This window comes from Nocardiopsis ganjiahuensis DSM 45031 (assembly GCF_000341085.1).
Taxonomy (GTDB): domain Bacteria; phylum Actinomycetota; class Actinomycetes; order Streptosporangiales; family Streptosporangiaceae; genus Nocardiopsis; species Nocardiopsis ganjiahuensis.
The window spans coordinates 1-55,875 of the sequence record NZ_ANBA01000011.1; the positions used below are offsets into that span (position 1 = coordinate 1).

Genomic DNA, 55,875 nt, shown 5'->3' on the forward strand with positions numbered 1-55,875 from the left:
ACCGGCGTCAGGGTGGGAGATGACCGCGAAGGTCCGCCGCCGCTCCGCCTCGTGCGCGACCTCTGACTCCTGCTTGGTCGCGCCCGCCGTGTCCACGCTCATCTGCGCTGTCCGCCCCGCCTCGTGTGATGCCCTGTTTTCGGCCCCGTCCAGCCTACGCGCGCACGGGTGTGGGTGGGACCTGTGGGCGGAACCCGCAGGACCCGAGCGCGGAGGGCGTTCGGGAGGGGGGACAACATGAACAACAAACGGAGCGGGCCGCCTCTTCCCTCCCCCGCCTCCCTAGTCGTCCCTCGCCACCGCGTCGGAGACCCGTCGCAGCAGGTCGGAGGTGGCGATCCCGCGGGGGTAGACCGCCACCAGGACCCTCTCCGGCCCCGCTTCGGGGACGTCGTCCCCGTCGAGCAGGGGCGCGGCCAGGCCGGCGACCCGTGCCATGGCCCCGTCGAAGCGTTCCCACACCCGGCCGTCCTCGGGGCCGCGCAGCCATCCGCGCAGGACGTGGTTGTGCGCGGCGATCACGGCGGCCGCGACCACCTCGACCTCCAGGGACGGCCGGTCACCGCCCGCGTGCTGGCTCAGGTAGCGGCTGAACGCGGCCTGGTACCGCGCCGTCATCGCCACCTCCCGGTCCCGCAGCCGGGGGTGGGCGCGTACCAGCCGGTACCGCGGCACGGTGATCTCGGGATCGCGGACGTACCCCTGGAAGACCAGGCGGGCGGCGGCGACCACGGTGGCCATCGGGCGTTCGGGGGAGGCCTCCATGTACCGCACGACCGTCTCGAAGAGCTCGTCGTGCTCGGCGAAGAGCAGGTCCTCCTTGGAACCGAACCTGCGGAAGAGGCTCCGGCGGCTCACCCCGGTGGCCTCGGCGATGCCGTCCATGGTGGTGCTGTCGAAACCCTCGGCGGTGAACAACCGCACGGCCGCCAGCACCGCCTCGCGGGTCGACACACGCGTCGGCACCATGCCCACCTGTCCCTTTCCCGGCGAATCGTCCGGCGACAAGCTATCCGATCCAGTCTGTGTACTTCGCACCGATCATCTCTTACCCTGGCACTGAATGCCACAACCAGGCACGCAGTGCCAGAACGAGGAGAGCGTGATGGGCGACTTCGACCTGTTCAAGACCAACGAGGACCACGAGGAGCTGCGGGCGGCGGTCCGTTCGGTGGCCGAGGACAAGATCGCCCCGCACGCCGCCGAGGTCGACGAGAAGTCGGCCTTCCCGCAGGACGCCCTCGACGCCCTGGTCGCCACCGACTTCCACGCCGCGCACATCTCCGAGGACTACGAGGGCGTGGGCGCCGACGCGCTCGCGACCTGCATCATCATCGAGGAGGTCGCCCGTGTGTGCGCCTCCTCCTCCCTCATCCCCGCGGTGAACAAGCTCGGCACCATGCCGCTGATCCTGGGCGCCTCCGAGGAGGTCAAGCAGCGCTACCTGACCCCTGTGGCGCGCGGCGAGGCGATGTTCTCCTACGGGCTGTCCGAGCGCGAGGCCGGTTCCGACACCGCCTCCATGCGCAGCCTGGCCTCCCCCAAGGGCGACGACTGGGTCCTCAACGGCCAGAAGTCCTGGATCACCAACGCCGGTGTCAGCGAGTACTACACCGTCCTCGCCGTGACCGACCCCGAGGGCAAGCGGGGCAGCAACATCTCCGCCTTCGTCGTGCACGCCGACGACCCGGGCTTCACCCTGGGCGAGCCCGAGCGCAAGCTCGGCATCAAGGGCTCCCCCACCCGTGAGCTGTTCTTCGACGACGTCCACATCCCCGGCGACCGCATCGTCGGCGCCCCGGGCGAGGGCCTCAAGATCGCCCTACGCACCCTGGACCACACCCGCGTCACCATCGGCGCGCAGGCCGTCGGCATCGCCCAGGGCGCCCTGGACCACGCCGTGGCCTACGTCAAGGAGCGCAAGCAGTTCGGCAAGTCGATCGCCGAGTTCCAGGGCATCCAGTTCATGCTCGCCGACATGGCGATGAAGCTGGAGACCGCCCGCCAGATGGTCTACGTGGCCGCCGCCAAGTCCGAGCGCGGCGACGACGACCTGGCCTTCTACGGCGCGGCCGCCAAGTGCTACGCCTCCGACGCCGCCATGGAGATCACCACCGACGCCGTGCAGCTGCTGGGCGGCGCCGGCTACGTGAAGGACTTCCCGCTGGAGCGCATGATGCGCGACGCCAAGATCACCCAGATCTACGAGGGCACCAACCAGATCCAGCGCATGGTGATGGCCCGCCAGCTCCTGAAGTAGCCCCCCGCGACCCCGGACGCCCGTCCCCCTACCGGGGTCGGGCGTCCCGCTTCCCCGGAGCCGGTCAGCGGTTCAGTTGACCGCTTCACGGACGAACTTGGCCATGGGGACGGGGTCGCGTCCCAGGGCGCGGCGGACGTCCTCGGTGACCACGGCCGCCTGGCCGTTGGCGATCGCCCGGAACCGTTCGTTGAGGATGTCCACGTACCGGTCCGACCAGCCCGTGTTGGTGGCCCGGAAGTAGAACCCGGCCTCGTCGACCTTCTTGAACCGCCACACGGGGCTCTCCGTCCCCTTGGTCATCCTGACCACCTCGCGGAAGGTGACGGACGCGGGGCCGGTCAGCGTGTACTCACGGCCGTGGAGCGTGTCGTCGGTGAGCGCCGCGACGATGGTGTCGGCCACGTCCCGGGCGTCCACGAAGCTGACCGCCGCGTGCTTGCGGAACGGCACTTCCAGGCGTCCGTTGCGCGAGCGCGCCAGGCGGGCGAAGAGGCCCTCGGTGAAGTCCTGGTCCAACCAGTTGGGTCGGACCACGGTCCAGTGGTCGAACAGCTCGCGGACCCGGCGTTCCAGGACCCGCTGTTCGGAGTCGGGCGGCCCGTTCTCCGACCCCATGGCGGTGGTCACCACCGCCGTACGGACCCCGCTCCCGGCCGCCCTCTCCAGGAACCCCCCGGCCCGGTCGGTGAGACCGCTGGCCATGGGAACCGTCACGAACAGGCTCTCGACGCCCTTCAGCGCCGGTTCCCAGGTGGTGGTGTCGGTCCAGTCGAACCGCACCTCACCGTCCCTGGAGGCACCGGCAGCCGGCAGACCGCGTCTGCGCAGTTCGGTCAGGACACGTCGACCCACCTGTCCGGTGGCGCCGGTGACCAGTGTGCTCATTCGGGTGTTCCCCCAGGTTCACGCGCGGGTGCTCCGCCTGCTGACGGTACCCACTCCCGCGTGCGGAACGAGCGCGAAACGGCGGATCGCCCCTCAGTTGCGCCCCCGGGACGGAGAAGTCGCCTCCATCGCCACGACGAGCACGACCCCGCAGGCCGCCAGTCCCAGATTGGCCAGCAGGGCGTTCTCCTGCAGCACCGCGACGTTCTGGACCACCAGGCGGTTGAAGGCGTTGAGCACGACACCGAGGACCGGCTGGGCCCAGAGGTGGTCGACGGCCCCGCTGACTCCCATGAGGACAAGGAGGGCTCCCAGGCCCTGGAGGAACTTGCGCATGGCCCCGAACCTAGGCGGTGCCGCTCCCCCGCCACATCGTTCGGCGGCCTGCACTTCACGAACCCAGGTCTACCGCTGCCACCTGCCCGTTCGACCAAAGTAGGGATTCGCGTGTCCTTGGTACCGGTTCCCCACCGGGTGCTCCTCCCGGCCGGTGCGCGCTCGTAGACTCCGAGCGATGAACGAGACGGCCCCGCCCCGGCAGCGTTACCGCCGCAGCGCACGCGACTGGGTCGTGGACTCACTGATGTTCCTGATCGCCCTGGGGTTCGGGCTGCTCGGCGCGATGACGTTTCCCGACGAACCCCCGCCCCCGCCCCAGCCCGAGCTGTTCACCGTCGCCGACCAGCTCGTCGCGCTGGGCGGCTGTGTCGCCCTGTGGTGGCGGCGCCGCTGGCCGGTAGGGATCGCGGTGGTGCTGGTGGTGCTCTCCGCGGTCTTCCCGCTGGTGGGCGGAGCGATGCTCGCGGCCCTGTTCTCCCTGTGCGTACACCGGCCGCCCCGGGTGGGGCTGGCGGTCCTCGCGCTGGTTTTCCTGGCCTCCTACGTCAACCTGCTGCTCCACCCGGTCGATCACGGGGCGCCCTTCCTCGTGATGTTCATGCTCAGCGTCGTCTTCGGCGGCGCGGTCGCCGGGTGGGGGCTCTCCGTGCAGCACCGCCGCCAGCTGTTCGAGTCGCTGCGCGAGCGGGCCGTGCACGCCGAGACCGAGGCCCAGCTGCGCGCCGAGCACGCCCAGCACCAGGTGCGCGAATCCATCGCCCGCGAGATCCACGACGTCCTCGGCCACCGGCTGTCGCTGCTCAGCGTGCACGCGGGCGCCCTGGAGTACCGCCCGGACGCCCCGGCCGAGGAGGTCGCCCGGTCCGCGAAGGTGATCCGGGAGAGCGCCCACCAGGCGCTGCAGGACCTGCGCGAGGTCATCGGGGTGCTGCGCGCCCCGGTGGGCGAACTGCCGCAGCCGACCATGGCCGACCTCGCGCAACTGGTCGAGGAGGCGGGTGACGCCGGGGCGGACGTGGAGTTGGCCGAGGAACACACCGGGCCCGTCCCCGAACGGACCGGCCGCACGGCCTACCGGATCGTCCAGGAGGCGTTGACCAACGCCCGCAAGCACGCGCCCGGCGCCCGGACGTCCGTGCGGATCTCCGGTTCCGCCGGACGCGGACTGACCGTGGAGGTGGACAACGGACCGGCCGCACGGCCCCTGGAGACGGCCTCGGGCGGCGCCGGGGACGGCCAGGGCCTCGTCGGACTCACCGAACGCGTCTCCCTCGCCTCCGGCCGTCTGGAGTACGGCCCGGACGGCGATGGTGGCTGGCGCCTCTCCGCCTGGCTACCGTGGCCCTCATGAGCGAAGCGGAGCGGGACACGGGTCGGCGGATCGGTGTGGTGATCGTCGACGACGACGCCCTGGTGCGGGTCGGCCTGGTGATGATGATGGGCGGCGCTCCGGACGTGCGGGTCCTGGCCGAGGCCGAGGACGGCGGCGAGGTCCTGGAGCTGGTCGCCCTGCACTCGCCGGACGTGGTCCTGATGGACATCCGCATGCCCACCGTGGACGGGCTGACCGCCACCGAGCGGTTGCGGGCCCTGCCCGACCCGCCCGAGGTGCTGGTGCTCACCACCTTCGACGCCGACGAACACGTGCTGCGCGCCCTGCGGGCGGGGGCGGCCGGGTTCCTGCTCAAGGACACGCCGCCGGAGGAGATCGTGGAGTCGGTCCGGCGGGTGGCCAGGGGTTTCCCCGTCCTGTCCCCCAACGTGACGCGGCGGCTGATGGACCGGGTCGCCCACGCCGACCACAGCGAGCGCGCGGACCGGGCCCGGAACCGCCTGGCCGTGCTGAACGCCCGGGAGACCGAGGTGGCGGTGGCGGTCGGCGAGGGCCGCTCGAACGCGGACATCGCCGCGCGGCTGTTCCTGAGCGTGCCGACCGTGAAGACCCACGTGTCCAGCATCCTCACCAAGCTGGACCTGAACAACCGCGTGCAGATCGCCCTGCTGGTGCACGACGCGAACCTCCTCGACGAGGACCGGGCCTGACACCCCGGCCCCGGGGCGCGCGTCGCCTGCCGGCCGGTCAGGAAGCGGGTTCGAAGGACTCCGACATCCGGTCGAGCAGGTCGTGGTTGTAGTCCTGGTCCTCGCCGCTCACCAGGAACAGCGCGTACCCCTTGTCCTCGGTGTGGAAGCCGCGGTTGATGGCGTGCCGGTCCCCGCCGCTGAAGGTGAACTCCCAGTCGGCGGCGCTGACGTAGTCGTCGGCCCAGTCGGCGTCCACGTCCTCGATCCCGATCAGCGAGTAGCCGCCGAAGTTGCCCCGGGCGTTGGGTTCGAGGCTGCGCCAGTCGTCGCCGGCGTCCGCGTTCGGGCTGTCGGTCTGGTCCACCTGGAGGTAGCCGCCGTCCGGGTTGCGGAAGAAGACCGAGCTGCCCTGGCGCTCGACCTCCCAGTCCTCGGGGACGTCCACGGCGAAACCGGTGCTGTCCTCGTACCGGGTGAGGAAGTCCCACCGGTCGTCGTCCTCTTCCTCCGGCTCCTCTTCGGCCGTTTCCTCCTCGCCGTCCTCGCCGCTCCCGGCCGCGGCCTCGGAGTCGCCGCCCTCCTCGGGCCCGTCCTCCTCCGTGGCACCGGCGGCGGGCTGCTCCTCGCTGGAACCGGCCAGACCGGTGTCCGGGTCGCCCGAACGGTTCATGCTGACGAACAGCGTGGTCCCGGCGGCGGCGACCAGCAGGACGAACACGGCCGCGACGACCGCGAGCGCGCGCTTGCGCGAACCGGCCGCGGCCCCACGGGGGCGCCGGGGGAGGCCGGCGGGCGCCGGGGCGGCCGGGGCGGCCGGGGCGGCCGGGGCGGCCGGAGCGGACCCGACCGAGCTGACCGCGCGGTCCACCGTGCCCTGGGTGGTGACCTTGTTCCAGTCCGGCTCGGCCCCGGGGTCGGCGGGTTCCAGAGCGGTGTCGCCGAGGGCGGGGGCGACCGCGGTGGTGGGGGCAGCGGCGCCCCCGGAGTCCCGGATCTCCCTGAGGAGGGCGCGGACCTCGGTCACACTCGGGCGGTCCTCGGGGCGCTTCTCGGTGAGGGCCTCCAGGACGGGGCGGAGCGCGCCCGCGTTGAAGGTCTCCGGCAGCTCCTGGGTGACGATGGCGGTCAGGGTGGCCATCGGGGTGGGGCGGTCGAAGGGCAGTCCGCCCTCCACCGCCTGGTAGAGGGTGATGCCGAGCGCCCACATGTCGGAGGCGGAGGTGGCCGAGTGGCCGTGCGCGATCTCCGGTGCCAGGTAGCTCGGTGACCCGATCAGCAGTCCGGTGCTTGTCAGGTGGGTGGAACCGTCCAGGTGGGCGATACCGAAGTCGGTGAGGACGGCCCGGTCGTTCCCGGCGATGAGCACGTTGCCCGGCTTGATGTCGCGGTGCACGATGCCCCGGTCGTGCGCCTCGGCCAGACCGGCGGCCATCTGCTCGCCGATGTTGGCCGCACGGCGGACCGGGATCGTGCCCTCGTCCTTGATGACGTCGCCCAGGGAGGGACCGCGCACGAGCTCCATGACGATCCACGGGCGGCCGTCCTCCTCGGCCACGTCGAACACCGTGATGATGGCCGGGTGGCTGAGCTGGGCGGCGCTGCGGGCCTCGCGGATCATGCGGGTGCGCAGGACGGCGACCTCGTGCGGCGGGAGGTTCGGCGGTGTCGTCAGTTCCTTGACCGCGACCGGCCGGTCCAGCAAGGTGTCCGTGCCCCGCCAGACTCGACCCATACCGCCCGCGCCGATGACCTCGTCCAGGCGGTACCGGTTGACCAGAATGCGGCCGGGGTCGGCTTCCGAACTGTTCATGTGTGCGCGCGATCCTCTTCGGGGGAGGGGCCTTCCGTGGGAGGAGGGCGGGACAGGACAGGGGCTACGGGGGGACCATGGGGGACCCTGCCGAGTCTAGGAGCCCGGGCCCGCTCCTTGGTGCCCCCCGGAAGGTGCCAACTGTGTCCCCATGAAGCCACAGAACCACCCAAAACACCTCTGAAATGCGAAGATCCCGTCGTGGGCCACCGAAGTGAACCGTGACGGGACCTCGAAAGCCGGGCGTGTCCCGCGAACCCCGCCGCGGCGCACCGCCGAGCGGGATCAGCGCAGCCGGACGGGGAGGGCCTCGACCCCGGAGGAGATGATCGACGGGACCGGGACCAGCTCGGTGTCGTCCACCGCGACGTCCAGCCCGGGGAAGCGCTCGAACAGGCGCGGCAGCACCTCGTTCACCTCCATGCGGGCCAGGCTCGCCCCCAGGCAGTAGTGGCGCCCGTGCGAGAAGGCCAGGTGGGAGCTGTCCTCACGGGTGATGTCGAACTCCTCCGAGGTGGGACCGTACCGCGCGTCGTCCCGGTTGGCCGAGGCGTAGCCGAGCAGGAGCGGTTCCCCCTTGGGGACGGGCACGCCCGCCAGCTCCACGTCCTCGGTCGTGTAACGCATGGGCACGTACTGGCCGGGCGGGTCCCAGCGCAGCACCTCCTCGATCGCCTTGGACCACTCCACCTTCCCCTCCATGACCAGGTCGAGCTGGTCCCGGTGGGAGGTGAGCGCGCGCACGGCGTTGGAGATGAGGTTCATCGTGGTCTCGTAACCGGCGCTGATGAACAGCACCAGGTTCCAGATGAGCTCGTCCTCGGTGAGCCCGTCCTCCGCGTCGCGGGCGGCGATGAGCGCGGTGGTGAGGTCGTCCCCGGGCTCGGCGCGCTTGGCCGCCACCAGTTCGGTGAGCACCCCCCACAGCTCGAAGAAGGTCGCCATGGCCTGCTCGGGCGTGACGCTCTGGTCGAAGAAGACACCGACGGGCCCGTGCAGCTTGGGCCGGGTCTCCTCGTCCACTCCGAACAGCTCACTGATCACGGTGAGCGGCAGCGGCTGGGAGACGACGGCACGCAGGTCCACGACCCCGTCCCCGCTCTCCCCCGCCGCCTTCTCCAGGTCGTCCAGGAGGGACTCGACGATGCCGACCACGCCCTCGCGGAGCATCTCGACGCGGCGGGGGGTGAAGGCCTTGGAGACCAGCTTGCGCAGGCGGGAGTGGTCCTCGCCGTCCTTCGAGAGCATGTTCTCGTTGATGATCCAGGAGATCAGCGGCCAGTCGGCCGGGATCTCACCGTTCTCGAAGGCCGTCCAGTACTTCTTGTCCTTCTGGATGCGCGGGTCCGCGAGGGCCTCGCTGACCGCCTCGTGGGTCGTCACGACCCACGCATCAACCTCACCAGGAAGTTCGACAGGGACGACAGGGGCGATCTTGCGGAGGTGGGTGCTCTGCGCGCGGAGGTTGCCGGGGGCGAGTCTGACGCGGTCCAAGGTGTTCCTTCTGCGACGGGGTTCAGGGGGGCCTGGGGGGTGAACTGGACGGGAAGGGCCACGGGGAGCCAGGACAGGGCGGACAGGTGCCAGCGGAGGCCCTCGGGCGGCACCTCCACCCGGAGCCCGGGCAGGCGGCCGAAGAGCGTGCGCAGCGCGATCATGGTGATCGTCGTGGCCTCCTCGCGCGCCGGACAGCGGTGCGGACCGGCGCCCCAGGCCACGTGGGCCCGGTTGGCCGACTCCGCCATCCGCTCCGCGTTCTCCTCCATGAAGAAGCGGTTGGCCGCGGCGAAGCCCAGCAGGATGGGCGAACCCGCCTCGATGGTGCGGCCGCCGCCCAGCGGTACGTCCACGCGCGGGTAGAGGACGGGGTAGTTGGCGATCGGCGGGTCCTGCCACAGGACCCGGTCGACGGTGTCGGCGATCGCCGTCGGCGAGGGGGCCCGGTCGGGTGCCGTGTTCGGGTCGGCCAGCACCTCCCGCACCCCCGCGTTGATGAGGTCGGCGGTCGGCTCGTTGGCGGCGGCGACCACCAGCAGGAGCTGCATGATCACCTCCTCGTCGCTGAGCGCGGCGCGGTGCTGGATCAGCCGGGTGGTGACGTCGTCCCCGGGCTCACGGTGCTTGGCGGTGACCACCTCGGACAGCGCCCGCTCGGCCTCGGCGTTGGACTTCTCCGCGTCGACACCGAGCCACAGGTTGCGCATGGCCTCGACGAAGCGCACCCCCTGGTGGCGGTCGAACCCGAACAGCTCGTTGATGACGAGCAGCGGGAGCAGGCGGGCGTACTCGTTGAGGACGTCGGCCCGGCCCCGCTCACAGAACTCGTCGATGAGCCCGTGCGCGTAGCGCTCGGTGACCTCGGCCAGCCGGTCGGCGCCGACCGCGCCGAGGCTGTCGGTGATCGCGCGGCGGTAGCGCTGGTGTTCCGTGCCGTCGACGAAGAGCGCGTTGGCGCGGGGCGCCATCATCGGCAGGACGGAGGCGTCGGCGTCGATCCTGCCCTCGCGGAAGTCCTTCCACAGGCGGGCGTCGTGCCCGAACGTGGTGGTGTCCCGGGACCACGAGATGAGGGTGGTGTAGTCGGTGACCAGCCACCCGTGGACACCGGGCTCCAGCTCCACCGGCACCACCGGGCCGTGTTCGGCGCGCATCTCGGCGTACACGGCGTAGGGGTCGGAGTGCGGTTCGTCGCGGTACAGCTTGGCTCGGGGACATCCGGATGTCACGGGGGACCTCTGCTGTGCGGGGGGACACGGGCTGCGGAGTGGCCGTCCTCAGGGCCGTTCCCAGCACCGGGGCACCGGCTCTCGGTGCTGGTCCTGGGCGCACGGACGGGCCGCGCGGGTCGACACGGAAACCCGTGTTCACGGGATTCCGCGCAAACCCTAGCGGCCCGTTCGCTTCAGAAGCGAGACCTGGGTCACACTTCCGGGCGCTACGCGTCGATGTGACCGGTTCCGGCCAACGAGCGGAACCGGCGCAACCGCTGGCTGTTGGTCACCACGAACACGCTCGACAGGGCCATCGCCGCACCGGCGAGCATCGGGTTGAGCAGGCCCATCGCGGCCAGCGGCAGGGCCGCGGTGTTGTAGGCGAAGGCCCAGAACAGGTTGCCCTTGATGGTGCCGAGCGTGCGCCGCGCCAGCCGGACCGCGTCGGCGGCCGCCCGGAGGTCGCCGCGGACCAGGGTCAGGTCACTGGCCTCGATGGCCACGTCGGTGCCGGTGCCCATGGACAGCCCCAGGTCGGCCTGGGCGAGCGCGGCGGCGTCGTTGACCCCGTCGCCGACCATCGCCACCGTGCGGCCCTCGGACTGGAGCCGGGCGACCACGTCGACCTTCTCCTTGGGCAGGACCTCGGCGATGACCTCCTCGATGCCCACCTCGTCGGCGACCGCGCGGGCCACCGTCGCGTTGTCCCCGGTCAGCAGGATCGGGGTCAGCCCCAGGTCGCGGAACTGGCGGACCGCCTCGGCGCTGGTCGGCTTGACCGTGTCGGCCACCGACAGCACGCCCCGGGCCCGGCCGTCCCAGCCCACCGCCACCGCGGTGCGGCCCTCGGACTCGGCGGACTCCATGGCCCGGACCAGCTCCTCGGGCAGCGTCTGCGACCACTCCGCCAGGAGTGCGGCCCGGCCCACCAGTACGGCGTGGCCCGACACGACACCCTGGACGCCCCGGCCCTCGATGTTGGCGAAGTCCTCCGGGACGGGCAGCTCGCCGACCCGCACCACGGCCCCCGTGGCGATGGCGCGGGCGACGGGGTGCTCGGAGGCGTTCTCCAGGGCGCCGGCCAGGCGCAGGATCTGGGCCTCGTCCTCGCCCTCGGCGGCGGTGACGCCGGTCAGCGCCATCTTTCCGGTGGTGACGGTTCCGGTCTTGTCCAGCACGACGGTGTCCACCCGCCGGGTGCTCTCCAGCACCTCGGGACCCTTGATCAGGATGCCGAGCTGGGCGCCCCGCCCGGTGCCCACCATGAGGGCCATCGGGGTGGCCAGGCCCAGGGCGCAGGGGCAGGCGATGATCAGCACGGCCACCGCGGCGGTGAAGGCGGCACCGGCCGGGTCCCCGGCGCCGAGCCAGAAGCCCAGGGCGCCGACCGCGAGCATGATCGCGACCGGGACGAACACCCCGGAGACCCGGTCGGCCAGCCGCTGCACGGCGGCCTTGCCGTTCTGCGCGTCCTCGACCAGGCGCGCCATCTGCGCGAGCTGGGTGTCCGAACCCACCCGGGAGGCCCGCACGACCAGGCGTCCGCCCGCGTTGACGGTGGCGCCGACCACGGCGGAGCCCGGCGCGACCTCGACCGGCACGGACTCCCCGGTGAGCATGCTCATGTCGACGGCGGAGGTGCCCTCCTCGACGGTGCCGTCCGTGGCGATCTTCTCGCCCGGCCGGACCACGAAGCGGTCGCCGACCGCCAGGCGGTCCACGGGGACCAGTTCCTCACGGGCGGCGGGGCCCTCGCCCCGCAGCACGGTGACCTCCTTGGCGCCCATCTCCAGCAGAGCGTGCAGGGCGGCCCCCGCACGGCGCTTGGAGCGCGCCTCGAAGTACTTGCCGAGGAGGATGAAGGAGGTGACGCCCGCCGCGACCTCCAGGTAGACGTTGGCCGAACCGTCGCTGCGGGCGATGGTGAACTCGAAGGGGTGGGTCATGCCCGGGGTCCCGGCGGTGCCGAGGAACAGGGCGTAGAGGGACCACAGGAAGGCGGAGGAGACACCCAGGGAGACGAGGGTGTCCATGGTGGCGGTGCCGAGCCTGAGGTTCTTCCACGCGGCGACGTGGAAGGGCAGCGCTCCCCAGACCACGACCGGCGCGGCCAGGGCCAGGGAGGCCCACTGCCAGTAGGTGAACTGCAGGGCCGGGAGCATCGCCATCGCGACGACCGGGACGGAGAGCACGATCGAGACCAGTGCCCGGTTCCACAGGGCCCGGGTGGGATCGGCGGGGTCCGCCGCCTCGGGGCCGTCCTCGGCTTCGTTCCTGGGCGGCGTGGCGGTGTAGCCCGCCTTCTCGACCTGGGCGACCAGGTCCTCGACCGGTGTCGCCGGGCCCTCGAAGGTGACCCGCGCCTTCTCGGTCGCGAAGTTGACGGTGGCGCTGACGCCCTCCATCTTGTTGAGGCGTTTCTCCACCCGGTTGGCACAGGCCGCACAGGTCATCCCGCCGATGGCCAGTTCGACCGGCTCCACTGCGGCGGACGCCGTCTTGCTGCTACTCATATGCCGCTCCGGGGTGGTCAGTGTTCATCGCCGTCGTCGCCGTTCTCGTGGCTCTGGCCGGTGTCGTCCTGGTCCTGTCCGTCCGACTCGGGGAGCTCCACGCTCTCCGAGTGCCCCTCGGGCTGGTCCGGCAGAACGGGGCCGACCAGACTGCCGGCCCCGAACGCCGCGGCGAACACGACCACGAGACCCACCGCGTAGAGCGCGAGCTTCGTGGTCACTCCCATGTCAGGCAGACACCTCGTACCCGGCCTCGTCGATCGCGGCGCGCACGGCCGAGTCGTCGATCCGGCCCTCTCCGGTGACGGTCACCTTCTTGCTCTCCAGGTCGACCTTCACGTCGGTCACACCGGCGACCCCGCTGACCTCCTCGGTGACCGAGTTGACGCAGTGTCCGCAGCTCATGCCCTCGACGGTGTAGACGGCGGTGCTGGCCATTCCTGCCTCCTGGTGCGTTCTTCCGCGTCGGCTCGCGGATTTCGTTCCAACGGGGCCCAATATACCCCCCAGGGGTATCCATCTGTCAAACCCCCGCGGTGCTCCACCCCTGGAACACGCTCGCCACATTACCCCAGGGGGGTACCAAGGGAGAGCAAAGCCCCTGCCAGGACAGGGCAGCCGCACCGTGCCGTCGGCCACACATGTGCGGACACAGGGGAAAGGGGCCCCCGCGACGAACGCGGAGACCCCTTGGATCATCGGACACCCGTGGGCCCGCCGCTACGGCGACACACCCGCGTGAGCTGGGAGAAGACTGGGGAGGTATACCCTCCCCCCGTTTGGGGACCGCTCCCATGGGGGTTTCGGGAGGCGGCGGGGGGCGGAACTACTCGGTCTTGAGCTCCAACCGGGCCACCACACGCTCACTCAGGTGGTGCCCCTCCAACGTGAACCCGGCCCGGCGGAACATCTCCACCGTCCCGGTGTAGACCTCGGCGCTGGGCGCCCGCCCACCCGCCGTGTCGACGGGATAGGCCTCCAGCACCCGGGCCCCGCCCGCACGCGCGTACTCGATCGCGCCGTCCAGCAGCCGGCTGCCCAGCCCGCGCCTGCGCCTGCGCGGCGGCAGCCAGAAGCACACCAGCGACCACACCCCGGGTTCGTCGGGGTCGGCCGGACGCAGCGTCCGCGAACGGGACAGGCGGATGAAGTCCTCCCGCGGCGCCACGGACACCCACCCGCAGGGGCCGTCCTCGTCGTAGGCGAGCAGCCCCGGCACCCGCCCGTCCAGGGTCAGTCGACGCAGTTCCTCCTTGTTGTCCAGACCCCGCGTGGAACGATCGCACGAGACGCTCGCCGTGTGGTCCTTGGCGCGTCTGCGGAAGAACGTGCACCAGCAGTGCCCGTACGCTCCGGTCGGTCCGAACAGGTTCTCCAGGTCATCCCACCGCTCGGCGGTGGCGGGCTCGATTGAGACGATGGACATCGGACTCCCTCGCGAGACACAACTCTGACCGCCACAACTGTGACCCAGCACACTAGCGATGATCCGCGATGACCGAAAGAACACAGATGCCTGAAAGCTCCTACTGTTAGGGATTTGTGTGCTTTCTCAGGTGAACCAAGTGCTTCCGGAGCCGTCGGTGCCCGCCCGCGGAGAGGTACGGGAACGGCGCGGGGCGCGTCCGAACCGGTCGGACGCGCCCCATACCCTGCACTTCGGCCGAAGGCGTCAGGCGGAGCCCGCCTCGGGGCCGACCGCCTCGGCCTTCTCCTCCGGCTCCCAGCACTCCACACCGCGCAGGTCGGGCAGCCGGTCCCGGGTGAAGACCGGGTCCAGGCCCTGCTTGCGCTGGTCCGTGTAGTCCTTGAGCAGGCGGAACGCGATCACCGCCAAGGGTGTGATCGCCACCAGGTTGACCAGGGCCATCAGACCCATCGTCGTGTCGGCCAGGGTCCAGACCAGGTCGATCGAACCCAGCGCGCCCAGGAAGGTCGCGGTCAGGAACAGCACCTTGTAGACGAACATGGCGTTCGCGCTGCCGGTCAGGTACTCCAGGTTGGACTCGCCGTAGTAGTAGTTGCCGAGCACCGAGGTGAACGCGACCAGGACGATGATCAGGGTCATCAGGTGCATCGACCACGGACCGAGCATCGCGGTGACCGCGTGCTGGGTCAGGTCCGGCTCACGGGTGCCGTCCAGCGTCCCCTGGTAGCCCAGCAGGATGATGAACGCCGTCATGGAGGAGACCACGAGGGTGTCGAAGTAGACGCCCAGCGTCTGGACCAGCCCCTGCTTCACCGGGTGGGTGACCGAGGCGCTGGCCGCCGCGACCGGGGCCGACCCCAGACCGGCCTCGTTGGAGAACATCCCTCGGCGCACACCCTGGATGATCACCATGGCCAGACCGGCGGCGGCGAACTCGCGGATGCCGAAGGCGTGCTCGAAGATCAGCGCGAACATGGCCGGGATCTGCTGGTAGTTCATCGCCATGATCACCAGGCCCACGATGATGTAGACCAGCGCGAAGGAGGGGATGAGCGCCTGGGCGGTGTTCGCGATGCGCCGGACGCCGCCGAAGATGACCAGCGAGGTGACCGCCACCAGGGCCGCGCCGACGAGCACGGGGAGCAGCCAGCCGTCGGTGCTTCCCACCTGGGCGACCGAGTTGCCGACGGCGCCCACGATGGTGTTGCTCTGCACCGCGTTGAAGACCATCGCGAAGGTGGCGAGGATCGTGATCGAGAACAGGACGCCGGCCCAGCGGGCGCCGAGGCCGCGCTCCATGTAGTAGGAGGGCCCGCCGCGGTAGCCGCTCCTGTCGCGGACCTTGTACAGCTGGGCCAGGGTGGACTCGACGAAGCTGGCCGCCCCGACGATCATGGCCATCAGCCACATCCAGAAGACCGCGCCCGGCCCGCCCAGCGAGATGGCGACGGCGACACCGATGATGTTCCCGGTGCCGATGCGGGCGGCGGCCGAGATCATGAACGCCTGGAGCGAGGAGACGGCCTTCCTGCCGTCCGGAGCGATCTCCGGCTTGCTCCTCAGGACCCGGAACATCTCCGGGACCAGGCGGATCTGGACGACTCCGGACCCGATGGTGAAGTAGATGCTCACCACGACCAGGAGCGGGATCAGGATCCAGGCCCAGAAGATGTCGTCGTTGAAGAACGCGATCGCGTCGGTGAGGCGGGCGTCGAGTGTGGGGGCTGTGTCAGCGAGTAACACGGGGGTGGGGCTCCTTTGCTCCTTGGAAAGGACAACCGCCACCCCATGCCCACATTGTGGGACAAGACACCGCCAGGCACATGCTGTATCCGGATGGTGATGCCCCCGTTAGCAGCTTGTCTCCCTGGTCAACCCGTGTGGACGAGGTCCTCGTAGTCCGGGTTGCGCTCGAGGAAGGCCTGCGCGAACGGGCAGATCGGAACGATCCTCAGTCCCTGGGCGCGGATCCGGTCCAGGGACTCGCGCATGAGCTCGCTGGCCACGCCCTTGCCCTCGAAGTCGGGCTCCACCTCCACGTGCGGGAGGGCCAGCACCCCTTCGGCGATCAGGTGGTAGGCGGAGAAGCCGACCACCTTCCCGTCCGCACTCACCTCGTACCGCGACCGTTCCGGCACGTCGACGACGGACAACTCCATTGCCACTACCCCCGCTTCGTGCGTGTCACACGCACGTGGTGTGCGCGTGGTGGGCCAGGATGTCACGTTCCCCCGCCGGACCTCCACGACACCTCTGCCCCCGACGTGCGGACCGGCCCGTGCTCAGCGGTCGGCGAGACGGGGGTCGGTGACCCCGCCCGGGCAGGCCTTGTCGGCGATGTCCCAGCCGAGCCCCTGCGCTCCGGCCCGGTAGGCGCTCTGCATGAACTCCAGGACCGCCGCCTTCGGGTCCGGCTGCTCGCGCGCCTCGGCGTACCGCAGCAGAGCCAGGTGCCCGCTGCCGCTGGGCACCCACTCCGCGGCGGCGGGATGGAGCGGCCGGTCGGCCAGACCCTTCGGTTCGGGGACCGCGTAGGCGTAGAAGCAGGGTTCGGGGACGGTGTCGTCACCGAACCAGAAGCCGAAGCTGGTCACCTCACGGGAGTAGGCCTCGCACTCCACGCCGCCCGCGTTCTCCGGCGGCTGGACGCGGCGCGGCGAGAACCGGGTGACCGCGATGTCGAACGTGTGCCAGAAGTGGTGCACCGGGCTGGTCTTGCCGGAGTACCCGGCCGCGAACTCCTCCAGCACCAGGTTGACCTGGCTCAGGACCTGCCAGTACTTGGTGGCCTTCTCGGGCGCGTACGCGCGTTGCTCCTTGTCGTCCACGAAGGGCCGGTCGGAATCCGGCAGGTCGAAGGGCTGCGCGTTCGGGATGCTGCCGTCCACCCCCAGGCTGTCCAGAGCCGACTGGAACCGCAGGTAGAACGAGGAGACGCTGTGCCCCTGGAGCGGGAAGGAAACCGTGTGCCCGTCCAGGTTCGAGGCCACCAGCTGGTGGCGGACGAAGTCGAAGTCCACCGTGAAGACCGGGTTGCCGTCCACCAGCCCCATCGGGCGGGAGGTGATCCCGCTGCCGGTCAGGTGGAAGGGCACGTGCCACCAGTGGTTGCGGCGGGAGCTGTGGGCCAGCCGGACCTTGCCGACGATCTGCTCGAAGCGGTGGATGGTCTCTTTGGTGTCTTTCCACTCGTCGAGCGGAAACGCGGGGAACAGCTCCATGGTGACGGTTCTCCTCGGTGGGGACTCGAAGCGGTCGGAGGCGGCGCGGGACCGGGTCACCAGCCCCGGCGCGTGGCCCGCGCCGACTGCCCGGCGGCGGCCGGGTGCGAGTCACGCGTGCGGTAGACGACGTAGGGACGGAACAGGTAGCCGACCGGTGCGCTGAAGGCGTGCACGAGCCGGGTGAACGGCAGCAGGGCGAACAGGGCCAGGCCCATGAGCGCGTGCAGTTTGTAGGGCGGCTCGGCGGCGGCCATCGCCGCGATGTCGGGCTGCAGGATCCAGATGGACCGGAACCACGGCGACACCGTCTCCCGGTAGTCACCGGTGTGCCCGCCCGCGAGTTCCACACCCGCGAAGTAGACGGTCATCCCCAGGCCGGTCACGATCGCCAGCACCAGGACCACGTACATGAGCTTGTCGTTGCGGGTGGTGGCGCTGAACACCGGACCGGTGGTGCGCCTGCGCCAGATGAGCAGGGCGATCCCGGCCAGCGTGCACACCCCCGCCACGATCCCGAACGCCAGCGCCGTCACGTGGTAGAGCGTGTCCGAGACCCCCAGCGCCCGCGTCCACGTGTCCGGGATCAGCAGACCCACCACGTGGCCGACGATCACCACCAGCAGACCGAAGTGGAAGAGCGGGCTGCCGATCCGCAGCAGCCTCGACTCGTACAGCTCCGAGGAGCGGGTGGTCCAGCCGAACCGGTCGTAGCGGTAGCGCCACACCAGGCCGCCCACCACGAGCACCAGCACCACGTAGGGCAGTACGCCCCACAGGACGAGGTCCATCGGACCGGACCCGCCCGCCTCCGCCTCCGGGTTCAACTCCGCCTCCTGGTGACGTCGGTCAGCGGAAGCGGGACCCGCGGCCGCGCGCCGTAGGGTTCCATCCCCACGTCCTCCGCGGGCGGCCCCTCCTGGGCCAGGCGGCGCACGCGCTCCTCGTCCGCGCGCCGGGGCGGCGGAAGGGTGTACCGGACCGCGTCGACGACCCGGGCGTAGGGCGTTCCGTAGTCGCTCAGGGCCCGGGACAGCAGGTCCAGCCCCGACCGGAAGTTGACCAGGAGCTCCTGCCCGGCCTCGGCGTCGCCCCGGGCCGCGAACTCCAGCATGACCGCCAGGTGGTCGGGCAGCTCGCGGGCGGACACCCGCCACCCCGCCTCGGCGTAGACCCGTTTGACCTCGGCCAGCGCGTGGCCGCGGCGCCGGGTGTCGCCGTCGGTGTAGTACGTCATGTGGAGCGCGCGGCGGCGGCGCAGGTCGAACACGTCCACGTAGTGCTCGGCCAGTTCCAGCTCAGGTGTGGTGGAGGCGTGCTCGCAGAACTCCAGCAGGTCGGTCCGGGACCGGCTCTTCGGCAGTTCCGCGGCGGCGCGCGCGGCCAGCGGGAGCCGCTCGAAGAAAACGCCGTCCGGGTAGCCGAGCAGGACCGACGCGGCCTGGTGGGTCACCGCCCTGGCGTGTGCCCTGCGGGCGTTCCGCCCGGCGCCGAGCCAGCCCGCTCCGCTCCGGCCGTCCGGGTTCCGGTCGTCCTGGCTCGGAACCGCCGGACGCGCACCGGCCGTGTCGGGCAGGTGTGCGCCGTCCGGGTTCGCCGTGCCCGATTCGAAGGCGCCCTCGTTCGGGCCGCCCCCGATGCCGTTGGTTGTGCTCATGTTCGACCCCCTAGCGCGGTCCGGGACCTGCGCCCCGGTCTCCGCCGTTGTCGGTACCGCCACCGTCTCGGGGCGGGAAGAGCCCTTCGGGACGTCCGTTTCCGTCCCAGTTCAGAAGGTTGACCCGGCCGTCGGTGCCCGCCCGGCCGCCCGTGGCTGCGCCGTCACTGGTCTGGCGTTCCCGGAGGGCGTGGAAGGTCTCCACGGAGGCCGCGTCGGGGCGCCCTGAGGCCTCGCCGAAGGGGACGTCGCCCATACCGCCCATACCGGGTCCGCCGTCGAAGTCGAGGCTGCACCCGACCTCCTCGATGACCCCGCGGTCGGCCTCGTCCACCCCGAAGGCCGTGGGCACGACGTAGCGCTCGTCGTACTTGGCCAGGGCCAGCAGCCGGTACATGTCCTCGATCTCGGTGCCGGTCATGCCGACGGCGGTGGCGATGGTCTCGTCGCGTTCCTGGCCGAGGTTGACCCGGCGCATGTAGGAGCGCATGGCGGCCAGCCGCCGCAGGACCAGGTCCACGGGCGCGGTGTCACCGGCCGTGAAGAGCTCGGCCAGGTACTCGACCGGGATGCGCAGGGCGTCGATGGCTCCGAAGAGGTTGCCCGCCTCCTCGCCGTCGTGCCCGGTCCTCGTGAGCGTGTCCACCACCGGCGACAGCGGCGGGACGTACCAGACCATCGGCATCGTGCGGAACTCCGGATGCAGCGGCAGGGCCACCCGGAAGCGCTTGGCCAGCGCGTAGACCGGCGACCGGACCGCGGAGTCCACCCAGCGGTCGGGGATGCCGTCCCGGCGGGCGGCCGCCCGCACGCGCGGGTCCGAGGGGTCGAGGAAGACCCCCAGCTGGGCCTCGTAGAGGTCCTGTTCGTCCTCGACCGACGCCGCCTCGCCGACCCGGTCCGCGTCGTAGAGCACGACCCCCAGGTACCGCAGCCGTCCCACACAGGTCTCGGAGCAGATGGTGGGCATGCCCACCTCCACCCGCGGGTAGCAGAAGGTGCACTTCTCGGCCTTGCCCGTCTTGTGGTTGAAGTAGATCTTCTTGTAGGGGCAGGCCGTGACGCACATGCGCCAGCCCCGGCAGCGGTCCTGGTCCACGAGCACGATGCCGTCCTCGACCCGCTTGTAGAGCGCACCGCTCGGACAGGCGGCCACACAGGTGGGGTTGAGGCAGTGCTCGCAGATGCGCGGCAGGTAGAACATGAAGGTCTCCTCGAAGGAGAGCTTCACCTTGTCCCCGATCCTGCGCACGATCGGGTCCTGCGCGGCGAGCTCGGGACCGCCGGCCAGGTCGTCGTCCCAGTTCGCGCTCCACTCCACCTTCATCGGCTTGCCCGTGAGCGCCGAACGCGGGCTGGCCACCGGGAAGTCGTCGCCCAGCGGAGCGTTGGTCAGGGTCTCGTAGTCGTAGGTCCAGGGCTCGTAGTAGTCCTGGATGGAGGGCATCACCGGGTTGGCGAAGATGGTCGCGAGCCGTTTGATCCGGCCTCCCGCGCGGGGCACCAGCCTTCCGTCGGGCCGGCGGACCCAGCCGCCCTTCCAGCGCTCCTGGTCCTGGTAGGCGCGCGGGTACCCCTGGCCCGGCCGGGTCTCGACGTTGTTGAACCACGCGTACTCGACGCCGCTCCGGTTGGTCCACGCCTGTTTGCAGGTGACCGAGCAGGTGTGACAGCCGATGCACTTGTCGAGGTTCATCACCATGGCGACCTGCGCCATGACCCGGCCGATCGGCCGCTCCTCCGAGCGCCCCTCCCGGTCCGCCGCTGCCCTCCCGGTCTGGCTCCGCTCCGCCATCAGTACCGCACCTCCGTCGTCCGCTTGCGCACGACCGTGACCTCGTCGCGCTGGTTCCCGGTCGGGCCGAGGTAGTTGAAGGCGTAGGTGAACTGGGCGTATCCGCCGATGAGGTGGGTCGGCTTGACCATCAGGCGGGTGAGCGAGTTGTGGATGCCGCCCCGCTTGCCGGTGGTCTCCGTCTTGGGCACGTCGATGGTGCGCTCCTGGGCGTGGTGCATGTACACCGTCCCGGTCGGCATCCGGTGCGAGACCACCAGGCGGGCGGCGACCACGCCGTTGCGGTTGACCGCCTCGACCCAGTCGTTGTCGGAGGCCCCGATGGCCTCGGCGTCGGCCACGCTCATCCAGATCGTGGGGCCGCCCCGGGACAGGGTCTGCATGAGCAGGTTGTCCTGGTACTCGGAGTGGATGGACCACTTGGAGTGCGGGGTCAGGTAGCGCACGACCACCTCGCGCTGCCCGGTCGGGCCGATCCGGGGCTCACCGAACAGGCGGCTCATGTCCAGCGGCGGCCGGTAGACCGGAAGGGCCTCACCGAACTCGTGCATCCAGTCGTGGTCGACGTAGAAGTGCTGGCGGCCGGTGAGCGTGTGCCAGGGCTTTGCGTGCTCGACGTTGATGGTGAAGGGCGAGTAGCGGCGGTCCGAGGCCTCCTTGCCGGACCACTCCGGGCTGGTGCCCACCGGGGTCGGCCCGTGCTTGGCGTCGTCGAAGACCACGCGGCGCTCGGCCGAGCGGTGGATCAGCTCGTCCATGTCGGTGCCGGTGCGCTCGGCCAGGCGCTCGAAGCCCTGAGCGGCCAGGCGTCCGTTGCTGGTGCCCGACAGCGCGAGGATCATCTCGCAGGCCTTGACGTCGGTGTCCAGGGACGGCCGGCCGTCCGCGACCCCGCCGCGCACCGCCCCGTTGCGCCGGCGCAGCCACTCGATCTCCTCGTCCGGGGTGAAGGACACCCCCTTGACCGGGAGCCCCTTGCCCTCGGCGAGCGGGCCGAGCGCCGCCAGCTTCTGGGCCACCGCCGAGTAGTTGCGGCGGACGGCGACGATGCCGGGCATGGTGCTGCCCGGTACCGGGCGCTCCCCCAACGCCTTCCAGTCCGGCGGCACCCCGTGCGGCTGGGCGAGCTCTCCGTCCGTGTCGTGCTGGTGCGGCACCGCGACCAGGTCGGTGACCTCGCCGAGGTGGTCGGCGGCCAGGCCGCTGAACACCCTCGCCAGGGCGTGGAAGGTGTCGAAGTCGGTACGGGTCTCCCACGGCGGGTCGATCGCCGGGTTGAAGGCGTGCACGAACGGGTGCATGTCCGTGGTGGACAGGTCGTGCTTCTCGTACCAGGTGGCGGCGGGCAGCACGATGTCGGACAACAGGGTGGAGCTGGTCATCCGGAAGTCCATGGAGAGCAGCAGGTCGAGCTTGCCCTCCGGGATCTCCTCCCGCCAGGTCACGTCGCTGGGCCGGTGTTCCGGGCCGGCGGGCTCCGACCGAAGGTTGGAGTGGGTGCCCAGGAGGTGCTTCAGGAAGTACTCGTTGCCCTTGGCGGAGGACCCGAACAGGTTGGACCGCCACAGGGTGAGGGTCCGGGGCCAGTTCTGCGGGTCGTCCGGGTCCTCGGCCGCGAAGCGGAGCGTGCCGGCGTGGAGCTGGTCGGCGACGTACTCGGCGGGGTCCCGGCCGAGTTCGGCGGCCTCCTTGCCGAGCTGGACCGGGTTGCGGTTGAAGGTCGGGAAGGACGGCATCCAGCCCATGCGGGCCGACGCCGCCACGAGGTCGGCGGTGTGCCGGCCCCGCACCTTCCCCGGGCCGAGCGGCGACATGAGGGCGTCGGCCCGGTAGGTGTCGTAGCGCCACTGGTCGGTGTGGGTGTACCAGTAGGCGGTCCCGGCCATGAAGCGCGGCGGGCGCGCCCAGTCCGCCCCCGAGGCGTAGGCGGCCCAGCCCGCGGCCGTGCGGCACTTCTCCTGGCCCACGTAGTGCGCCCAGCCGCCGCCGTTGACCCCCTGGCAGCCGGTGAGCAGCAGCAGGGCCAGGAAGGAGCGGTAGGCGTTCTCCCCGTGGAACCACTGGTTGGTCCCGGCACCCAGGACGATCATGGCCCGGCCGCCGCTGGCGTCGGCGGTGTCGGCGAACTCGCGGGCGATCCGCACCGCGCGGTCGGCCGGGACGGAGGTCAGCGCCTCCTGCCAGGCCGGGGTGTAGGCGGCGTTCGGGTCGTCGTAGCCGGCGGGCCAGATCCCGGGCAGCCCGGGCCGGGACACCCCGTACTGGGCCAGGACCAGGTCGAACACGGTGGTGACCAGGCGTCCGCCGACCCTGCGGACCGGCACGCCCCTGGTGTCGACCTCGGCCGTGCCGCCGGGGGTGTCGAAGCGGGGCAGCGCGATCTCGGCCGCCTCGGCGCCCTCGGCGTAGAAGGTGAGTTCGGGGACCCGGCCCTCCAGGTCGAGGTTCCACTTCCCCTTGCCGTCCTCTCCCCAGCGGTGCCCGATGGTGCCGTTCGGGGCGACCGGCGCCTCCTCCCCCTCGGGCCAGAACACGGGCTTCCAGGCGGAGTTGGCCTCGTCGGTGTTGTCGGGCAGGTCCGCGGCCATGAGGAACTTGCCGGGTACGAGGCGGCCGTCGCGTTTCTCCAGGGCCACCAGGAAGGGGAGGTCGGTGTAGGAGCGCACGTACTCGGCGAAGCGGGGGGTGGGGCTGTCGACGAAGCGTTCCTTGAGGATCACGTGCCCCATCGCCATCGCCAGGGCCCCGTCGGTGCCCGGGTGCGGGGCCAGCCACTCGTCAGCGAACTTGGCGGCGTCGTTGTAGTCCGGGGCGACCACCACGACCTTCTGGCCCCGGTACCGGGCCTCGGCCATCCAGTGCGCGTCCGGGGTGCGGGTCACCGGCACGTTGGAGCCCCACAACACGAGGTAGGCGGCGTCCCACCAGTCACCGGACTCGGGGACGTCGGTCTGGTCGCCGAACACCTGCGGGGAGGCCACCGGAAGGTCCGCGTACCAGTCGTAGAACGACAGCATCGAGCCGCCGAGCAGGTTCACGAAGCGGGCACCCACACCGTGGGAGACCATCGACATCGCGGGGATCGGCGAGAATCCGGCGATCCGGTCGGGGCCGTACTTGCGGATCGTCAGCACGTGCGCGGCGGCCGCGATCTCCAGGGCCTCGTCCCAGGTGGTGCGGACCAGCCCGCCCTTGCCCCGCGCCCGCTGGTAGCGGCGGCGCTTCTCGGGGTCGGTGGTGATCTCCTCCCACGCCAGGACCGGATCACCCAGCCGCTCACGCGCCTCCCGGTACATCTCGACGAGCACGCCGCGCGCGTACGGATAGCGCACGCGGGTCGGCGAATAGGTGTACCAGGAGAAAGCCGCGCCGCGCGGACAACCGCGCGGTTCGTACTCGGGACGGTCCGGACCGACGGACGGATAATCGGTCGCCTGAGTTTCCCAAGTAATGATTCCGTCTTTGACGTAAACATCCCAGGAACAGGAACCCGTGCAGTTCACACCGTGCGTGGAACGGACCACGCGGTCATGGCTCCAACGGTCCCGGTAGAACACATCTCCCTCGCGACCACCATGCCTGACCTGCGCACGGTCTCCGTCAAGGGGATCCGAACGAGTCAGATAGCTTCCCAGCCGAAGGAGGCTCTCGCCCGCTCCCCCGTTTTTGCCCTGTCCCGCCATCAGGAATACACCCCGTTTGCCCGCCCATTGCCCGCAGCCCTGGAAAGCACACCCAGCCCTGGCCACATTCCGTTAATAAATATGCCTTCTCCGGCACGGATGTCACGTTTCCCACTCCGCATAGGGCGACAATCTCCGCAGACCGACAGAGAAGGAGCCGTAATGCGTGCGGAACTTGGGGAGCGGGCCACCCGGCCGGGAACCGCGGGCGGCAACCTCGCCCTCGCGACGGCGGCGTTCACGCTGACCTTCTGGGCCTGGAACCTGATCGGCCCGCTGTCGCGGAGCTACAGCGAGGACCTGGGCCTGACACCGACCCAGACGTCGGTCCTGGTGGCCTTCCCCGTACTGGTGGGCTCCCTCGGACGCATCCCGGTGGGCACCCTCACCGACCGCTACGGCGGCCGGGTGATGTTCACGGCCATCTGCTTCCTCAGCATCGTCCCGACCTTCCTGGTCGGGTTGTCCGCGTCCTCGTACGGGATGCTGCTGCTCTGGGGCTTCTTCCTCGGGATCGCGGGCACCTCGTTCGCGATCGGCATCCCGTTCGTCAACGCCTGGTATCAGGCCGACCGGCGCGGGTTCGCCACGGGTGTGTTCGGCGCGGGCATGGGCGGCACCGCGCTGTCGGCCTTCCTCACCCCGCGCCTGGTGGAGGCCATGGGGGTCTTCACCACACACCTGCTGATGTGCGCGGCGCTGGCCGCGATGGGCGCCGTCATGTGGTCCTTCGCCCGGAACTCGCCCACCTGGAAACCGCGGACCGAACCGGCGCTGCCCCGCATGCGCGAGGCCCTGGGACTGAAGGCGACCTGGCAGGCGTCCGCCCTGTACGCGCTGGTCTTCGGCGGCTTCGTGGCCTTCTCCACCTACCTGCCGACCCTGTTGACCACCGCCTACGCCTACGCCCAGACCGACGCGGGCATGCGCACCGCCGGGTTCGCGATGGCAGCGGTCGTCGCCCGCCCGGTCGGCGGCATCCTGTCGGACCGGATCGGTCCGGTGAAGGTCTGCCTGATCTCCTTCTTCGGCACCTGCGCCTTCGCCGTCGTGCTGGCGCTGCACCCGCCCGCGGAGTTCCCCGCCGGGCTGTCGTTCGTCCTGATCGCCCTGTCCCTGGGCCTGGGCACCGGCGCGGTGTTCGCCCTGGTCGCCAAGCTCGTGGACCCGTCCCGGGTGGGTACGGTCACCGGCCTGGTGGGCGCCGCGGGCGGTCTCGGCGGTTACTTCCCGCCTCTGCTCATGGGCGTGGTCTACCAGGCCACGGGCGCCTACACGCTGGGCTTCGTCCTGCTGGCCGTGGTCGCGCTCGTCGTGGCCCTGTACACCTCACGCGCCTTCCGCGACGTCACCTGACCCGCTCTCCCGACGAGTCCGGGCCCTGTCCACAGCCTGTGGACAGGGCCCGGCGCCGGGACCAGCTCTCCGGAAAGGCACGGTCACAGGGCGACACGGTCACAGGGCCGCGGCGAGGTCCCGGGCCCGGACCAGGACCGCCGAGCGGTTGCCGACCTTGACCCGCTCCAGCGCCCTGACCCCCTCCGGCAGCGGCACCCGGCGCGTCCGCGCCGTCACGACCACCACCGCGCGCCGGGGCAGGACCCGGCCCATCGAGGCGAGCAGTCCCCGGATCGGATCCTCCTCCGGGGCCCCGCCCTCCCAGTGGGTCATCTCCCCGTAGGGGACGTCGGTGACCACGAGGTCGGCGTCGACCGGTTCGGTCAGTCCGAAGACGTCGGCGACCGCGGAGTCGTGCGGGAGGTCACCGCCCATGGCGGCCAGGCCGGCGGCCAGGTCGCGGGCGGCCTCGGCCCGTTCCACGAACGCCACCCGGCCGAAGTCCCGCGCCGAACGGCGCAGCTCCTGCTCCCGCTCGGCCAGCCCCGCCCCGGTCAGCAGCTCCAGGTTGCGCGCGGCGATGCCCACGGCGTCCTCGTCCACGTCCGTGGCGCGTACGTGCGTCAGCCGGTCCCGGTGGAGCAGGCCCAGCACCGCCACGAGGTAACCGCTGCCGCAGCAGGGGTCCCACAGCCGCACCCGGTCGCCCTCGACGTGCACCATCGCCCGCTGGAGGAGCTCACTCGCCAGTCTCACGGGAAAGCCCGGGTAGCCGGGCGCGGACCGCAACACCTGTCCGCTCGCCAACGCCGAGTGGTCCGTACGCTCGGTGGCGTACCGGTAGCTCACAACCGTCCCTCTCGTTTCCCCGACAACGCCGAAGGCCCGGTGTCTGGGACACCGGGCCTTCGATGATGCGGTCCTGACGGGATTTGAACCCGCGGCCTCCACCTTGACAGGGTGGCGAGCACTCCTAACTGCTCCACAGGACCTCGTTGCGTGTACAACTCTAGCGCGACTTCGGAGTACTTCGCACCTTCGCCGAAATAGAGTGGTTCACGACGCATCCGAAACCACGAGAGGACCCCTGCGTGAGCGACTCGTCCGCCCCCCTTCCCTCCGGCCCGGACTCCACGCGGGTCGACCGTTGGCTGTGGGCGGTACGCCTCGTCAAGACACGCGCCGACGCAGCCCAGGCCTGCCGCGGCGGGCACGTGCGGGTCAACGACCGCCCGGCCAAACCGGCCACGACGGTCAAGGCCGGCGACCAGGTCAGGGTCCGCCTGCACGGCACCACGCGCATCATCGACGTGAGCCACGTCATTCTGAAGCGGGTCGCCGCCCCGGTCGCCGCCCGCTGCTACGTCGACCGCACCCCCGCCCAGCCGGCGCAGGCCACCGCGCCGGTGATCCGGCGGGACCGCGGCGCTGGCCGCCCCACCAAGCGGGACCGGCGCCAGCTGGAGAAACTCCGCACGGACTTCCCGCCCCAGGCCTGAGTCCTCGCGGCACCCCCCACAACAGAACCAGGAGCCCTCCGTGGCCCTCCCCTCCCCTCTGGCCTCCGGACGCGACGCGGAGGTGTTCGCCCTGGACGAGCACCGGGTGCTGCGCCGCTACCGGTACTTCTGCGACACCGCCCCCGAGGCCGCCGCCATGGAGCACGCGGCAGCGCACGGTTTCCCCGTACCCGAGGTGCACCGGGCCGAGGGCAGCGAGCTGGAGATGGAGCGCCTGTACGGCCCCACGATGCTCGACGCCTCCCTGGACGGGCAGATCACGCCCGAGGAGGCGAGCCGGGTCCTCGCGGAGCTCCACGAACGCCTCCACGCCCTTCCGCCCCGCCCGGGCGGTGCCGGCGGCCGCCTCCTGCACATGGATCTGCACCCGGGCAACGTCGTCCTCACACCGAAGGGCCCGGTGGTGATCGACTGGACCAACGCCCGCGACGGAGACCCGGACCTGGACCTGGCACTGACCGCGCTGCTGCTGGCCCTGATCGGCGAGAGCGGACCGCCGCCCCTGGCCCGGCTGGCCGCCGCGTGCCTGGAGCCCTACGCGGGGCACGTCAAGGGCGACCCGACCCGGCTCGTCGACGAGGTGGTCGCGCTGCGCGCCGACGACCCCAACCTCACCGAGGAGGAGGTCGCCCTGCTCCCCCGCGCCGCGGACCTCGTCCGCCGGGCCCGGGCCGCGCGGACCCGGCCGGAGGACGGGTCGACGGAGGTGGACGCACCCCCGGCCCGGGGGTGACCGGACCCTCTCGGAACCGCGTCCTCGCACACCCGAGATCCACCCGGCCGGCCCGGCAGAATCGGCCTCACCACCGACACCGCGACGGAAAGTGAGGCCGCAACATGGCACAGGAGACGCAGGAGCGCAGACGGCTCGCCGCGTTGGAGGGGCCCGACCGCCCCGGAGCGGTACGCGCGGCCACCGCGGTCTGGACGGGCGCCGTGGCCCTGGGCGCAGCCGAGGCAGCCGTGTTCGCGCGGGGCCTGCTGGCCGAAGGCGTCCCCTGGGAGGAGCTGCTGCCCGGCCTGGGCGTGCGCGCGCTGGTCTACGCCGTGGTCCTGGCCGTGGTCGCGTTCTTCCACCGGGGACACCGCTGGGCCCGCTGGGCACTGGCTCTCGGGCTCGGGATCGTGGGCACGCTCAGTCTCGTCTCCGAGCCGGTCGGCTGGCTGCTGCAGGGCGAGGCGATCGACGGGCTCCCGGAACCGACCCCGCAGTTCGTGGCGATCGCGGTGCTGCGCACCCTGCACCTGGTCGCGGTGGCCGTCGGGCTGGTGCTGATGTTCCGGCCCGACGCCAACGCCTTCTTCCGCGCCCGGAACCGATCCGGAGCCGCCAGGCCTGGGCGGAACGCTCCCTAGAGCGGGTGGCGGGCCAGGAAGGACAGGACCGCCTCGGTGGCCTTGGGCGCGGCCTCGTGCAGGTAGCCGTGGCGGGCCCCGGGCAGGGACAACAGCTCCGCACCGGGGATGCGCCCGGCGAGCAGCTCGGCGTTGGCCACCGGGGTGAGTTCGTCGTCCTCGCCGTGCACCACCAGCGTCGGCGCCTGGATACGGGGCAGCAGGTCCCAGCCGTCGTGCTTGAGGCTGGCCTCGTAGTGGCGGCGCTGGGCGCGCAGCGGGTTGCGGGGCAGGACGCGGGTGACCGCCTCCGGGTTCGCCTCGGCCCACTCCGGTGTGTAGAAGAGCGGACCGATCAGGGCGCGTCCCTCCTCGCCACTGGCCTTGCGCAGCGCGAGGGACGCGTGCCGGGGGCGCTCGACCTCGTGTTCTCCGCCGGGCGCGGTGGCACCGAGCACGAGGGCGCCGACCCGTTCGGGAGCGATCGAGGCGAGGGTCTGGGCGACCTTCCCGCCCATGGAGAAACCGTAGACGTGCGCGCGTCCGGCTCCGAGGTCGTCCAGGACCGCGAGGACGTCCCGGGCCAGCAGCTCCATGCTGTACGCCCGGTCGAGGGGCGCGTCGCTGCCGCCGGTACCGCGCAGGTCCACGCGCACCACCCGGTGGTGTTCGGCGAGGTCCTCGTACACCCCCTCCCACATCTCGTGGTCGAGGGACTGTCCGTGGACGAGCAGCAGGGTCTCTCCCGCGCCATGGACGTCGTACCAGATCCGGGTTCCGTCAGCGGCGGTCGCGTGGTTCACGCCAACGGACACTACCCGACAAACCAGGCGCCCCACCGAGTCGGGGCCGGAGGCTCTACGTCTTGTAGTGGCCCTCCCTGATCTCCTTGTTGGCGCTCAGACCGATCACCGCGCACGCCACGACCATGACGAACACCCCGGACCCCGCGGACACACTGGTGGGGGACAGCGACGGGAGCCAGGCGAAGAAGTACAGGACCGGCGTCAGGTAGGACAGGACTCCGGTCGTCACCAGCACGCCCTTGGACGCGCCCCGGAGACAGGCCAGCGAAAGGCACAACAGGACCACGAGCGCCGCGAAGGCGAGCATGAACAGCCACTGGGCCTCTCCCACGGCTTCGCCGAACAGGAGCCAGCCGGTGGCATAGCCGTCCAGCGGCTGCGCGCTGACCTCGCCCTCCTCCCAGAAGCGCACCCCTCCCCCGCTGCGGACCCACGGCAGCGCCATACACAGGAACAGGGAGATCGCGCCAGCGGCGTAGGCCGCCGTCCGGGCCCGATCCGCAGGGGCGTCCGTCCTGTCGTGCTCGACGCGCATCTCCAGAAGATGCAACCGCTTCCGGAGCTTCGCGACATCACCGACTACGTCTGAGTTTTCCTGTGGCAAGGGAGCCTCCTGTCGCGGTGGGAAAAGGAACACAGGGGTAGACACCGGCCGCGGCGGGCCGGTTCGCTCCGCGCCCCGGGCCGATGCCCTCCCGTTCGTGATCTCTCGTGACCTCGCTCCGCGAACCAAACCCTGGGCTCCGAGCATCTCCCCAGGTCCCATCGTCTGCGGGGTGGGGCCCACACGACCCGGCCGAAGGAGCGCGCATGAGTTCCCCCGTCATCGCCACCGACAGCGATCAGGGCCCTCGGCCGAGCCAACAGGACGCCTGCTCCCACCGGTTCGAACCCGACTCCGGCGGCTGGCGGGCCACCGTGGCCGACGGGTTCGGCGACCACCCCGACACCGGTGAGGCCGCCCAGCTCGCCGCGGACACCGCCACCGCCGCACCGGGTGAGGCCCTGGACGCCGTCCTGGCCGCCGCGCGGGCGATCACCCTGACCCACCCCGGAACCGACTGCGTGCTGGCCCACGCCCGCCAGGACGCCCCCGACGACCCCATAGACATCGCGTGGGTCGGTGACTGCCGGGTCTGGACCTGGAGTCCCGGGGGAGGGCTGCGCCAGCACACCCGGGACCACACCCACGGGCAGGAGCTGCGCGACCTGCGGGTCTCGGAGGACCTCGCCCGGATCGGCGACCACGCGGTCACCACCTCCGTGGCCACCGCCGCCCTCGACGACGTCGGCACCGCCACCGCACCCGCGGCCGACCTCACCCTGTTCACCTGCGACGGCATCCATGACTACGTGGACCGGCGGCTGCTGGCCGAACTCGTCGCCGAACACGCCCACGACCCCGACACCCTGGTGCGGGTCCTGGTGGACGCCGCCCGCGAGGCGGAGAGCACCGACAACGCCACCGCCCTGGTGATCGGGCTGCCCCCGCGGCCGACCGGCCCCGGCTGCCACCGGACGCGGCAGGAACGCCTCCTGGACGGCCTGGAGGGCTTCGGCGGGACGGGCTTCGGGGCCCACCTCCCCGAGGACTCGGAGTACCTGCTGCGCACCCTCGCCGAGGACCGCGCCGCCGGGATCGCCTGCGACCGCTTCCTCCTGCGCGACGGCACCACCTACTGGTGCACGAAGGACTCCGACCACACCGACCACCACGTGAGCTGGCACGGCGTCACCTGGTGAGACCCGGCCGGGGTGCGGGGCCGCCGGAGACCGGGCCCCACCCGGCGCACACCGTCACCGAGAGGACGTCCGGCACCGCGGAAGGTTACTTCCCCCGACCTCTTGAAAACAAAAATTCAATCTGTTCAAATAGATTCAAGACGGCGGGGGTTCCGCCGCCGAGACCGAGAAGAGGGGACCGGCCATGCCCGCCGCCTTCACAGAGGCCGAACGCACCCGGATCACCGAGCTGCTGCTCACCAACGGGGAACGACTGTTCACCACCCAAGGCCTGCGCAAGACCTCCCTGGAGGACCTGGTCAGCGGCACCGGCATCGCCAAGAGCAGCTTCTACCAGTTCTTCGCCGCCAAGGAGGCCCTCTACCTGGAGCTGATGATGCGGCAGTCAGCCGCCGTCAAGCGTGAGGTCGTCGACGAGGCCCTGCTCAGCACGGAGGACGTCCGCGAAGGGCTGCGCCGCTTCCTGCACGCCACCCTCCGCCGACTGGACTCCGACCCGCTCTACCGGCGCCTCATGACCCATCCCGAGGAGATGGCGGCCGTCATGCGAAGGCTCGGCACCGCCGACCCCTCGGCCGTCTCCGCCTTCACCGCCTCGCCCGACAACCCGGCCCGGGCACTCGTGGACTTCATCACCCACCGCCAGACGGAGGGCGACCTCCCCGACCACGACCCCGCGGTGATCGTCGGCGTGATCCAGGCGGTCCTCGTGCTGCCGATCAACCGGGAGCTCCTCGGAGACCCCGCCCTCCTCCCCCAGATCCAGGACCTGCTGGTCGACATCGTCGCCGCGGGACTCACCCCCCGGAAGGACTGACCGCCATGACCGCCAACGGCACCTCACCGTCGGACACCAGGAGCGCTCTCATCGTCGGCGGAGGCATCGCCGGCCTGGCCGCGGCGCTGCGCCTGCACCAGGCGGGCTGGCGCGTGCGGATCGTCGAGCGCGCCGCCCGGCGCCGCGGCGGCGGGTACGCCGTCTCCTTCGCGGGAATCGGCTACGACGCCGCCGAGCGGATGGGCGTCCTACCCGACCTGCTCGACCGGCACATCACCCCGGACACCCTGGTCTACGTCAAGAAGAACGGGGCCGACTCGTTCTCCGTGCCCGGCCCGACCGTGCGGGCGATGTCGGGGGAGCGCAACCTCAACCTGCTGCGGGGCGACATCGAGGACGTGCTCCACCAGAAGGTGCGCGACCACGCCGAGATCACCTTCGGCACCACCGTCGAGCGCGTCGACCAGTACGCCGACGGCGTGCGCGCCACGCTCAGCGACGGCACCGAGGCCACCGCCGACCTGCTCATCGGCGCCGACGGACTGCACTCGACCACCCGCTCCCAGGTCTTCGGCCCGGAGTCGGAGTACCGCCGCGACCTGCGGCACATGGTCGGCGTGTTCATGCTCGACCGCCTGCCCGAGGGCCTGGAGCCCGGCGCCACCGCCTCGGTGACCGACACCGGCCGCACCCTGGCCGTCATCGACCTGGGTGAGAACGGGGCCGCGGCGTTCTTCGGCTACCGCTCGGAGGAGTCCGACCGCGAACTCGCCGAGGGCCCGCACACCGCGATCCCGCGCGCCTACGGGGACATGGGCTGGGTGGCGCCCCAGGTGCTGGACCAGCTCACCGCCGCCGAGGACGTGTACTTCGACACCGTCAGCCAGATGGAGGTGGACGGATGGAGCCGCGGCCGGGTGGTCCTGCTGGGTGACGCCGCCTGGTGCGTGACCCTCTTCGCCGGATACGGCTCGGCCCTGGCCGTCGGCGGCGCGGACGCCCTGGGCACCGCCCTGGAGGAGCACCCGGACGACATCCCGGCGGCCCTGGCCGCCTGGGAGGGCCGGATCCGCCCGGAGGCCGAGCGCAAGCAGCGCCTGGGCCGCCAGGTCAAGGGGCTGTACGCGCCGAAGGACCCGTTCCGGCTGTGGCTGCGCGACCTGCCGCTGCGCATGGCCTCGAACCCGCTGATGAGCCGGTTCCTCCAGCGCCGCCTCCAGATCCGCGGCTGACACCGGCCGATCCTCTGCCCGGGCGGGTGGCGGAGCGGACCGCAGGAAGGCTCCGTGGACCGCCCTTTCGGACGGAGCACGTCAACGGGGGCGCCCGGAGGGGGTCGGAGAGGCGCCCACGGGTCGGCGCAGCCCGACCTGGGCGTCGCGCACGTGCAGCGCCAGATGCGTCTCCAAGCGGCGCGGAGAGGCGTCCCACCCCGGGCCGAGCAGCGTTCCGATCCGGGTGAGCCGCTGCCGCACGGTGTTGCGGTGCAGATGCAGGAGTTCGGCGACCCGCGCGACACTGCCGTCGGTCTCCAGGTAGTAGAAGGCGGTACGGGCCAGATCGGCGCCGCGCTCGTCGTCGTAGGCCAGCAGCGGGTCGACGGCGCGGGTGAGCGACCGCGGGAGGCCGCCGGAGCGGGCCAGGTCCAGGAGCGCGTGGACCATGCCCAGGTGGTCGCCGTCCAGCACGCCGTCCCGGTCGAGGGTGATGAGTGAGCCGAGGGCGAGGGACGCCCTCCGGTGCGCGTCGGGCAGCTCCCCCGGAGCCGCGACCGGCCCGGCGGAGCCCGCGCGCAGCGGCCAGCCGTGGCTCGCGAACGTCGCGCGCAGCCGGCGCTCCCACTCGGGTGAGGCGGTGAGCAGGCACAGATGGTCGGAATGCACCGTCATCACGGTCCGCCCGACAGCGGAGCGCAGGACCTGCTGGTACCGCCGCGCGTCCGCGAGCGGCACGTCCAGGGCCACGCACCAGAGGCGGTCGTCGGCGCGCAACCCCCACCTGCGCATCCGCCGCTCCAGCCGGTCGTGCGGGAGGTCGGTGCCGGAGAGCAGTTCGTCGATCAGCTCGTACTGGCCGCGCAGGTCGGCGTCCTCCTCCGCACGCGCGAAGAGCAGGGCGAGCGCCGCGTGCACGGCGACCCTCTCCAACAGCGCCCTGCCGTCGGCGTCCAGGACCGAGCCCGTGTGCACGGTGCCGAGGGTCTCGGCCGCCGCGGTGATCGCGACGGCGGTACCGGGTTCGGGTACCTCGTCCGCCGCGGCCGGGTCCGCGGTCGCGGCCAGCAGCGCGCCCGAGGAATCCCTCAGGTACAGGTCGTCGTCGAGGGCCCCTCGTCCGATGGTGAGCACGCGTCTGACGTCAGGTGAGACCATCACCGCGTCCAGGAGCCTGCGGTCGAGCTCCAGCATCCGGGTGGCCAGCTGCAGCTCGGCGGCGCTGCGCCGGTGCTCCGCGTTGAGCAGCTCGGCCTGGCGGGCCAGCTCCTCGAAGCGCAGCGAGTTGTCGATCGCGACCGCCGCCTGCTTGGCGATCGACTCGACACAGCTCACCTCCTCCGGCTCGAACCGGCGGGACCGGCGCTCGGCCACGATGAGCGCGCCGATCACGCGGCCCGCCACGGTGAGCGGCGCGCCCATGATCGTCTCCACCGCCTCGGCCCGCACGATCTCGTCCACCTCGGGGTCGTGGACGACCGAGGCGTCGTCCAGGTACTCCGAGGTCTGGAAGGGTGCCAGGCCGGTCGCCACCTGCCCCAGCACCCCGACCCCGAGCGGCATGCGCAGGGCCCGGTAGGCGGGTGTGGTGACGCCGTCGGACTGGCGGATGTAGGTGTCCCCGCGCTCGGGGTCGTTGAGGCTGATGTAGGCCATGTCCGCGCCGACGATGGCGCGCGTGCGGCGCACGATCGCCTGGAGTACGGCCTCCACGTCCCGTAGCGCAGTGAGGTCCGTGGCCGTGTCGAGGAGGACCCTCAGCAGGTCCTCACGCGAGCGCCTCAGAGTGTTCGACATGCACACAGCGTAGGCCGACCAATGGACTCCAGCACATCGTGGCTCACGTCACCGGCACGTTAGGTTTCGGTAAGTTTCCTGGTCAGGCCACTTCTCTCGGTGTCCCTGCCCGGATCCCTCGACCCCGTGGGCCACCAAGGTGTGGGCCGACAAGGAAGGACGGACGACGGTGCAGATCACCGGTGCGGTACTGGAAGAGATCGGACGGCAGCGCCCGTACGCGGAGTCGAAGCCCATCACCGTCGCCGGGGTGGAGCTCGCCGACCCCGGCCCGACCGAGGTCCGGGTGCGGATCGAGGCGGCCGGTGTGTGCCACTCCGATCTGTCGGTGCTGGACGGCAACCGCGTCCGCCCGGTCCCGATGCTGCTCGGCCACGAGGCCGCCGGCCGGGTCGAGGCCGTCGGCTCCGAAGTGACCGACGTCGCCGTCGGCCGCCGTGTGGTGATGACCTTCCTGCCGCGCTGCGGCGAGTGCGACGGCTGCCGTACCGACGGCCGGCTCCCCTGCTCGCCCGGCAGCGCCGCCAACAACGAGGGCCGGCTGCTGCACGGCTCGCGCCACCTGACCCGCGACGGCGAGACCGTCCACCACCACCTCGGGGTCTCCGGCTTCGCCACCCACGCCGTCGTGGACCGCGCCTCCCTCGTCCCGGTCGACGACGACGTGCCGGCCGAGATCGCCGCGGTCCTCGGCTGCGCCGTGCTCACGGGAGGCGGCGCGCTGCTCAACGCCGTGCGCCCCGCGGAGGGCGAGAGCGTCATGATCGTGGGCCTGGGCGGCGTCGGCATGGCCGCGCTGCTGGCCGCTGTGGCGCAGGGGACCGGCGACGTCATCGCCGTCGACACGCTGCCCGAGAAGCTGGAGCTGGCGCGGACGCTGGGCGCCTCCCACGCCTACACCCCGGACGAGGTGGCGGAGCAGGGGGTCAGGGCCTCCCACACCATCGAGTGCGCCGGAAACCCGCGCGCCTTCGAAACCGCGTTCGGCGCCACGGCCCCCGGCGGCCGCACCGTGACCGTCGGCCTGCCGAGCCCGACCGCCACGGCGCGGCTCTCGCCGCTCACGATGACCGCCGAGGCGCGCACCGTGATCGGCTCCTACCTGGGATCGGCCGTGCCCGCGCGCGACATCCCGAAGTTCGCCCAGTGGTGGCGCGAGGGCCGACTGCCCGTGGAGCACCTCATCAGCCGTCGGATCCGCCTGGACGAGATCAACCAGGCCATGGACGAGCTCGCCGAGGGCAGGGCCGTCCGCCAGGTCATCGTCTTCGACGAGTAACCGGGTTCCGAGCAGACACCGACCCGGACACCTCCGTGACCGGGGATCACGAAAGCAAGGGTCAATGAGTCAGACACCCGCCGAGCCGGACGCGGCCTCACCGCACTGGAAGGCGGGCCCGTTCGAGGTCCGCCTGCCCTTCGTGCACTACAAGTTCCAGTGGCAGGACTACACCCAGGGCCTCGTCATGTGCGCGGTCGACCTGTCCGCGATCCCACTGCTGACCGAACTCCTCGGGATGCCGTTCGAGGCGGCGCTCGCGGTCGTCGTCCTCAACGGCCTGCTCTACCTCCTGCACCACCTGCTGGGCGACCCGGTCGTGCCCGGCTGGATCACCCCGGCCGTCCCGCTGCTGATGGTCTACTGCCAGCAGTTCCCCGAGGGCCCGGAACGGGTCCAGGCGCTCATCGCCTTCCAACTCGTGCTCGCGGCGCTGTCGATCACACTGGGGGTGACCGGTCTGGCCTCGAAGGTGGTCCGCTTCATCCCGAACGCCCTGCGCGCGGGCATCGTCGTGGGCGCGGGGTTCGCCGCCGTCCAGAGCGTCTTCGCCGCGGGCGGCCGGTTCGAGACCTTCCCGTGGACCATCTCGATCGCCGTCGGCCTGGCCTTCCTCCTGCTCTACTCGAAGGGCTTCGCCGCCGCGCAGAGGCACAGCAGGGTGCTGCGCCTCATCGGCAGCCTCGGCATCCTCCCGTGCATCCTGCTCGCCGTCGTCGTCGCCCCGCTCTTCGGTGAGGCGCCCTGGCCGACCCTGGAGTGGGGGCTGGCCACACCCGACTTCGTGACCCTGTGGACGGAGTACACCGTCTTCGGCGTCGGCATCCCCCCGGCGATGATGCTGCTCACCGCGATCCCCACCGTGGCCGCGGCCTACATCGTGGTCTTCGGTGACGTGCTGCAGGCGCGCGCCGTCATCGACGAGGCCGCCGAGGAGCGCCCCGACGAGAAGGTGCGCTACAACCCGAACCGCGCCCACATCATCTTCGGTGCGCGCAACGCCGTCATGGGCGTCATCGGCCCGGACGTGACCATGTGCGGGCCGCTGTGGGCGGCCATGCAGGTGGCGATCTCCGAGCGGTACAAGAGGGGCCGCGACGCCATGCGGTCGATCTTCGGCGGCGTCGGCTCGTTCCGCTGGGGCACCAACACGGGCCTGTGGCTGCTGCCGATCGTCTCGCTCGTCGAACCCGTCCTCGGCGTGGCGCTGGCCCTCACCCTCATCATCCAGGGCTTCGTGAGCGTCAAGGTCGGCATCCTCGAAGCACGCAGCAGGACCGATCTGGGCATCGCCGGTGTCACCGGCGCCGTCCTGGCGGTGAACGGTGCCGCCTGGGGCTTCGCCGTCGGCATCATCCTGTGCCTGCTCGTGTACGGGCGCCGGTTCTTCTCCGGCGAGGACGACGGGGTGATCAACCACGGCGGACCCTCACCCGACAGCACGGTCAAGGACTGACCGGGAAGCGGCGGCCCGGACGGGATCCGGGCCGCCGCCTCATCCGTTCCCGGAGCGCGCGCCGCCGGACTTCGCGGAGGGAGCGCGCTCGACGCGCGTCCAGCCCCTCCAGCCCCGCTCCTCCAGGATGGCCAGCAGCCGTTCCGCGACCGGTGAGGATTCGAGCATGGTGGAGTCCATCAGGTCGACGAAGGCCTGGTCCAAACCGTCGTCCTGCAGCGCACCGGATTCCAGGGCGCGCATCATCAACTCCTCCAGGATGTCGGCGATCCGGGCGATCCGCGGGTCGTCGGGCGACCAGTCGAGCGCCTCGCTCACCAGCAGGTAGAACTCCACCATGGCGGGATCGTCCAGTTCCCTGTGCTTCTCGGCGATCACGGCGTCGATCCGGTCCGGGACCTGGCCCGCGATCATGATCCAGGCGTCCCGTTCCATCTCGATGTACCGCTCGTCGACGCCGAGTCCACGCAGCCGGTCGAGGTAGGCCACCACGTCCTGCGGGAGCGCCAGGTGGTCTCCGGCTGCGAGCCTGGCGAGCCTCGTGCGGGTGTTCCGCAGCCGACGCGCCTCGGCGCGCAACTCCTTGTCGATCTCCCGGACACCGTCGCGGAACTCCTCCTCCCCGGCGTCGAGGAGCCCCTGTACCCGTGCCAACGGCACTCCGGCGTCCGCCAGGGTGCGGATACGGATCAGCCGCACGACCGCGTCCGCGCCGTAGATCCGATACCCGGAGCGGTCGCGCGCGGGCTCGGCCAGCAGTCCGATCCGGTGGTAGTGGCGCACGGCCCGCACCGTCACCCCTGTGTAGGCGGCGAGTTGGCTGATGGTGAGCATGGATCCCAGACTGCCTCAGCCGGTCCTACGCCGGTAGACCACCATGGCGAGGGCGTAGAAGAGGACGAGGGTGACCACGCACCAGGCCAGGGCGGACCAGGCGTCCCCGCCCGCCGGTTCCTGCGCGAGGAGGTCGCGGATCGTGTTGACGATGGAGGTGACGGGCTGGTGTTCGGCGAACCAGCGGACCGGGCCGGGCATCGACTCCGTCGGAACGAAGGCCGAGCTGAGGAACGGCAGGAAGATGAGCGGGTACGAGAACGCGCTCGCCCCGTCCACCGTCTTCGCGGTCAGGCCGGGGATCACGGCCATCCAGGTCAGCGCCAGTGTGAAGACGACCAGGAGACCGGTCACGGCGAGCCACGCACCGATGCCCGCCCCCGAGCGGAAGCCCATGAGCAGCGCCACGCCCACGACGATGCCGAGCGAGACCAGGTTGGCCACGAGCGAGGTCAGCACGTGCGCCCACAGTACGGACGACCGGGCGACCGGCATCGACTGGAACCGTTCGAAGATGCCCCCCTGCATGTCCTGGAACAACCGGAACGCGGTGTAGGCGATGCCGGAGGCGATCGTGATCAGCAGGATGCCCGGCAGCAGGTAGTTCACGTAGTCGGCGGTGCCCGTGCCGGATCCGGACCCGAGGTCGATCGCCCCGCCGAACACGTAGACGAACAACAGCATGAACGCGACCGGCATGACCGCGGTGGTGATGATGGTGTCGGGACTGCGCGCGATGTGCCGCAACGAGCGGCCGGTGAGGGTGGCGGTGTCACCGAGGAAGTTCGTGTTCATCCGTGTTCCTTCCTCGCCGGCGCCGCCGCTGACGGGCCGGTGCCCGTGCCGGTGCCGGCAGCGTGCTTGTCGTCGTCGCCGGTGAGGGAGAGGAAGATCTCCTCCAGGGCGGGCTGCTTCTCGACGTACTCGACCCTGGCCGGCGGGAACTGCTTCTTGAGCTCGGCGAGGGTGCCGTTGACGAGGATGCGGCCCCGGTGCAGGATCGCGATCCGTTCGGCGAGCTGTTCGGCCTCCTCCAGGTACTGGGTCGTGAGCAGCACCGTCGTTCCGTTCGAGGCCAGCCCCCTCACCGTCTCCCACACCTCGATGCGCGCCTGCGGGTCGAGCCCGGTGGTCGGCTCGTCCAGGAAGATGACGGGCGGGTCCCCGATCAGGCTCATCGCGATGTCCAGGCGGCGCCGCATGCCACCCGAGTACGTCGCCACCCTGCGACCCGCCGCCCCGGTCAGCGAGAACCGTGCCAGCAGGTCGTCCGCGACCGCGCCCGGGGACGGCAGGTGCCGAAGCCTCCCGACCAGGACGAGGTTCTCCCGGCCGGTGAGGATCTCGTCCACCGCGGCGAACTGGCCGGTGAGGCTGATGGACTCGCGCACGTCACCCGCCTGGGCGGCGACGTCGAAACCGTTCACCCGTGCCGTCCCGGCGTCCGCCTTCAACAGGGTGGCCAGGATCTTCACCACGGTGGTCTTGCCCGCGCCGTTCGAGCCGAGCAGCGCGAAGACGCTCCCCCGCTCCACCTCGAAGTCCACGCCCCGCAGCACGTGCAGGTCCTTGTAGGACTTCTCCAGGCCCTTGGCGCTGATCGGGGGTCCGGTGACCGCGTGGGTGCTCATGCGGAGACCACCCCGTCCCCTGCGCGGACGTGTCCTCGCCGCAGGGGCCCCGCCGGACCGCCCGCAGCCCTCTCACCGAAAGGTCTCATCGTCTGTCTCCCATCCGAACCGCCCCCGCTCTCCGCGAAGGGGCTTCGGGACCACGATGGAGGGTTGACCCAGGGTCAAGGTCAAGCCGCTGATTCGGCGCATCGGGAACGGGAGCCACCGCCTCCTCTCCCCCGGTCCGGCCGGCTCCCCCAGGTGTCCCGGCGCCCGAACCGCCCGAAACCCACGAAGATCCGTTGTTGACGGGCCGGACCCGGCCGACGAGGGTAGAGAACCCTCAGGACGGGGAACGCCCGTACCGGCATCCCCCGAGCACCACCAGCAGACCGTCGGCCCCGTGATCGGCCCGGTCGCACCGGGGCCGACACCGAAAAGAGGGTCCCGGCCATGAGAGCGCTCCTCCTCACCCAGGGCACACGCGGAGACGTCCAGCCCTTCCTGGCTCTGGCCCTGGCCCTGGAGGCCGCCGGGCACACGGCCCTCGTCGCGGGCCCTTCCCACTGCGCCCCACTGGCCGCCGCGCACGGAGTCGACTACCACCCCACCGACGACGGGATCACCGGGCTGACGGGAGATCCGGAGTTGGCAGGTGTCATGGACACCGGGCTTCGAGGGGTGCGCGGCGCGGCGCAGACGGTTCGCCTGCTCCGACGCATCAAGGACGCGACGGGCCAGGTCTACGAGGACATCGCGGACGCGGCCGAGAGCGGTGCCGACATCGTGGTCCACACCGTGGGTCTGCCCGGCCAGCACATCGCCGAGTATCTCGGGGCCCGTGCCGTGCCGGTCGGGTTGCAGCCGTCCTGGATCCCCACCCGTGCCTTCCCCGCCCCGGGCGCACCGTGGCCGAGCTGGATGCCCGGCGCGCTCAACGGGCTCAGCTACCGGTTGGTCGCCCTGGCCCTGCGCGGCCAACGCGGTGCCGCGCTGCGCCTGCGCCGCGAGCGGCTCGGGCTGGGCCGCCCGGGCCGGCACAGCCCGCCGGACCTGCCCGACGGCCGCGGGCCTCTCCTCCAGGCGTTCAGCCGGCATCTGCTTCCCGACGGGGTCGACTACCCGTCCGGCGTGCGCACGACGGGGTTCTGGTTCCCGCCGCCGAACGAGGCCTGGACGCCCTCACCGGAACTGGAGGCCTTCCTCGGGGCGGGTGAGGCTCCCGTGTTCATCGGGTTCAGCAGCGCCCCCACGAGGGACCCGGCCGGTTCGTGGCGCTTGCTCACGGGCGCGGCCCGGCGGGCCGGTGTACGCGCGGTCATCGCCACGGGCTGGGGCGGCGTCGCCCCGGAGGGCGCGCACGAGGACGTCCTGGCCCTGGACCAGGCACCGCATGAACGCCTCTTCCCGCGCTGCGCCGCCGTGGTGCACCACGGCGGCGCGGGCACCACCGGGGCGGCGCTGGCCGGCGACCGCCCCCAGGTGATCTGCCCCTTCTGGGGCGACCAGCCGTTCTGGGCCCAGCGGGCCCACGCCACCGGGGTCGCCACGCCGCCCCTGCGCGGCCAGGACCTCACCGAGGAGTCACTCGCCGCCGCGATCGGCCGCGCGGTCTCCGACCAGGGGATGGCCGCCACCGCGGAGCGGATCGGGGCCCGGGTGCGGGAGGAGGAGGGGGTGCTCGGCGCGGTGCGTTTCCTGGAGGAGACGGCGGCGGAGAGCGCCTCGCCCCACAACGACGGCTGAATAGGGCTGGGTCCGGGCCCCGCACGGGCCGGCCCCGGACACGAAAAAGCCCCGCGTCCTGTTCCCAGGTGGCGGGGCGTTTCACGGTGCTGTCTCTGTGTGGCTAGGGGCGGGGTCGAACCGCCGACCTTCCGCTTTTCAGTAGGTCACGCTGACCCACGGATCTCCCTCCTTGACCTGCTGCGATCCTCCCAGCACAGGATCGAACAGGGGATCTTGGCCGTATATTAGCCGCAGCAAGATCACCCGAAGCAGGAATCACTACCCAACGCAACACAGCAATTACAAGAAAGAATCGACCCAGAAAGGTTCCCATGCCCCCATTTCAGAGGTCAATAGAATATACAGAGATCGACATTAAGGGTAAAAAAATAAGACTAAAAGACAAGAAGGGAAACATCTACACAATTCCAAATGAGGGAGAAATCCACAATGAAGAAAAGGTAATTGACAGGATGCGCTACTACCACAGGAGAGGAGAGATGGAGTTTACTCTATTTGACGGATTCAGATTCAACAACCTACTCCCGATAAGCGAAGAAGCGGCGACGATACCTGCCGCGCCTGTAGTTTATCTGGATCAATGCCACTGGAGCACCTTGGCAAAATACCAATACATGCCAGAAAAAGTTCCAAAAAAGGATCATGAAAATATCAAAGAGATCACTGAACTGGCAAGTGCAGGAAAGGTTGTTCTTCCCCTTTCTGCTGGGCATCTAGTGGAGACAACTGCCCTCTACGAGGCACCTAGATTAAACCTGGCAAAGACGATGCTGAAGCTCTCTCGTGGATGGCAAATGGTCCACCCTCTCTCGATACGTGTGGTCGAGCTTGTTTCGGTATTCAAAGAGAGATACAAGGGCCTACCCCGCGATCACATCACCCCTTTCACATTGAAACCAGGAAGAATATATCACGACTTTGGACACACACAAGAGGACGAATATGAAGAGCAGCCACTCCCCGATGAGGTGAAGTACCTCAACAGATGCCTCATTCACACTTCATCCCTCTGTTCAACGCTGCTGGATCCGGAAAAGATAGAGCCTACGGATACAGAATGGGGAAGAAGATTCGAGAACATAGCCAAAGAGATGAAAGAAATGAAACTGAGCCCCAAGACAAGGAAGGAGCACAGTACGATGTTCGCCCTGACCGACTTGACCGACTCAATTCCCATAGCCGCAGCCTTGGCCGGAATATCAAGGAGCCAACTAGAAGACTGGTTTCAGCACAAGCACAGAGAAGACATGGCAAAAATGCCTTCGATTGGCCTTTTTGCAGACATACTAGAGACCAGGCTCAAAAATCCTCAGGAGAAGTGGCCCACAAATGATCTGATCGATGTTACATATCTGGGCCCTGCCTCAGCCTATGCTGACGTCACAGTCGCCGAAAGGAAGGCCACCAACTACATCAGCAAATCCTGGGGAGAAAGAGACGGCAATGCCCCCGTATTTAAGAGCATACCGGAGGCCATGGAAGAAATAAGAAAGAAGGTCCAAGAGAACACAGCACGGAAGCCCTGATTAATGCACCCCGGGAGAGCCAATCATCCAACCTTCCCATGATCAAAGTGCTTTGGGGATTCGCGGCGAATTCCACGAACCCCCAAATCTCTTGCATCTCTCCGAGTTATCTTCCTGATCTACTGTCGTCAGTTTCTTCCCAAGTGCGGTTCATCGCGCCCTTGAGGGTTTCCACGTGGTCGACCACGGGCTCGATACCGAAGGAGCGCAGGAGCAGCATTGCGGCGTGCTCCGGCTTCGGGTCGTCTTGAGCGAGCGGTTCGAGCCCTTCGCTTTCCAGGAGTTCCCGCACCTGGCGCACAAGCTTGTTGCGGTCGTAGCTCTGATACATGCTTACGCCTCCCAGCGCTTGCCGGTGATCCGCTCGTAGACCTCGATGTAGCGGGCTCGGGTCGCTTCCACGATCTCATCCGGGATCTCGGGGCCGGGCGGGGTGCGGTCCCAGTCGGTGACCGTGCTGGACCAGTCCCGGACGAACTGCTTGTCGAACGCGTGCTGGGGCCTGCCCGGCTGCCAGTCGTTCGCCGGCCAGAACCGCGACGAGTCCGAGGTCAGCACCTCATCTGCGAGCACGAGCGTACCGTCCGCCGCACGGCCGAACTCCAGCTTGGTGTCAGCGATGATGATGCCGCGCTCAGCCGCGATCTCAGCGCCGCGCTTGTACACGTCCAGGGTCACCGTGCGCAGGCGGTCAGCGGTCTCCTGGCCGATCTCCTCGACCACGTCGGCGAAGGTGATGAACTCGTCGTGGCCCTCGGTCGCCTTGGTGGTGGGGGTGAAGATCGGTTCGGGGAGCTTGGATGCCTCCACCAGGTCCTCGGGGAGCTTGATCCCCGACACGGTGCCCTGCTTCTCGTACTCCTTGAGCCCCAGGCCCGCGAGGTAGCCGCGGGCGATCCACTCCACGGGGAGCATGGTGAGCTTCTGGCAGCGCACGGCCCGTCCGGCCCACTCTTCGGGCACGTCGGTGGCGGAGATGATGTGGTTGGGCACCACGTCGGCGAGCTGCTCGAACCACCATAGCGAGAGCTGGGTGAGGATCTTGCCCTTGTCGGGGACAGGGGTGGGAAGAACAACGTCGTAGACGCTCACGCGGTCCGAGGCCACCAGGATGAGGTCATCACCGTCGGCGTAGACGTCGCGCACCTTGCCTGAGTGCAGCAGTTCCATGTCGCTCCTACCTGGAGATCTCGTAGTTATAGGTGGCCCAGCGACGGGCCACGGAGACGGACTGGCCGAACTCGATCACGTCGCCGTCGGCGTTCAACACCCAGTTCTGCTTGCGCAGTACCGGGGAGCCGAGCGGGATGCCCAGAGCCGCGGAGTCCTCTTCTGAGGCGATGTCGGCGCGGAGCTGGTCCTTGCCGGCGGCGGGGGTGAGGCCCGCCTTCTCCTCGACGTACTTCGGGGTGCCCTGGGGCAACCGCTTCGCTTCCAGCAGCAGCGGGGCGGTGTCGGCCAACTCCCCGTGGAACCAGGACGTGCTGGCCGAAGAGGGCACGTCGTCCCGGAGGGTGACCCGCTGGCGCCGGATGACGTTCGTACCTTCGGGAACACCGAGAGCGTCTGCGACTTCCTCGGGGGCCGGCACCAGTTCGGCGGAGCGGATCTCGGCACGTTCGTTCGCCGCGTAGATCCGGCCTTCCAGACTGCGAATCACACGGTCCTTGGCACTGGCCGCCGCCTGTTCGCGGGTGACGATGCTGCCCTTGCCGGGTTCACTGCGCACCAGGCCCTCAGCCTTGAGCACCCCGACGACCTTGGTCGCGGTCGCCAGCGAGATCTTCCACTTCGCAGCGATAGCGCGAACGGAATCGATCTTCTGCCCGTCCTGGAGGACTCCGGACTCGATCTCGGCCTTGATGTGCTTGACGACCTGCATGTAGGGCGGGTCAGTGCGTTGGACCTGAGGGGACACGTGTGACTCCTTCGTGGTGAACGTGATCAGTGTACTAGAACGCATATATGTCCATGCGGGTGACCTGGGGCTCCATGGCCTGCAACACCTGAGGGCCAAGGAATATGCCAACTGTACTAGAACAGATACAGGTCGCGTGCTATAACAGTTCTACGGCCACAGGCCGCAGCCCGGAAGAGGACTCCGGTGACCAGGGCAGAGCCCTGTCCGCCGCGTGGAATCCCGGAGCACACGAGCTTTAACAAGCCCTTGAGGCACATAGCGAGCAAGCCCTGACGCCACCCCGAGCAGACAAGGGGCGGCGACGGGAAGACGTAGCCACGGCACCCAGACCTCGTGCTCTGCCTTCACCAGGACAGAACGGAATGGCCGCGCCGCACCCCAGGGGTGCCTGTCCTCTCTCAACTCCCGGCACAACACGGGAGCGCGAGACGGGGGCGGGGACCACCCGGGTCCACCACCACATCCCCCAGACAACAACGAGCCCCGCCGGGATGCCGCCCAGCGGGGCTCTCACGCACCTGTTCACCTGCGAGGAGAAGCACATGCGCACCACCATGATGCCGTCCCCGACGGCCCTCGAAACCCCCATCACCGCCCCCAAGGGCCTCTTCGAGGTCACCCCGGCCACCCTGGCCGCGCTCGACATCACCGACGGCGCCGACCTGTTCGCCGCCGACCTCGACGACGAGACGTGCGAGGAGCGCGCCGCCCGTGTGTCGGCCGCGGCCGACATCCTCGACGACCGCCTGAGCGAGATCGCCGCACAGGCCGTGACCCCCGAGGTCATCCGGGGGTGGTCCGTGTGAGCCCCGAACACCTGCCCGTGATGATCGCGACCGCCGTGGTGGTCCTGCTGCTCGTGATCGGGGCACTGCGGGTGGCCGCCGCTTACCGCCGCACACGCCGGACCCTGCGCCGCTGGGGCCGCACCCGCCTGACCCTCACCCAGCACCCCCGCCGCACTCGGAAGGGAGCCCGACGTGGCTGAGCTGATCTCGCTGTTCGCGTTCCTGGTCACCGCCGCCCTGTTCATCCACCTGGTCGGGTTCCCACTGATCGAGCGGCGCTCGGACCTGGAGACCCTGACCCGCCTGTCCAAGCTCAAGGAGGACAAGTGAGCTTCCCCAAGAAGCAGGGCCAGGGGCGGCCCGAACAGGCCACCCCGGTGACCGCCGAAGAGATCCAGCGGACGGTTCAGGCCGCCAAGGCGCTGGAGTCGATCCCGGGCCAAGAGCTGTTGGAGGACCCGGCGCTCAACCCCGCCACCCGGGCCAAGTACGACCAGTTGACCGCTGAGCGGCTGGAAGCGGCGTTGCAGGCTGATCACCGCCGCAAGCTGGCCGAGGCCGCTGAGCGGGCCCGGGTCGCCGAGGAGGCCGCGCAGGTGGCCGAGATCATCGACCGTGCCCGCCGGGCCACCTCCCCGGCCCGAACCATCCTGGACATGAGCCGCCATCAGCGCACGTTCGGGCGGGTGTCGCTGGCTGCGTCCCTGCTGCTGAGCGTGGGGTCCGCGATCGGTCTCGGTGCCTTGGTCGAAACCCAGGGCGGACCGGTACCGGTCGGGTGGGTCGCTGAGGTCGGTCTGACCGGGCTGTCCACCGCTGTGATCATCTGGCGTGGCCTGCTGGCCCGCGCCGGAACCAAGATCGACGACCGCACCGGGCGGCTGTTCCTGGCCCTGATGGTCGTGCCGCTGCTGATCTCGATCGTGGGGTCCTACTTCGGGACCGGGCCGGTCGGGGTCGCGTGCTCGGTCGGCTCCGCCCTCTTCGCCGGGCTCACCTACCTGATCAACACGTCCGCTTCCGCAGCGATCTCGCAGTCGATCGCCAAGATCGACCAGCACCAGACCACCGACGTGCGGCCGTCTGAGCGCCCTGCTCACACCGAGCCCGCCCGTGCGAGCGCTCCGCTCGCACGACCTGCCGGTGATGGTCTGGAAGAGGTCGGGGAAGCCATCGCGGAAGGGGCGTCGGACTGGCTGCGCTCGCACGGAAACCCGTCTGAGCGCTCGCACGGAACCGACCGCTCGCACGGCGAGACCGACCTCCCGGACGTCTCAGAGGAACCCCAGGTCAACCCGTCTGAGCGCCCCCGCTCACACGAGGATGACGAAGCCTCTGAGCGGTTGCTGACTGCGCAGGAGCGGCGCCGTTTGGAGGGCGAGAAGAACCGCATGGCGGTCGCCCGGATCCTGCGGGAGCGCCCCGACGCTCTCACAGCCGAGATCGCTCGGGAGACCGGTCTCGGGGTGTCCACGGTCCGCCGCATCCGCCGCGAGATCGAGGAGGGCGGGACCTCATGAAGCCGATCAAACACCGGCCCAAGGTCCGCCGCTGGAAGGAGGAGACCAGCCAGGGGGAAGCCTGGTGCTACTCCGTCTACTGCCAGTGCGGGCAGGAATTCGACGAGCACTACGCCAAGCAGCTCGCGGACAACGACCGGCTGCGTCACCTGAGCGAGGTCGCTCCGCCGCCTGCAGAGCGGTGCCGCGACCCCAAGCGCCACCGCTGCCAGCCGCACGACCGGTGTCCGGTCTGCGCCGACCAGTTGCCCCTTCCCGGCTTCGAGGGTCTGGAGGCGACCGTATGAGCCGCCCTGACCGGCGCACCCGTCTGCGGGCCGCCGCCACCTTCGCTGACCACCTGCTCTGCCACCTCGATTCCCTGATCAGCGCGCGCTTGGACATCCGCCCGATCCGCTCCCAGCTCGCCGACTTCGCCGCGTGGCTGGGCACCACTTGGCGCACCCACCTGCACGCCGCGCACGTGCGCCGCTACGGCCCCGGCCGCGGGGTCATCGCCGTGGTCATCAACCGCCCCCACACCACCGAAGACAAGGAGAGCCCCTGTGAGCGCTGAAGCCAAGTACGCGCGCGATCTGTTCAACGAGCTGGCCGACCGCGAGTTCCACACCGGTACCGACATCCGCGAGTACACCGACGGCCTGCGCCGCCTCTCCCGAGCTCTGGCCATGGAGCTGGAGTACTCCGCCCAGGAGCTGGAAGCGGTCCTCAAGGACCTGCCCCCGGCGGACGGGGAGTCGCACATGGCGGTGCGCCGCAAGGCCCGCACCATCGCCAAGCACCTGCGCCGCGCCGCTGAGGCCCAGCGCACCGTCGGGATCGAGGGCGCCCGCACCTGGGGATCGCTGACCAAGCACTTCGAGCACCTGATCAAGCCCAAGAAGAAGCGCAAGGTCATCGACCTGGACGCCTGACCACCCACCACCCGGGGGCCGCCCGCGGGCGGCCCCCACCCCCACACGAGAAGGAGAAGCAGCATGGCTCGCAACGAGCTGGCGGTGCGCGACCGCAACAGCGCTGAGGTGGCGGTGCGGCGCGGCGCAACCTTCATGGACTACGTCCGCCCCTGGATGGCCGCCCCCGCCCTGATCCCGGCCGGGTTCCTCACCCACTGGATGTGGGGCGACCTCGGTTGGGGCACCGGGCTGGCCGCGGCCGCGATCGCGGCGGCCGGCGGGGTGGTCACCTATGCCGCCCACCACCTGACCACCGCCCGCACCTGGTACGCCCACCACATCTCCACCGCGATGATCGGCGGTGCCACCGGCTGGTTGGCGCTGGCCACCGCGTTCGGCCCCGGACGCCCGCTGATGGACGCCCTGCTGATCGGTGGAGCCATGCTGGCCGCCACAGCGGACGTGCACCTGTGGGCACGCGGGCAGGGCAACGGCGAACCCTCTCGCAAGGGCGCGGGCCGGGTGCTGCCCACCTTCTCCGAGGTGGCCGAGATGCTGCACTTGAAGGACATCAAGGCCAAGCTGACCGCCGATACCGAGATGCAGCAGCGTCACTCCCTGACCTTGGAGAACGGCGAGACGGCGGAAGGTCTCCAGAACCGGAACAAGGAACTCGCGTCCGCCTACGGGGTGGCTCCCGGCGCGATCCGGGTGATCGAGGACCCCTCCCGCGCGGACCGCGCGGAGCTGGTCATCACCAAGCAGGACGTCATGGGCCAGCTCATCCCCTGGGAAGGGCTGAGCGCCGCCGAGATCGGTGTCGGCATCGCGGACCGGCCGCTGCACTTGGGCACCTACGAGGACGGGGAGCCCTTCCACAACCAGATCACCAACCGGCACAGCCTCACGGTTGGCATGGCGGGTGCGGGCAAGAGCGTGTACGGCAAGGTCAAGATGGTTCAGATCGCCGCACGGCGCGACACGTTCACGCTCGCGATCGACCTCGCCAAGGGTCGTCAGACGCTAGGCCCCATCTCGGGTGCGATCGGGTGGCCCGCCTACAGCAAGAAGGACGCCAAGAGCCAGCTGGCCGCGATCAAGCGCGCGATCAAGGCCCGCGCGAACCACCTCGCCGACCAGGGGCACTCGCAGTGGGTGCCCGGGTGCGGGCTGACCTTCCTGCACATCCTGGTCGAAGAGGCCGCAGAGGTCGTGGACTTCGACGAGATCGTGGAAGTCGCGCGGGTCTCCCGCTCGGTCGGGATGCACCTGGACCTGTCCTTGCAGCGCGCGACCTGGGGCAACCTCGACACCGACACCCGCGCCAACCTCGGTGACGGCCTGTGCTTCGGGGTGCGTGACCACGCGGACGCCAGCTTCGTGCTCCCGGACTACGTGACCGAGGCCGGGTGCGACCCCTCCCGCTGGCGCAAGTCCAAGCCCGGCGCGGCCTACGCCGCGATCGAGCACACCGACCCCGACCGGCACGTGGTCGCGGTCAAGATGTTCGGCCCGCCCTCGACCGACCCGGCCGAAGAGAACAAGGTCTTGACCGCCGCCGCCGACTCGTTGCCGGACCAGGACACCAAGTTGGACCCCATCACCCGCGCTGCGTTCGGCTCCGAGTATGCGACCTACCTCGCGAACCGCACCAGCGGCGCTCCGGCCGCGACGGCCACCACCGACCGCCAGCAGGAGCAGGCCATGGCACCCGCACCGAGCGAGGACCAGGACCGCGAGGAGATCGACCCGGTGACCTTCACCATCCCCGATGACGACCCGGACGTGACCGCTGACCTGGACACCGAACTCGCCCCGGTCGAGGGAGAGGACTTCGTGCTCCCGTCCCGGACCCGCAAGGGCACCCCGGCCAGCGCTGAGGAGGCCCGCGCGGCCCTGGACAGCCTGATGCAGGAGTGGGGCTCCGGGCACGAGTTCAAGGCCTTCGACCTCAAGACCGCACTGGCGGACATGGGGGTGGAGCGCAAGAAGAGCTGGCTCTACAACCAGCTCCGCCGTCTGGAGTCCGAGGGCCGCCTGCGACACGAGGAGTCCGGCGACTGGACCGTGCTGGAGACCCGCGAACTGGTCAACGCCTAAGCGTCCAAACCGGCGTCCAGACCCTGTCCAGACCCTGTCCAAACCGGGTGTCCAGACCCTGTCCAAGCCCGGTTTGGACACCCGCTGACCTGTAACACCACGCCGGGGCGTCCACAGCGGCGTCCACACCGCGGCGACGGCCCCACCCTCAGCTTGCAGGCACCGGGTGGGGCCGTCTTCTCCCGAAACCGAGAGGACCCCAGTATGACCACCCAGACCACCAGCCGAGAACTTCAGCACACCGCCGCCCGAGTGCTCGTTGACCTGCTCTCCTCAGACCTGCCCGAAGTGGACTGGACCCTGTGGGCGACTGGAGGCGTCACCGCCAGCTTCGTCCCGCCCCGTCTGGGCATCGACCTGCTGGCGGGGCAGGCCACCTCGCACCAGGCTGTTCGGGACTGGGCCGCTTACCTGGGCACCGATGTGGAGCTGCGCTTCGGCACCACTCCCGACGCCCGCGCGATCGTGGACGGCATCGTCGTGCGGGTCTGGTGCGCCCCCAAGTTCCGGGACGACCTGAGCACCTCGGAGGGCTAGTGGCACCGGCCGACCCGAGCACGACGCGCGGACAGTGGCTGCGCTACGTCTACGCCACCAGCCGCGTACCCGACAGCGTGCGCGTGCTGCTGCTCGTGCTCGCGGAGCACATGGGCAACGACGGCCGTGTCGAGGTCAGCCGAGACGACCTCGCGGTCCTGCTCTCCCGAGCCCCGCAACGCATCTCCGGGCGCTACTCGCAGGCGATCGAAGCAGGGCTTCTCCAGCAGGTTCGTCGGGGTACCCGCGGTGCCAAGTCCGTGTTCCAGGCGGTCCTTCCCGAGGGCGAGTCCATCACCCCCGTGGGTGACACGTTTCCGGGGAAACGGGTGTCGGTCCCAAGTCCCGTTTCCGGGGAAACCGATCACCCCCGGGGAGGACATGTTTCCGAGGAAACGGATCACCCCCAGGGGAGACCAAGCGCCCCTGCTTCGTCGCCCCCGGGGGTGATGAAGAGCGAGGCCCCTATAAGAGAAGGTTCGCGCGACCAGCCGTCACAGGACACACCGACGGCCCCCGCGACACAGCCCGACGCACCGGCACACACCGGCCACAAACGCGTCAACGCGCTCGCCACCGTCTACCACCGCGCCACCAACGGCATGGGCGACTGGAACAAGACCCGCGCGGTCGTCAAGAAGGCCCTGACCAACGGCTACTCCGACGACGACATCACACGCGGGCTCGAACACGTCGCCGCTGAAGGCCGCTTCGCCCTGACCGCCGACACCCTGCGCATCGCGATCAACCGCACCCGACCCCGACCTCAACTCCGGGTCGTAGGCGGCCACACCCCGTACCGGAACCCCGACGACTACGGCGACAACCCCGACCCCTGGTCCTGAGAGGAAGCGCATGCACACCACGGCCGACACCCAGTTCCTCGCCCGGCTCGCACGCATCACCCGCGAGAAGGGCTTCGACACCACTCCCGGCCCTGTGGACGACGCCCCCGACCCCGAACTCCCCGGACACCCCACCTACCACCACAGGCAGCGCGTCAACGCCGCCCTGACCAAGTTCGAGAGAGTCGCGCCGCCCCGGTACCTGACCGCCGCCACCGAGCACCCCACGGTGTGCGACTGGGCCGACCGGGTCGCCGCTGACGTCACGCAGGCGCCGTCCCTCATGCTCTGGGGCGGCACCGGTACCGGCAAGACCCACGCGGCGTTCGGAGCGGTGCGCAGGATCGCCCTGACCGGCCCGGCGCGGTTCGGGTTTCTGGCCACCACGTTCCCGGACCTGTACGCCGCGCTCCGCCCCGGCGCGGGCAGCGACGAAGAACGCGAACGCCTCATGCGGCGCGTGCTGAGCGTGCCCGTGCTGCTCCTGGACGACCTGGGCACTACGAAGTCCTCGTTGTGGACTGAGGAGACCACCTACCGGATCGTCAACCACCGCTACAACCGCATGCTCCCGGTGATCATCACCAGCAACGAGCCGCCCGCCGCCCTCCCCGAGCTGCTGGGCGACCGGATCGCGTCCCGGCTGATCGAGATGACGACCCGAGTCGAGATGACCGGCGCGGACCGGCGGCTCACCCGATGAGCCCCGCTGCCCGCACCCATGAAGACGGCCCCGGCCTGTACCGCCAAGCACCGCCGGAGCCGCGCCCCCGACCCCGTGAGAGGCAAGGAGCACTTCCCATCATGACCGACCGAACCAAGACGCGCCCGGGACGACCGGCGAAGACCCTCACCATCCCCCAGCAGCGCTCCCGGGGGTGGCTGACCGTGGACGAGTTCTGCGGGGAGCTGATGATCAGCCGCGACACCTTCTACGACTGGCGCAAGAAGGGCCGTGCCCCCAAGTGCGCGAAGCTCCCCAACGGGTCCCTGCGCATCCGCCGGTCCGAGTTCGAGAAGTTCATGACCACCGCTGAGGACAAGGCCTGATGATCGACCCCGACGACCTGAGCTACAAGGCCTCCGTGTGGAAGGTGACCGTCTACAAGGGCACCCGGGGCGCGACCTACCGCGTGCGCTGGAAGGTCGGCACCGAGGAGTTCAAGGAGCCGTTCAAGAAGCGGGCACAGGCCGACGCCTTCCGTTCCCAGCTCGTGCAGTCGCAGAGCCGGGGCGAAGCGTTCAGCCTGTCCAAGGGACTCCCGGTGAGCATGCTCCGCGAGGAGCGGCCGGAGGTGTCCTGGTACGACTTCGCCGTCTCCTACGTGGATCACAAGTGGCCGGACATCTCCGCCAAGCACCGGGGGAACATCGCGTTCGCCCTGATGATGGCGACTACCGCGCTGTTCACCACCGAGCGGGGTATGCCGGCACCGGCGCTGCTCCGGGCCGCGCTACGGCGCTGGGCCTACAGCAAGACCTACCGCGCGGCCGAACGCCCGCGGGAAGTCGACGACGCGCTGCGCTGGGTCGCCCGGCACACCCGCCCGGTCGGGGATCTGGCCGACCCGAAGGTCGCGGAAGCCGCTATTCGCGCGGCTACGCGCGATCTGGAGGGACGCAAGCTCGTGATCGGTTCCCAGCGGCGCAACCACGGCATCCTCAAGGCCGCGCTGGCCTACGCGGTGAGTGAAGGGCTGCTCGAACGGAACCCCATCGGGGACCTGGAAGCCACGTCTTCCCGCTCGATCCACCAGGTCGACCGGCGGTGCGTGGTCAACCCCGAACAGGCCCGGAACCTCCTCGACAACGTCCGCGAGTACGGCTACGAGGAGACCGAACGGCGCCGGGGCATGAAGTCCGGTCCCCGCCTGGTCGCCTTCTTCGGAGCGATGTACTACGCGGCGCTGCGCCCCGAGGAGGCGGTGAACCTGCGCAAGCACAACCTGTCCCTGCCCGCTCCCCGCACCGACACGACCGGAGCCACGGTCTACGACTGGGACGAGATCTACGTGGAGGAGGTCACCCCGGACGCCCGCCCCGAGTTCACCGACGATGGCACGAGCCGGGACACCCGGCGCGGCCCGAAACAGCGCGAGGCCGGAGAGGTCCGGCCGGTCCCCTGCTCCCCCGAGTTGACCCAGCTGTTCTGGGAGCACCTGGAGGAGTTCGGCACCGACCCCGAAGGAAGGCTGTTCACCGGAGTACGCGGCGGACCGCTGGCAACGATCACCTACCGGCGTGCGTGGGCGTGGACCCGCGGTGCGGTCCTGAGCGAGGCTGAGGCGCGCTCTCCGCTCGCGAGGCGCCCCTACGACCTCAGGCACACCTGCGTGTCCACGTGGCTCAACGCGGGCGTCTCGGAGACGCTCGTGGCCCAGTGGGCCGGGCACAGCGTGGCAGTGCTCAAGAAGATCTACGCGAAGTGTCTCGTCGGAGAGGAGGACCGCGCCAAGCGCCAGATCGAGGAGGCCCTACGCCGCTCCTGAACGTGGACGCGCATTGGCCGTAGGCACCCACCGAAGCCCACCACCGGTCACCGACAACCACCGACGCACGAAAAGGCCCCGCCACCTGTTTTCGCAGGTGGCGGGGCCTTTTTGCATGTCTGTGTGTTGTGGCTAGGGGCGGGGTCGAACCGCCGACCTTCCGCTTTTCAGGCGGACGCTCGTACCAACTGAGCTACCTAGCCGCGGCGCCGATTTCCTCGGCGACGCTTGCGGTCCTGACGGGATTTGAACCCGCGGCCTCCACCTTGACAGGGTGGCGAGCACTCCTAACTGCTCCACAGGACCTTGTTCAGTTGTCACATCCGGCCGTACTGGCCCGGTGTGTGGCTGCGGTTCTCATTCTGCCAGATGTCCGACAGTGCTCTGACCGCTTCGTACCCCCAACGGGATTCGAACCCGCGCTACCGCCTTGAAAGGGCGGCGTCCTGGGCCGCTAGACGATGGGGGCCCGTGTAGACAGCCTAAGCATAGGGGAGATTCCCACCAACACCAAAGTGATTGCCCGAGCCGGTCCGAACCTTCATGACCTGCGGCGGCACGAGGGCTACGACGCGTCCTCCGTGGGGCTCGGATCCGCGTCCTCGTCCTCCTCGTCCTCGACCGGTTCGCCGACCTGACGCTCAGGATCCTCTTCGATATGCCGTTCGACCTGCGCGGACGTGAGACCGATGCCACCGAGGTCGATGTCGTCACGGGCCTGGAGACGGCCGGTTTCGGCGTCGAAGTAGAGAACCGACGCCTGGTAGGGAGTCGGTCGGCCGGAACCGTGATCCAGCCCACGTAGTCCGGCGCCGCCGGTGGACCCCTGGATGAGGAACCTGGTGCCCAGATCGGTGAGTTCGGTGGAGCGCAGGTGCTCGTTCCCGGCCAGGACCAGCGGGACCACACCGTCGAACGGCTGCGCCTGGCCGCGCGTGTGCAGGATCGCGACGTCCACCTCGTCGCTGCCGCCCGCGACCGAGGCCGCCTGCTCCTCGCCCAGAGCGGCCACACCCGCCGCGTCGGGGTTGAGCCGGGTGGCGTCCGGGGTGAACCGGGGGTCCCCCGCCCCGTAGAAGGTCAGTCCCCCGACCTCCTCGACGCCCCCGTCCAGGACCACGGCGTTGGGCTGGGCCTCCACCGCGCGCTGGGTACCCATGGAGTCGTGCTGCCCGCGCACCCACACGTAGGGCACGTCCAGCTTGCCGATCTCGTCGGCGAAGACGTCCTCCGCCGCACTGCCGCGGTCGGTCAGGTCACCGGAGTCCACGATCACGTCCACCCCGTACTGCTCCTGCAGGGTGCTGATGATGCTCCACGAGGCCGGGTTGAGCTGGATGTCGGACACGTGCAGCACCCGGATGACCGACTCGTCCTCGTCGTAGACCGGCAGCGAGGAGGTGGCCTCGTAGAGCATCGACACGTTGCCGACCAGCCCGGCGAGCTGCTCCTGGTACTCA

55 protein-coding genes and 4 tRNA genes (1 of these 59 only partly in view) are annotated in these 55,875 nt (G+C 70.2%); 27 read left to right on the top strand and 32 right to left on the bottom strand.

Going from position 1 to position 55,875, the window contains the following annotated elements; all coding sequences use genetic code 11:
* Positions 1–282: 282 nt before the first annotated feature.
* Positions 283–969, bottom strand: a complete 687-nt coding sequence (locus D458_RS0115100) for a TetR/AcrR family transcriptional regulator (protein ID WP_063825723.1) — start codon at positions 967–969, stop codon at positions 283–285.
* Between the two features lie 136 nt (positions 970–1,105).
* Between D458_RS0115100 and D458_RS0115105 the strand changes: the two genes are divergently transcribed.
* Positions 1,106–2,260, top strand: coding sequence for an acyl-CoA dehydrogenase family protein (locus D458_RS0115105; protein ID WP_017587590.1), 1,155 nt, complete (start codon positions 1,106–1,108; stop codon positions 2,258–2,260).
* A 72-nt stretch (positions 2,261–2,332) separates the two neighbouring features.
* On the opposite strand, the gene D458_RS0115110 is transcribed toward D458_RS0115105, so the two are convergent.
* Together D458_RS0115110 and D458_RS0115115 are read right to left on the bottom strand one after the other, a co-directional pair.
* Positions 2,333–3,148: an NAD(P)H-binding protein gene (locus tag D458_RS0115110; RefSeq protein WP_017587591.1), complete on the bottom strand. Its 816-nt coding sequence runs from the start codon at positions 3,146–3,148 to the stop codon at positions 2,333–2,335.
* Positions 3,149–3,241: 93 nt separating this feature from the next.
* Positions 3,242–3,484: a hypothetical protein gene (locus tag D458_RS0115115; protein ID WP_017587592.1), complete on the bottom strand. Its 243-nt coding sequence runs from the start codon at positions 3,482–3,484 to the stop codon at positions 3,242–3,244.
* 178 nt (positions 3,485–3,662) lie between these two features.
* Between D458_RS0115115 and D458_RS0115120 the strand changes: the two genes are divergently transcribed.
* Both D458_RS0115120 and D458_RS0115125 read left to right on the top strand, forming a co-directional pair.
* Positions 3,663–4,838 carry a sensor histidine kinase gene (locus D458_RS0115120; RefSeq protein ID WP_017587593.1) on the top strand — a complete coding sequence of 392 codons (1,176 nt, stop codon included), beginning with the start codon at positions 3,663–3,665 and terminating at the stop codon, positions 4,836–4,838.
* Positions 4,835–5,530: a response regulator transcription factor gene (locus tag D458_RS0115125; protein WP_193374623.1), complete on the top strand. Its 696-nt coding sequence runs from the start codon at positions 4,835–4,837 to the stop codon at positions 5,528–5,530. The genes D458_RS0115120 and D458_RS0115125 overlap by 4 nt, the downstream gene beginning before the upstream one ends.
* Before the next feature lie 37 nt (positions 5,531–5,567).
* On the opposite strand, the gene D458_RS0115130 is transcribed toward D458_RS0115125, so the two are convergent.
* The 14 genes from D458_RS0115130 to D458_RS0115195 form a co-directional block, all read right to left on the bottom strand.
* A complete protein-coding gene (locus D458_RS0115130) occupies positions 5,568–7,322 on the bottom strand; it encodes a serine/threonine-protein kinase (RefSeq protein WP_017587595.1) in 1,755 nt (584 codons plus the stop codon).
* A gap of 285 nt (positions 7,323–7,607) precedes the next feature.
* Complete coding sequence (locus D458_RS0115135) at positions 7,608–8,705, bottom strand: cytochrome P450 family protein (protein WP_017587596.1); 1,098 nt, start codon at positions 8,703–8,705, stop codon at positions 7,608–7,610.
* Positions 8,702–9,985 carry a cytochrome P450 family protein gene (locus D458_RS0115140; protein ID WP_026119328.1) on the bottom strand — a complete coding sequence of 428 codons (1,284 nt, stop codon included), beginning with the start codon at positions 9,983–9,985 and terminating at the stop codon, positions 8,702–8,704. Before D458_RS0115140 ends, D458_RS0115135 begins: the two co-directional genes overlap by 4 nt.
* Before the next feature lie 272 nt (positions 9,986–10,257).
* Complete coding sequence (locus D458_RS0115145; protein WP_026119329.1) at positions 10,258–12,546, bottom strand: heavy metal translocating P-type ATPase; 2,289 nt, start codon at positions 12,544–12,546, stop codon at positions 10,258–10,260.
* A gap of 17 nt (positions 12,547–12,563) precedes the next feature.
* Positions 12,564–12,773, bottom strand: coding sequence for a hypothetical protein (locus tag D458_RS0115150; RefSeq protein WP_017587599.1), 210 nt, complete (start codon positions 12,771–12,773; stop codon positions 12,564–12,566).
* A gap of 1 nt (position 12,774) precedes the next feature.
* On the bottom strand, positions 12,775–12,984 hold the full coding sequence (locus D458_RS0115155) for a heavy-metal-associated domain-containing protein (protein ID WP_017587600.1): 210 nt from the start codon (positions 12,982–12,984) through the stop codon (positions 12,775–12,777).
* A 388-nt stretch (positions 12,985–13,372) separates the two neighbouring features.
* Positions 13,373–13,972, bottom strand: a complete 600-nt coding sequence (locus D458_RS0115160; RefSeq protein ID WP_017587601.1) for a GNAT family N-acetyltransferase — start codon at positions 13,970–13,972, stop codon at positions 13,373–13,375.
* Between the two features lie 246 nt (positions 13,973–14,218).
* A complete protein-coding gene (locus D458_RS0115165; protein WP_017587602.1) occupies positions 14,219–15,718 on the bottom strand; it encodes an alanine/glycine:cation symporter family protein in 1,500 nt (499 codons plus the stop codon).
* Positions 15,719–15,846: 128 nt separating this feature from the next.
* Entirely contained in the window at positions 15,847–16,134 is a 288-nt protein-coding gene (locus D458_RS0115170) for a GNAT family N-acetyltransferase (protein WP_017587603.1), read from the bottom strand.
* Between the two features lie 123 nt (positions 16,135–16,257).
* Entirely contained in the window at positions 16,258–17,196 is a 939-nt protein-coding gene (locus tag D458_RS0115175) for a DUF5996 family protein (RefSeq protein ID WP_017587604.1), read from the bottom strand.
* A 56-nt stretch (positions 17,197–17,252) separates the two neighbouring features.
* Positions 17,253–17,987 carry a respiratory nitrate reductase subunit gamma gene (narI, locus tag D458_RS0115180; RefSeq protein ID WP_026119330.1) on the bottom strand — a complete coding sequence of 245 codons (735 nt, stop codon included), beginning with the start codon at positions 17,985–17,987 and terminating at the stop codon, positions 17,253–17,255.
* A 32-nt stretch (positions 17,988–18,019) separates the two neighbouring features.
* Positions 18,020–18,853 carry a nitrate reductase molybdenum cofactor assembly chaperone gene (narJ, locus tag D458_RS0115185; RefSeq protein ID WP_017587606.1) on the bottom strand — a complete coding sequence of 278 codons (834 nt, stop codon included), beginning with the start codon at positions 18,851–18,853 and terminating at the stop codon, positions 18,020–18,022.
* Positions 18,854–18,863: 10 nt separating this feature from the next.
* The gene (gene narH / locus D458_RS0115190; protein ID WP_017587607.1) at positions 18,864–20,648 is read right to left on the bottom strand and encodes a nitrate reductase subunit beta; all 1,785 of its coding nucleotides are present in this window, start codon (positions 20,646–20,648) and stop codon (positions 18,864–18,866) included.
* Positions 20,648–24,331, bottom strand: coding sequence for a nitrate reductase subunit alpha (locus D458_RS0115195; RefSeq protein ID WP_026119331.1), 3,684 nt, complete (start codon positions 24,329–24,331; stop codon positions 20,648–20,650). The genes narH and D458_RS0115195 overlap by 1 nt, the downstream gene beginning before the upstream one ends.
* A 162-nt stretch (positions 24,332–24,493) precedes the next feature.
* Between D458_RS0115195 and D458_RS0115200 the strand changes: the two genes are divergently transcribed.
* Positions 24,494–25,687, top strand: a complete 1,194-nt coding sequence (locus D458_RS0115200; RefSeq protein WP_017587609.1) for an MFS transporter — start codon at positions 24,494–24,496, stop codon at positions 25,685–25,687.
* A 99-nt stretch (positions 25,688–25,786) separates the two neighbouring features.
* On the opposite strand, the gene D458_RS0115205 is transcribed toward D458_RS0115200, so the two are convergent.
* Positions 25,787–26,518: an rRNA methyltransferase gene (locus D458_RS0115205; protein ID WP_017587610.1), complete on the bottom strand. Its 732-nt coding sequence runs from the start codon at positions 26,516–26,518 to the stop codon at positions 25,787–25,789.
* Positions 26,519–26,586: 68 nt separating this feature from the next.
* Positions 26,587–26,661 (bottom strand) — tRNA-Asp (locus tag D458_RS0115210).
* A 99-nt stretch (positions 26,662–26,760) separates the two neighbouring features.
* On the opposite strand from D458_RS0115210, the gene D458_RS0115215 reads away from it, so the two are divergent.
* The 3 genes from D458_RS0115215 to D458_RS34870 all read left to right on the top strand — a co-directional run bounded on the left by D458_RS0115215 (position 26,761) and on the right by D458_RS34870 (position 28,545).
* Positions 26,761–27,168 (top strand): RNA-binding S4 domain-containing protein, encoded by a 408-nt coding sequence (locus tag D458_RS0115215; protein WP_017587611.1) that lies wholly within the window; start codon positions 26,761–26,763, stop codon positions 27,166–27,168.
* A 40-nt stretch (positions 27,169–27,208) separates the two neighbouring features.
* Entirely contained in the window at positions 27,209–27,922 is a 714-nt protein-coding gene (locus D458_RS0115220; RefSeq protein ID WP_017587612.1) for a phosphotransferase, read from the top strand.
* Positions 27,923–28,026: 104 nt separating this feature from the next.
* Entirely contained in the window at positions 28,027–28,545 is a 519-nt protein-coding gene (locus D458_RS34870) for a hypothetical protein (protein ID WP_017587613.1), read from the top strand.
* Here the strand turns inward: D458_RS34870 and D458_RS0115230 are convergent.
* Together D458_RS0115230 and D458_RS0115235 are read right to left on the bottom strand one after the other, a co-directional pair.
* Positions 28,542–29,327, bottom strand: a complete 786-nt coding sequence (locus D458_RS0115230; protein WP_017587614.1) for an alpha/beta fold hydrolase — start codon at positions 29,325–29,327, stop codon at positions 28,542–28,544. The two genes, D458_RS34870 and D458_RS0115230, sit on opposite strands and share 4 nt — an antisense overlap.
* 55 nt (positions 29,328–29,382) lie before the next feature.
* The gene (locus D458_RS0115235; protein ID WP_152521141.1) at positions 29,383–29,865 is read right to left on the bottom strand and encodes a hypothetical protein; all 483 of its coding nucleotides are present in this window, start codon (positions 29,863–29,865) and stop codon (positions 29,383–29,385) included.
* Between the two features lie 275 nt (positions 29,866–30,140).
* On the opposite strand from D458_RS0115235, the gene D458_RS0115240 reads away from it, so the two are divergent.
* The 3 genes from D458_RS0115240 (at position 30,141) to D458_RS0115250 (ending at position 33,083) form a co-directional block, all read left to right on the top strand.
* Positions 30,141–31,073, top strand: coding sequence for a PP2C family protein-serine/threonine phosphatase (locus D458_RS0115240; RefSeq protein WP_017587616.1), 933 nt, complete (start codon positions 30,141–30,143; stop codon positions 31,071–31,073).
* A 184-nt stretch (positions 31,074–31,257) separates the two neighbouring features.
* Positions 31,258–31,890 carry a TetR/AcrR family transcriptional regulator gene (locus D458_RS0115245; protein ID WP_017587617.1) on the top strand — a complete coding sequence of 211 codons (633 nt, stop codon included), beginning with the start codon at positions 31,258–31,260 and terminating at the stop codon, positions 31,888–31,890.
* A gap of 5 nt (positions 31,891–31,895) precedes the next feature.
* Positions 31,896–33,083 (top strand): FAD-dependent monooxygenase, encoded by a 1,188-nt coding sequence (locus D458_RS0115250; protein ID WP_017587618.1) that lies wholly within the window; start codon positions 31,896–31,898, stop codon positions 33,081–33,083.
* A gap of 81 nt (positions 33,084–33,164) precedes the next feature.
* Here the strand turns inward: D458_RS0115250 and D458_RS33565 are convergent, their stop codons facing one another.
* The gene (locus D458_RS33565; protein WP_017587619.1) at positions 33,165–34,862 is read right to left on the bottom strand and encodes a helix-turn-helix domain-containing protein; all 1,698 of its coding nucleotides are present in this window, start codon (positions 34,860–34,862) and stop codon (positions 33,165–33,167) included.
* 169 nt (positions 34,863–35,031) lie between these two features.
* Here D458_RS33565 and D458_RS0115260 point away from each other — a divergent pair, with 169 nt between their 5' ends.
* A complete protein-coding gene (locus D458_RS0115260) occupies positions 35,032–36,141 on the top strand; it encodes an alcohol dehydrogenase catalytic domain-containing protein (RefSeq protein ID WP_017587620.1) in 1,110 nt (369 codons plus the stop codon).
* 64 nt (positions 36,142–36,205) lie between these two features.
* Positions 36,206–37,597, top strand: a complete 1,392-nt coding sequence (locus D458_RS0115265) for a hypothetical protein (RefSeq protein WP_017587621.1) — start codon at positions 36,206–36,208, stop codon at positions 37,595–37,597.
* A 39-nt stretch (positions 37,598–37,636) separates the two neighbouring features.
* On the opposite strand, the gene D458_RS0115270 is transcribed toward D458_RS0115265, so the two are convergent.
* The 3 genes from D458_RS0115270 to D458_RS0115280 are packed head-to-tail and all read right to left on the bottom strand — an operon-like array spanning position 37,637 to position 40,062.
* Complete coding sequence (locus D458_RS0115270; RefSeq protein ID WP_017587622.1) at positions 37,637–38,431, bottom strand: MerR family transcriptional regulator; 795 nt, start codon at positions 38,429–38,431, stop codon at positions 37,637–37,639.
* Positions 38,432–38,446: 15 nt separating this feature from the next.
* Entirely contained in the window at positions 38,447–39,226 is a 780-nt protein-coding gene (locus D458_RS0115275; RefSeq protein ID WP_017587623.1) for an ABC transporter permease, read from the bottom strand.
* Positions 39,223–40,062 (bottom strand): ABC transporter ATP-binding protein, encoded by an 840-nt coding sequence (locus D458_RS0115280; protein ID WP_017587624.1) that lies wholly within the window; start codon positions 40,060–40,062, stop codon positions 39,223–39,225. Before D458_RS0115280 ends, D458_RS0115275 begins: the two co-directional genes overlap by 4 nt.
* A 435-nt stretch (positions 40,063–40,497) precedes the next feature.
* Between D458_RS0115280 and D458_RS0115285 the strand changes: the two genes are divergently transcribed.
* Positions 40,498–41,790: a nucleotide disphospho-sugar-binding domain-containing protein gene (locus D458_RS0115285; RefSeq protein WP_017587625.1), complete on the top strand. Its 1,293-nt coding sequence runs from the start codon at positions 40,498–40,500 to the stop codon at positions 41,788–41,790.
* Positions 41,791–42,104: 314 nt separating this feature from the next.
* The gene (locus D458_RS36385; protein WP_152521142.1) at positions 42,105–43,319 is read left to right on the top strand and encodes a hypothetical protein; all 1,215 of its coding nucleotides are present in this window, start codon (positions 42,105–42,107) and stop codon (positions 43,317–43,319) included.
* Positions 43,320–43,425: 106 nt separating this feature from the next.
* On the opposite strand, the gene D458_RS0115290 is transcribed toward D458_RS36385, so the two are convergent.
* From D458_RS0115290 to D458_RS0115300, 3 genes are read right to left on the bottom strand one after another with little or no spacing between them, the layout of a single operon-like run.
* Positions 43,426–43,650 (bottom strand): hypothetical protein, encoded by a 225-nt coding sequence (locus D458_RS0115290; protein WP_017587626.1) that lies wholly within the window; start codon positions 43,648–43,650, stop codon positions 43,426–43,428.
* A gap of 2 nt (positions 43,651–43,652) precedes the next feature.
* Entirely contained in the window at positions 43,653–44,489 is an 837-nt protein-coding gene (locus D458_RS0115295) for a phosphoribosylaminoimidazolesuccinocarboxamide synthase (RefSeq protein ID WP_017587627.1), read from the bottom strand.
* Positions 44,490–44,496: 7 nt separating this feature from the next.
* A complete protein-coding gene (locus tag D458_RS0115300) occupies positions 44,497–45,237 on the bottom strand; it encodes a GntR family transcriptional regulator (RefSeq protein WP_017587628.1) in 741 nt (246 codons plus the stop codon).
* A gap of 545 nt (positions 45,238–45,782) precedes the next feature.
* Here D458_RS0115300 and D458_RS0115305 point away from each other — a divergent pair.
* The 13 genes from D458_RS0115305 to D458_RS0115370 all read left to right on the top strand — a co-directional run bounded on the left by D458_RS0115305 (position 45,783) and on the right by D458_RS0115370 (position 54,415).
* Entirely contained in the window at positions 45,783–46,046 is a 264-nt protein-coding gene (locus tag D458_RS0115305; protein WP_152521143.1) for a hypothetical protein, read from the top strand.
* Positions 46,043–46,228 (top strand): hypothetical protein, encoded by a 186-nt coding sequence (locus D458_RS0115310; protein ID WP_026119333.1) that lies wholly within the window; start codon positions 46,043–46,045, stop codon positions 46,226–46,228. Before D458_RS0115305 ends, D458_RS0115310 begins: the two co-directional genes overlap by 4 nt.
* Positions 46,221–46,358, top strand: coding sequence for a hypothetical protein (locus D458_RS36995; RefSeq protein WP_017587631.1), 138 nt, complete (start codon positions 46,221–46,223; stop codon positions 46,356–46,358). The genes D458_RS0115310 and D458_RS36995 overlap by 8 nt, the downstream gene beginning before the upstream one ends.
* A complete protein-coding gene (locus D458_RS0115320) occupies positions 46,355–47,548 on the top strand; it encodes a hypothetical protein (RefSeq protein ID WP_017587632.1) in 1,194 nt (397 codons plus the stop codon). The genes D458_RS36995 and D458_RS0115320 overlap by 4 nt, the downstream gene beginning before the upstream one ends.
* Entirely contained in the window at positions 47,545–47,835 is a 291-nt protein-coding gene (locus D458_RS0115325; RefSeq protein ID WP_017587633.1) for a hypothetical protein, read from the top strand. The genes D458_RS0115320 and D458_RS0115325 overlap by 4 nt, the downstream gene beginning before the upstream one ends.
* Positions 47,832–48,104 carry a hypothetical protein gene (locus tag D458_RS0115330; RefSeq protein ID WP_017587634.1) on the top strand — a complete coding sequence of 91 codons (273 nt, stop codon included), beginning with the start codon at positions 47,832–47,834 and terminating at the stop codon, positions 48,102–48,104. The genes D458_RS0115325 and D458_RS0115330 overlap by 4 nt, the downstream gene beginning before the upstream one ends.
* Complete coding sequence (locus D458_RS0115335; RefSeq protein ID WP_017587635.1) at positions 48,094–48,462, top strand: hypothetical protein; 369 nt, start codon at positions 48,094–48,096, stop codon at positions 48,460–48,462. The genes D458_RS0115330 and D458_RS0115335 overlap by 11 nt, the downstream gene beginning before the upstream one ends.
* Positions 48,463–48,525: 63 nt before the next feature.
* A complete protein-coding gene (locus D458_RS0115340) occupies positions 48,526–50,544 on the top strand; it encodes an FtsK/SpoIIIE domain-containing protein (RefSeq protein ID WP_017587636.1) in 2,019 nt (672 codons plus the stop codon).
* A 204-nt stretch (positions 50,545–50,748) separates the two neighbouring features.
* The gene (locus D458_RS0115345; RefSeq protein ID WP_017587637.1) at positions 50,749–51,081 is read left to right on the top strand and encodes a hypothetical protein; all 333 of its coding nucleotides are present in this window, start codon (positions 50,749–50,751) and stop codon (positions 51,079–51,081) included.
* The gene (locus D458_RS36390) at positions 51,081–51,926 is read left to right on the top strand and encodes a hypothetical protein (RefSeq protein ID WP_152521144.1); all 846 of its coding nucleotides are present in this window, start codon (positions 51,081–51,083) and stop codon (positions 51,924–51,926) included. Before D458_RS0115345 ends, D458_RS36390 begins: the two co-directional genes overlap by 1 nt.
* A gap of 10 nt (positions 51,927–51,936) precedes the next feature.
* Entirely contained in the window at positions 51,937–52,629 is a 693-nt protein-coding gene (locus D458_RS0115360) for an ATP-binding protein (protein ID WP_017587640.1), read from the top strand.
* A 101-nt stretch (positions 52,630–52,730) separates the two neighbouring features.
* A complete protein-coding gene (locus D458_RS33570; protein ID WP_017587641.1) occupies positions 52,731–52,976 on the top strand; it encodes a helix-turn-helix transcriptional regulator in 246 nt (81 codons plus the stop codon).
* Positions 52,976–54,415 (top strand): tyrosine-type recombinase/integrase, encoded by a 1,440-nt coding sequence (locus D458_RS0115370; RefSeq protein ID WP_017587642.1) that lies wholly within the window; start codon positions 52,976–52,978, stop codon positions 54,413–54,415. The genes D458_RS33570 and D458_RS0115370 overlap by 1 nt, the downstream gene beginning before the upstream one ends.
* 129 nt (positions 54,416–54,544) lie before the next feature.
* Here the strand turns inward: D458_RS0115370 and D458_RS0115375 are convergent.
* From D458_RS0115375 to D458_RS0115390, 4 genes are all read right to left on the bottom strand, one after another.
* A tRNA-Phe gene (locus D458_RS0115375) sits at positions 54,545–54,618 on the bottom strand.
* 28 nt (positions 54,619–54,646) lie between these two features.
* Positions 54,647–54,721, bottom strand: a tRNA-Asp gene (locus D458_RS0115380).
* A 90-nt stretch (positions 54,722–54,811) separates the two neighbouring features.
* Positions 54,812–54,884 (bottom strand) — tRNA-Glu (locus D458_RS0115385).
* Between the two features lie 96 nt (positions 54,885–54,980).
* Positions 54,981–55,875, bottom strand: partial view of a metallophosphoesterase family protein gene (locus D458_RS0115390; protein WP_026119334.1) — the 3' portion only. 647 nt of this gene lie beyond the right edge of the window; 895 of the gene's 1,542 nt are visible here — the last part of the coding sequence; the start codon falls outside the window, past its right edge — the gene reads right to left on this strand; the stop codon is at positions 54,981–54,983.

What these genes read in the sequence shown, in the direction of transcription:
- D458_RS0115100 (WP_063825723.1), bottom strand. Translation starts at nt 969, where the DNA reads ATGGTGCCGACGCGTGTGTCGACCCGCGAGGCGGTGCTGGCGGCCGTG.
- D458_RS0115105 (WP_017587590.1), top strand. Translation starts at nt 1,106, where the DNA reads ATGGGCGACTTCGACCTGTTCAAGACCAACGAGGACCACGAGGAGCTG.
- D458_RS0115110 (WP_017587591.1), bottom strand. Translation starts at nt 3,148, where the DNA reads ATGAGCACACTGGTCACCGGCGCCACCGGACAGGTGGGTCGACGTGTC.
- D458_RS0115115 (WP_017587592.1), bottom strand. Translation starts at nt 3,484, where the DNA reads ATGCGCAAGTTCCTCCAGGGCCTGGGAGCCCTCCTTGTCCTCATGGGA.
- D458_RS0115120 (WP_017587593.1), top strand. Translation starts at nt 3,663, where the DNA reads ATGAACGAGACGGCCCCGCCCCGGCAGCGTTACCGCCGCAGCGCACGC.
- D458_RS0115125 (WP_193374623.1), top strand. Translation starts at nt 4,835, where the DNA reads ATGAGCGAAGCGGAGCGGGACACGGGTCGGCGGATCGGTGTGGTGATC.
- D458_RS0115130 (WP_017587595.1), bottom strand. Translation starts at nt 7,322, where the DNA reads ATGAACAGTTCGGAAGCCGACCCCGGCCGCATTCTGGTCAACCGGTAC.
- D458_RS0115145 (WP_026119329.1), bottom strand. Translation starts at nt 12,546, where the DNA reads ATGAGTAGCAGCAAGACGGCGTCCGCCGCAGTGGAGCCGGTCGAACTG.
- D458_RS0115150 (WP_017587599.1), bottom strand. Translation starts at nt 12,773, where the DNA reads ATGGGAGTGACCACGAAGCTCGCGCTCTACGCGGTGGGTCTCGTGGTC.
- D458_RS0115155 (WP_017587600.1), bottom strand. Translation starts at nt 12,984, where the DNA reads ATGGCCAGCACCGCCGTCTACACCGTCGAGGGCATGAGCTGCGGACAC.
- D458_RS0115160 (WP_017587601.1), bottom strand. Translation starts at nt 13,972, where the DNA reads ATGTCCATCGTCTCAATCGAGCCCGCCACCGCCGAGCGGTGGGATGAC.
- D458_RS0115170 (WP_017587603.1), bottom strand. Translation starts at nt 16,134, where the DNA reads ATGGAGTTGTCCGTCGTCGACGTGCCGGAACGGTCGCGGTACGAGGTG.
- D458_RS0115175 (WP_017587604.1), bottom strand. Translation starts at nt 17,196, where the DNA reads ATGGAGCTGTTCCCCGCGTTTCCGCTCGACGAGTGGAAAGACACCAAA.
- narI (WP_026119330.1), bottom strand. Translation starts at nt 17,987, where the DNA reads ATGGACCTCGTCCTGTGGGGCGTACTGCCCTACGTGGTGCTGGTGCTC.
- narJ (WP_017587606.1), bottom strand. Translation starts at nt 18,853, where the DNA reads ATGAGCACAACCAACGGCATCGGGGGCGGCCCGAACGAGGGCGCCTTC.
- narH (WP_017587607.1), bottom strand. Translation starts at nt 20,648, where the DNA reads ATGGCGGAGCGGAGCCAGACCGGGAGGGCAGCGGCGGACCGGGAGGGG.
- D458_RS0115195 (WP_026119331.1), bottom strand. Translation starts at nt 24,331, where the DNA reads ATGGCGGGACAGGGCAAAAACGGGGGAGCGGGCGAGAGCCTCCTTCGG.
- D458_RS0115200 (WP_017587609.1), top strand. Translation starts at nt 24,494, where the DNA reads ATGCGTGCGGAACTTGGGGAGCGGGCCACCCGGCCGGGAACCGCGGGC.
- D458_RS34870 (WP_017587613.1), top strand. Translation starts at nt 28,027, where the DNA reads ATGGCACAGGAGACGCAGGAGCGCAGACGGCTCGCCGCGTTGGAGGGG.
- D458_RS0115235 (WP_152521141.1), bottom strand. Translation starts at nt 29,865, where the DNA reads ATGCGCGTCGAGCACGACAGGACGGACGCCCCTGCGGATCGGGCCCGG.
- D458_RS0115240 (WP_017587616.1), top strand. Translation starts at nt 30,141, where the DNA reads ATGAGTTCCCCCGTCATCGCCACCGACAGCGATCAGGGCCCTCGGCCG.
- D458_RS0115245 (WP_017587617.1), top strand. Translation starts at nt 31,258, where the DNA reads ATGCCCGCCGCCTTCACAGAGGCCGAACGCACCCGGATCACCGAGCTG.
- D458_RS0115250 (WP_017587618.1), top strand. Translation starts at nt 31,896, where the DNA reads ATGACCGCCAACGGCACCTCACCGTCGGACACCAGGAGCGCTCTCATC.
- D458_RS33565 (WP_017587619.1), bottom strand. Translation starts at nt 34,862, where the DNA reads ATGTCGAACACTCTGAGGCGCTCGCGTGAGGACCTGCTGAGGGTCCTC.
- D458_RS0115265 (WP_017587621.1), top strand. Translation starts at nt 36,206, where the DNA reads ATGAGTCAGACACCCGCCGAGCCGGACGCGGCCTCACCGCACTGGAAG.
- D458_RS0115270 (WP_017587622.1), bottom strand. Translation starts at nt 38,431, where the DNA reads ATGCTCACCATCAGCCAACTCGCCGCCTACACAGGGGTGACGGTGCGG.
- D458_RS0115275 (WP_017587623.1), bottom strand. Translation starts at nt 39,226, where the DNA reads ATGAACACGAACTTCCTCGGTGACACCGCCACCCTCACCGGCCGCTCG.
- D458_RS0115280 (WP_017587624.1), bottom strand. Translation starts at nt 40,062, where the DNA reads ATGAGCACCCACGCGGTCACCGGACCCCCGATCAGCGCCAAGGGCCTG.
- D458_RS0115285 (WP_017587625.1), top strand. Translation starts at nt 40,498, where the DNA reads ATGAGAGCGCTCCTCCTCACCCAGGGCACACGCGGAGACGTCCAGCCC.
- D458_RS36385 (WP_152521142.1), top strand. Translation starts at nt 42,105, where the DNA reads ATGCCCCCATTTCAGAGGTCAATAGAATATACAGAGATCGACATTAAG.
- D458_RS0115290 (WP_017587626.1), bottom strand. Translation starts at nt 43,650, where the DNA reads ATGTATCAGAGCTACGACCGCAACAAGCTTGTGCGCCAGGTGCGGGAA.
- D458_RS0115295 (WP_017587627.1), bottom strand. Translation starts at nt 44,489, where the DNA reads ATGGAACTGCTGCACTCAGGCAAGGTGCGCGACGTCTACGCCGACGGT.
- D458_RS0115305 (WP_152521143.1), top strand. Translation starts at nt 45,783, where the DNA reads ATGCGCACCACCATGATGCCGTCCCCGACGGCCCTCGAAACCCCCATC.
- D458_RS0115325 (WP_017587633.1), top strand. Translation starts at nt 47,545, where the DNA reads ATGAAGCCGATCAAACACCGGCCCAAGGTCCGCCGCTGGAAGGAGGAG.
- D458_RS0115330 (WP_017587634.1), top strand. Translation starts at nt 47,832, where the DNA reads ATGAGCCGCCCTGACCGGCGCACCCGTCTGCGGGCCGCCGCCACCTTC.
- D458_RS0115340 (WP_017587636.1), top strand. Translation starts at nt 48,526, where the DNA reads ATGGCTCGCAACGAGCTGGCGGTGCGCGACCGCAACAGCGCTGAGGTG.
- D458_RS0115345 (WP_017587637.1), top strand. Translation starts at nt 50,749, where the DNA reads ATGACCACCCAGACCACCAGCCGAGAACTTCAGCACACCGCCGCCCGA.
- D458_RS0115360 (WP_017587640.1), top strand. Translation starts at nt 51,937, where the DNA reads ATGCACACCACGGCCGACACCCAGTTCCTCGCCCGGCTCGCACGCATC.
- D458_RS33570 (WP_017587641.1), top strand. Translation starts at nt 52,731, where the DNA reads ATGACCGACCGAACCAAGACGCGCCCGGGACGACCGGCGAAGACCCTC.
- D458_RS0115370 (WP_017587642.1), top strand. Translation starts at nt 52,976, where the DNA reads ATGATCGACCCCGACGACCTGAGCTACAAGGCCTCCGTGTGGAAGGTG.